Below are 57,010 nucleotides of genomic sequence, written 5' to 3'. Positions count from 1 at the left end.
TACGCCTGCGCTCGACGTGCTGCTGCTCGAGCGCGCCGATCATGCGGCGTTCTGGCAGTCGGTGACGGGTTCGAAAGACCGGCTCGACGAACCGCTCGCCGACACGGCGGTGCGCGAAGTCGGCGAGGAAACCGGCATCATGATCGGCGGCGCACTGGTGCCGCGCAGCGGGTTGTTCGACTGGCACTACTCGATCGACTACGAGATCTACCCGGAATTTCGTTACCGCTACGAAGCGGGCGTGCTCTACAACACCGAGCACTGGTTCAGCCTGCAGGTCCCCGAGTGCATCGACGTGACGCTCGCGCCGCGCGAACACACCGCGTATATGTGGCTGCCATATGACGAGGCCGCATCGCGCTGCTTTTCGTCGTCGAATGCCGATGCGATCCTGCAGTTGCCGCGGCGGCTCGCCGCACGCCCGGTCGACCCGCAATCCGGCCCGCTGGCCGGGGAGCGTGGCCAGTGAGCGCAGGCGGCTCGGGCCGTTTGGCGCGTCTGCGGCACACGTTGCTCGGCCGTCGTTACTGGCAGCGCTACCGCTTCACCAGTAACAACGAGGTCGAGCTGCTGCGCTCCGGCGACGATTTCTTCGACGCGCTGATCGAGCGCATCGACGCGGCCGAGCACAACGTCGCGCTCGAAACCTATATCTTCTGCGACGACGAAGCCGGCCACGCGGTCAGCGAGGCGCTGCTTCGCGCTGCCGCGCGCGGCGTCAGAGTGCGCGTGATCACCGATGGCGTCGGCACCGCGCGCCTGAAGATGTTCGAGCAATGGCCGGCCGGCGGCATCGAGCATCGCATCTACAACCCGCATCTGTTCGGCCGCTTCGGCTTTTCGCGCACGCACCGCAAGCTCGCGGTGATCGACGATCAGATCGCGTATTGCGGCGGCATCAATATCGTCGACGATTACGAGAACAACGGCGAGAAGCTGCCGTACCGGCGCTGGGACTTCGCGGTCGAGCTGCGCGGGCCGGTGGTCGCCGACGTGCGCGATGCGATCGACGTGCAGTGGCGGCGGATTCGCGTCGGCCATCGGCCGCTCGATTCGATGAAGCCCGACCTGTCGTCGCAGGACGCCAACTCGCTTGGCAGTCTGCGCAGACGCCGGCGACGCCGCAACGAGGCACTGTGGGCCGGCGGCGAGCCGTGCGTCGCATTCGTCGCGCGCGATAACCTGATCAACCGCCGCGCGATCGAAAAAGCTTATCTGGCCGCGATCGGCCAGGCGCGCCATGAAATCCTGCTCGCGAATCCGTACTTCATGCCGGGACGCAAGCTGCGTCGCGCGCTGGTGTTCGCGGCGCGGCGCGGCGTGGTCGTGAAGCTGATCATCGGGCGCAAGGAGTTCAAGGCGCTCGATTACGCCGTGCCGTTCCTGTACCACGCGCTGTTGCGCGCAGGCGTGCAGATCGCCGAATACGAGAAGACGCTGCTGCACGGCAAGGTCGCGGTGGTCGATTCGAACTGGGGCACGGTCGGTTCGTCGAATCTCGATGCGCTCAGCCTGATGCTGAACAATGAAGCGAACGTCGTGCTCGTGAACGATCCGTCGATCCCCAAACTGCGCGACGCGATTCTCGACGCGTTCACGGACGCGCGCCCAATCGATGAAGCGCACTACGAATCGCGACCGGCGCGCGTGCGCGCGTTGAGCTGGATCGCGTACACGAGCTACCGCGTCGCGATGAAGCTGCTGACGGTGGGCGGCTACGACTAATACCGCTCGCACGAGAGCCCGCGCTTGCCGCATCATGTCGGCCATCAATCGGCGCCAGCGAGCCGGGGCAAAGAAATAGAACACGCGCGAGAACACGCGCGCGCCGATCGGCAACCATCGAGTCAAGGCAAACGCCTCTAAAAATCTGATTGATCTGATGGTCGAAAGCCGCAAAATTAGAAGCCGGTTAGAAACCGGTTTCTAATAAAGTCCTTGTTTCGCGGACGGCAAGCACTCAATAATAGTACGGCCGTTCGATTTTCAATTCGGTCACATTAGAACGGTAAAACAGCTATGCGAAAAGGCGAACAAACCCGAGCCGCGATTCTCGACGCAGCACTCGATCTGGCAGGCCGAGACGGACTGGAAGGTCTGACGATTGGTCTGCTGGCCGAGCGCATGCAGATGAGCAAGAGCGGTGTGTTCGCGCATTTCGGGTCGCGCGAGGATCTGCAGATCGAGGTCGTGCGCGAATACCACCGCCGTTTCGAAGAAGAGGTGTTTTTCCCGAGCCTGCGCGAGCCGCGTGGTCTGCCGCGCTTGCGCGCGATGATTTCCCGCTGGATCGAGAAACGCATTCAGGAAGTCACGACCGGCTGCATCTACATCAGCGGCGCCGTCGAATACGACGACCGCGCGGACAGCCAGGTGCGCGAGCAGTTGGTGTCGAGCGTGACGACGTGGCGTGCGGCGCTCACGCGTGCGATCTCGCAAGCGATGGAAGAAGGGCATCTGCGCGCCGATACCGACCCGCAGCTGATGCTGTTCGAACTGTATAGCGTCACGCTCGGCCTGCATCACGACGCGCGCTTTCTGCATCTGCCGGATGCGGTGCGTCTCACGTGGGCCGCGCTGGAAAAACTGATTAATTCGTATCAAAGCGAAAGCCGTTAGCGGCGTCGCCGGAATCTACCGGAAACGCGCGGCGCAGAAGGTCCGACCACGGGCCCGGCCAACGGCCTGGCTTTTTGTCAAACCAGGGAGAGAGAGTCATGGGACAGTACGCCGCGCCGCTGCGCGACATGCAATTCGTGTTGCACGAACTGCTCAACGTCGAGGCTGAACTTCGGCAAATGCCGAAGCACGCCGAACTCGACGCCAACACGATCAACGCGGTGCTCGAGGAAGCCGGCAAGTTCTGCTCCGAAGTGCTGTTCCCGCTCAACCACAGCGGCGACCAGGAAGGCTGCACGTATGCCGGCGACGGCGTCGTGACCACGCCGAAGGGCTTCAAGGAAGCCTATCGGCAATACGTCGAAGCCGGCTGGCCGGCGCTCGGTTGCGACCCGGAATTCGGCGGCCAGGGACTGCCCGCGTTCGTCAACAACGCGCTCTATGAAATGCTGAACTCGGCGAATCAGGCGTGGACGATGTATCCGGGCCTGTCGCACGGCGCGTACGAATGCCTGCACGCGCACGGCACGCCGGAACTGCAGCAGCGCTATCTGCCGAAGCTCGTCGCAGGCGTCTGGACCGGCACGATGTGTCTGACCGAGCCGCATTGCGGCACCGACCTCGGCATTCTGCGCTCGAAGGCCGAGCCGAACGGCGACGGCTCGTACTCGATCAGCGGCACGAAGATTTTTATTTCGAGCGGCGAGCATGACATGGCGGAGAACATCGTTCACCTCGTGCTCGCGCGTCTGCCGGATGCGCCGAAGGGCACCAAGGGGATTTCGCTGTTCATCGTGCCGAAGTTCGTGCCGAACGAAGCGGGTGAGCCCGGTGAGCGCAACGGCGTGAAGTGCGGTTCGATCGAGCACAAGATGGGCATCCACGGCAACGCGACCTGTGTGATCAATCTCGACAACGCGAAGGGCTGGATGGTCGGCGAGCCGAACAAAGGTCTGAACGCGATGTTCGTGATGATGAATGCCGCGCGTCTCGGCGTCGGCATGCAGAGCCTCGGTCTCACGGAAGTCGCATATCAGAACTCGCTCACGTACGCGAAAGAGCGGCTGCAGATGCGTTCGCTGACCGGCCCGAAGGCGCCGGAAAAGGCCGCCGATCCGATCATCGTGCATCCGGACGTGCGCCGCATGCTGCTCACGCAGAAGGCCTACGCCGAAGCCGGCCGCGCGTTCTCGTACTGGTCGGCGCTGCAGATCGACAAGGAGCTGTCGCACGCCGACGAAGCGGAGCGCAAGGAAGCCGCCGACCTCGTCGCGCTGCTCACGCCGATCCTGAAGGCGTTCCTGTCGGACAACGCGTTCGAAGGCACCAATCACGCGATGCAGATCTACGGCGGCCACGGCTTCATCGCCGAATGGGGCATGGAGCAGTACGTGCGCGACGCGCGCATCAACATGATCTATGAAGGCACCAACGGCATCCAGTCGCTCGACCTGCTCGGCCGCAAGGTGCTCGGCGACATGGGCGCGAAGATGAAGAAGTTCGGCAAGCTCGTCGCCGAATTCGTCGAAGCCGAAGGCATCAAGCCGGAGATGCAGGAGTTCGTGAACCCGCTCGCCGAGATCGGCGAAAAGGTGCAGAAACTGACGATGGAAATCGGCATGAAGGCGATGCAGAACCCCGACGAAGTCGGCGCCGCGGCCGTGCCGTATCTGCGCACGGTCGGCCATCTGGTGTTCTCGTACTTCTGGGCGCGCATGGCTCGTATCGCGCTCGACAAACAGGCGTCGGGCGATCCGTTCTACAAGGCGAAGCTCGCGACCGCGCGCTTCTACTTCGCGAAGCTGCTGCCCGAAACGGCGATGACGATCCGCCAGGCGCGCGCCGGTTCGAAGCCGATGATGGACGTCGAAGAAGCGTTGTTCTGACGCTCGCACATCGAGCGAGGCCACACACATCGCGCGAAGCATGGCTGACGCTTCGCGCCATCGCACAACTCTCCGGAGAAACGACGTGAGCAATCTGATCATTCGCAAGGTAGCCGTGCTCGGCGCCGGCGTGATGGGCGCGCAGATCGCCGCGCACCTGATCAACGCCAAGGTGCCCGTGCTGCTGTTCGACCTGCCAGCCAGGGAAGGCCCGAAGAACGGGATCGCGCTGAAGGCGATCGAAAATCTGAAGAAGCTGTCGCCGGCGCCGTTCGGCGTGAAGGACGACGCGCAATACATCCAGCCCGCGAACTACGACGACGACATCGACAAGCTCGCCGAGTGCGACGTCGTGATCGAAGCGATCGCCGAACGTATGGACTGGAAGCACGACCTGTACAAGAAGGTCGCGCCGCACATAGGCCCGAACGCGATTTTCGCGACCAACACGTCGGGGCTGTCGATCACCGCACTGTCAGAAGGTTTCGCGGACGAGCTGAAGGCGCGCTTTTGCGGCGTGCACTTCTTCAATCCGCCGCGCTACATGCATCTGGTCGAACTGATCCCGACCGCGACGACGCGTCCGGAAATTCTCGATCAGCTCGAGACCTTCCTGACCAGCGTGGTCGGCAAGGGCGTCGTGCGCGCGAAAGATACGCCGAACTTCATTGCGAACCGCGTCGGCGTGTTCTCGATCCTTGCGGTTATTGCCGAAGCCGCGAAGTTCGGCCTGCGTTTCGATGAAGTGGACGACCTGACCGGCGCGCGCCTCGGCCGCGCGAAGTCGGCGACGTTCCGCACCGCCGACGTGGTCGGTCTCGACACGATGGCGCACGTGATCAAGACGATGCAGGACACGCTGCCGGACGATCCGTTTTTGCCGGTCTACGAAACGCCGGCCGTGCTCGCCGAACTGGTGAAGAAGGGCGCGCTCGGCCAGAAGACCGGCGCCGGCTTCTACAGGAAGGAAGGCAAGGCGATCAAGGTGCTCGATCCGAACACGGGTGCATATATCGACGGCGGCGGGAAGGCAGACGAACTCGTCGGCCGCATCCTGAAGCGTCCGGCTGCCGAGCGTCTGAAGCTGCTGCGCGAAACGCAGCACCCGCAGGCGCAGTTCCTGTGGTCGATCTTCCGCGACGTCTATCACTACATCGCCGTGCATCTGGAATCGATCGCCGACAATGCGCGCGACGTCGATCTCGCGATCCGCTGGGGCTTCGGCTGGAACGAAGGTCCGTTCGAAGGCTGGCAGACGGCCGGCTGGAAGCAGGTCGCCGAATGGGTGCAGGAAGACATCGCGGCGGGCAAGGCGCTCGCCAACGTGCCGCTGCCGTCGTGGGTGCTCGAAGGCGCGGTTGACGAGAAGGGCGGCGTGCACACGGCCGAAGGCTCGTGGTCACCGGCCACGCAGACCTTCGTGCCGCGCTCGTCGCTCGACGTGTACCGCAAGCAGGTGTTCCGCGCGCCGCTCGTCGGCGAAACCGGCGCCGATCCGAAGACTTACGGCAAGACGCTGTTCGAGACCGATGCGGTGCGCGCATGGGTCGACGATCGCGCGGGCGAGGACGACGTGCTGATCGTGTCGTTCAAGAGCAAGATGAACACGATCGGACCGGCGGTGATCGAAGGGCTCACGCAGGCGATCGAACTGGCCGAGAAGGACTACAAGGGCCTCGTCGTGTGGCAGCCCACATCGCTGAAGCTCGGCACGCCGGGCGGTCCGTTCTCGGCGGGCGCGAACCTCGAAGAAGCGATGCCCGCGTTCATGATGGGCGGCGCGAAGGGCATCGAGCCGTTCGTGAGGAATTTCCAGCAGGGCATGCTGCGCGTCAAGTACGCGAACGTGCCGGTGATTTCGGCGATCTCGGGCATCGCGCTCGGCGGCGGCTGCGAGCTCGCACTGCACAGCGCGAAGCGCGTCGTGCACATCGAGAGCTATCTGGGTCTCGTCGAAGTCGGCGTGGGTCTCGTGCCGGCCGGCGGCGGCCTGAAGGAAGCGGCGCTGCGCGCGGCCGAAGCGGCAAGCCAGGTCGGCGCGACGAGCGATCTGCTGAAGTTCCTGCAGAAGTCGTTCGAGAACGCGGCGATGGCGAAGGTGTCGGCCTCCGCGCTCGACGCCCGCGCGATGGGCTACCTGAAGCCTTCCGACACGATCGTCTTCAACGTGTTCGAACTGCTCGACGTCGCGAAGAAGGAAGCGCGCGCGCTCGCCGCGGCGGGCTACCGTGCGCCGCTGCGCGCGACCCAGGTGCCGGTCGCGGGCCGCTCGGCGATCTCGACGATCAAGGCGTCGCTCGTCAACATGCGCGACGGCCGCTTCATCAGCGAGCATGATTTCCTGATCGCGAGCCGCATCGCGGAAGCGGTGTGCGGCGGCGACGTCGAAGCGGGCAGCCTCGTCGACGAAGAATGGCTGCTGCAACTCGAGCGTCGCGCGTTCGTCGAGCTGCTCGGCACGCAGAAGACGCAGGAACGGATCATGGGCATGCTGCAGACCGGCAAGCCGGTGCGCAACTAAGCGGCGACCGCACAACGTGCATGGGACCAGAGTAAGAGCTTTGGCCAACTCTGGTCGACAAAGGAGATTCCCAAATGGCAAAGCAATTGCAAGACGCATATATCGTCGCCGCGAGCCGTACGCCGATCGGCAAGGCGCCGCGCGGCATGTTCAGGAACACACGTCCGGATGAGCTGCTGGTTCACGCGATCAGGTCGGCCGTCGCTCAGGTGCCCGGCCTCGACACCGGCGTGATCGAAGACGCGATCGTCGGTTGCGCGATTCCGGAAGCGGAGCAGGGCCTGAACGTCGCACGGATCGGCGCGCTGCTGGCAGGTCTGCCGAACACGGTCGGCGGCGTCACGGTGAACCGCTTCTGCGCGTCGGGTCTGACCGCGCTCGCGATGGCCGCGGACCGCATCCGCGTCGGCGAGGCCGATGCGATGATCGCGGGCGGCTGCGAATCGATGAGCATGGTGCCGATGATGGGCAATAAGCCGTCGCTGTCGCCGCATATCTTCGATCGCAACGAAGACGTCGGCATCGCGTACGGCATGGGCCTGACCGCGGAGAAAGTCGCCGAGCGCTGGAAGATCAGCCGCGAAGCGCAGGACGCGTTCTCGGTCGAATCGCACCGCCGCGCGTTCGCCGCGCAGCAAGCCGGCGAATTCAACGACGAAATCGCCGCGTACACGATCGTCGATCGCGTGCCCGATCTCGCGACCGGCGAGATCAACGTGAAAACGCGCGAGGTGTCGCTCGACGAAGGTCCGCGCGCGGACACGTCGATGGAGGGCCTCGCGAAGCTGCGCGCGGTGTTCGCGAACAAAGGCTCGGTCACGGCCGGCAACAGCTCGCAGACGTCGGACGGCGCGGGCGCGTTGATCGTCGTGTCGGAAAAAATCCTCAAGCAGTTCAACCTGACGCCGCTCGCGCGCTTCGTCAGCTTCGCGGTGCGCGGCGTGCCGCCGGAAATCATGGGCATCGGCCCGAAGGAAGCGATTCCGGCCGCGCTGAAAGCCGCGGGCCTGAAGCAGGACGACCTCGACTGGATCGAGCTGAACGAGGCGTTCGCCGCGCAGTCGCTCGCGGTGATCCAGGACCTCGGCCTCGATACGTCGAAGATCAACCCGCTCGGCGGCGCGATCGCACTGGGCCATCCGCTCGGCGCGACCGGCGCGATTCGTGCGGCGACCGTGGTGCACGGCCTGCGCCGCCGCAACTACAAGTACGGCATGGTGACGATGTGCGTCGGTACCGGCATGGGCGCGGCGGGCATCATCGAGCGTCTGTGAGCCGCTGATCGAACGGGGGATCCTTCTGTGATCCACCAGGGACCGCGCAACGGTTCGCAGGCCGCGCGGCTTGCGAACCGTTTTTACATTCAGCAGGAGCACAAGGAGATGAACGGGATGACGACGGATATTCTGGTCGAGCGCGCCGACGCGGTGCTGACCATCAGCTTCAACCGGCCCGGCAGGAAAAACGCGTTCACGGCCGCGATGTATCAGACGATGGCCGACGCGCTCGTAGAAGCGCAGGGCGACGCGTCGGTGCGCGCGATCCTGATTCGCGGCAGCGCGGGCATATTCAGCGCGGGCAACGATCTCGAGGACTTCATGAAGTCGCCGCCGGTTGGCGAAACCCCGCCGGTGTTCCAGTTCCTGCGCGCGCTAGGTTCGGCGGAAAAACCGGTGGTGGCGGCGGTCGCGGGGCCGGCCGTCGGCGTCGGCACGACGCTGCTGCTGCATTGCGATCTGGTCTACGCGGCCGACACCGCGAGCTTTTCGCTGCCGTTCACGCAGCTCGGGCTGTGCCCGGAAGCAGCGTCGAGCCTGTTGCTGCAGCGCGTGGCCGGCTACCAGGCGGCGGCGGAAAAACTGCTGCTCGGCGAGGCGTTCGACGCGGCCGAAGCGCACCGCATGGGCTTTGTGAATCGCGTGCTGCCGGCGGGCGAAGTCGACGCGTTCGCGGCGGCGCAGGCCGCGAAGCTGGCGGCGCTGCCGGCGTCGTCGTTGCGCGTGACGAAGAGCCTGATGAAGCGCGCGAGCCAGCAGGAACTGCAGACGCAGATGACCGAGGAAGCCGTGCATTTCGGCAAGATGCTGCTTGCGCCCGAAGCGCGCGAGGCGTTCAAGGCGTTCTTCGAGAAGCGCAAGCCGGATTTCCGGCGGTTCGACTGAGGGGTGTGCGACGCAGGCGGGCTTCGGGTGGGTTAGCCGTGAATCGTCGCTGCGCCGCTTCAATCGCTCAAGCTTGCTGCTGCCATGTGTCGTAATCGACGTAGCTGCCTTCGCGGCAGAAGCTCACGAGCCGCACGCCCGCCTCACGCGCGATCGCAATCGCGAGCGACGACGGCGCCGAGATCGTCGCGACCATCGGCACGTCGACGCGCGCGGCCTTGCGCACCAGCTCGTAGCTCGCGCGGCTCGACAGAAACACGAAACCGTCGCGCGTATCGGCGCGGTCGAGCACGAGCTGGCCGATCAGCTTGTCGAGCGCGTTGTGGCGGCCGACGTCCTCGAACGCAGAGTGGATCGCGCCTTGCGCATCACACCACGCGGCCGCGTGGAGGCCGCCCGTCAAACGAGTGAGCGCCTGGTGCTCGGGCAGCGCGCGCGCGGCGCGTGCGATCGCATCGGGCGCGAGCCGCTGCAAGAAGCCAGTGTCGGGTACACGCTGCGGTTTCAGATCCAGCAGATCGATGCTTTCGATGCCGCACACGCCGCAGCCGGTGCGCCCGGCGAGCGCGCGGCGCTTTTCCTTCAAACCGGCGAACGCCTGCTGCACGACCTGCAATTGCACCTCGGCATGCGGCAGCTCGCCGTGCCCGTGCAATTCGACCTCGATGTCCTGAATGTCGCTGCCGCGCTCGACGATCCCCTCCGAAATCGCGAAGCCGACCGCGAACGCTTCGAGATCGCGCGGCGTGCACATCATCACCGCGTGCGAGATGCCGTTGAACACGAGCGCGACCGGCCACTCCTGGCCGACGTGATCGGTGGCGGTTTCAACCGCCGCGCCGCGATGGCGGCGCACTTCGAGTTGCACCGCGCCGGGTTGTTCGTCGCTGTCGAGGGCGTGGGGCCGGCCGTCCGCCCGCTCGGTTGCGCGCCCGTTTTCCTGTCCGTTCAAGCTGCTTCACTCCTGTACCATGCCGCGCGTCAAAGGGTGCGCCGGGCTCGCCGTGTGCTTCGCGGCGGCCGCCGCGCGGGGCGCCGTCGCGCGAATAAGTTCTAAAATACCTCAAGCGACGCCCGCACGCTGTCCGCCACCGACAAGGAGCACTGACATGGGACTCAACGAAGCACCGCTTCTGTTCGACTTCGAAGTCGCGTCTTCGGAGAATTTCACTTATATCCCGATGTCGGTGCGCTTCAATCTCGACCGTTTCGGGCTGCGCATCACGCTCGCGCAGTGGCAGCAACTGCCGCTCGAAGATCGTAAGCTGCTCGCGCGTTTCCCGGTCGAAGACGACACGCAGATCGAACCGAATTTCGATCACGCGCTGTTCGAGATGCTGCGCACGCACGCGAACGTCGAACCGGAGTGGTTTACGCCTGAGGAGTCGCCGGCCTGGCGTCAAACCGACAGCGTGCCCGACGGTGTCGCGCATCAGGCGGGGCTGGCCGGTCTCGCCGCGCCGAGCGTCGCGCGCTGGGCCGAGCTCGATCCTTTCAAGCGCTATGTGCTCGCGAAGCTGTCGCGCAAGCCCGAGGCGAGCCACGATTTCGTCCCGGCGATGAAGGAATTTGGAGCCGCCGGCTAGGTGCGGCCGGCTAGGTGCGGCCGGCCAGCCGCTCCCAGCCAGGCGCCCCCACCAACTCGCAGCCTTCCCCCAAATCATCAGATTTTTTTCACGCCGACCCTCAACCCGCTTCCGATCGCGGCCGTTATCCAAAGGATGGCGCGTAAAAGACTTGCATCGATGCGGCCCGACGCACCGGCAGCGAGCGCGCTCTCCCGCCCTCGGAACGATTGACGTTCGGAATCCATGAATCCTTTTCTATCGAAGCGACTGCTGATCAATATTGCGGTCGTGGTCGTCGCGGTCGGTGCAAACGCGTTCGTTGCGTACACGCAGATTCGCGGGCAGCGCGACGCCGATGCGCGCCTCGCGCGCTCGACTAGCGTGCGCCTGAACCTCGATGCGTATCACGCCGCGCTCGATAACGCGCTCGCCGCTCTGCACCGCCTGAAAGAATCGGGCAAGCCGGTGCCGCCCGACGCGGCCGCTTCGATGACGAACACACTCGCGAGCCGCGAGCAATCACTGCGCGACGAACTCGCGAGCGAGCCGTACATGTCGGGGGCGCTCGCCAGCCTGAGCGCGGCGCGGCACGCGTTGCAGCACGATCTGGAGGACACGCTGCGCAACCATGCGAGTGACCTGCCCGGAGCGGCAAGCGCGGCGTCGGGCGTGGCGCACGCGGCATCGACCGAAGCACCAGGGGCGGCCCCCCTCGACGCGCCATTCGAGGCATCCCTCGACCCTGCGCCGTCGAACTCGCATCTTGCCCCCGCGCTAGAGCGTGTCGAAGCCGCGCTCGCCACGTTGCGCAGCGAGGAAAACCGCTCGTTGCAGATCTCGCTCGCGGCATCGGCGAGCGACAGCGAGCGCGCGATGTTCGTGCTGCTCGTGACGATGCTCACCGGCAGCGTGCTGCTGTTCCTCACGTTCGGCGTTCGCGAGAACAGCGCGCGCGAAAAACTGCGCAGCGCCCGCGCGCTGGTGCGCAACGACGAGCGTTTTCGCAGCCTGTTCGACGATCACACCGTGCCGATGTACATCTTCGATCGCGACACGCTGTGCTTTCTCGCCGTCAACAAGGCCGCGATCCAGCAATACGGCTACACGGAAGACGAGTTTCTCGGCATGACGATCCGCGCGATCCGCCCGAACTCGGAAATCGGCCGCCTGGAGACGCATCTGCAGCGTAGCGCCGACCTCCGCCAGAGCCACACGATGGCGGGCATCTGGCGGCATCGGCGCAAGGACGGCTCGATCCTCAGCGTCAACGTGTCCTATCACGCACTGAACTTCATGGGCCGCGACGCCTTGTTCGTGCTGGCGGACGACGTGACCGACCAGATCAACGCCGAAGCCGAAGCGCAGCGCTCGAATCAGATGCTCGAAGCGGTGATCGACAACATTCCGCAGCGCATCTTCTGGAAGGACCTGAACTCACGCTATCTCGGCTGCAACATGGCATTCGCGCGCGATGCGGGGCTCGCGTATCCCGAGCAGGTGGTCGGCAAGAGCGACGCCGACCTGGCGTGGCGCGCGTTCGCCGACCTGTTGACCGAGCACGATCGCGAAGTCGTGAGCACCGGCGTGCCCAAGATGAACTTCGAGGTCGACTTCGTGATCGACGGCTTGCACCGCACGACAGTCACGAGCAAGCTGCCGTTCACCGACGGCGGCGGTCAGGTGATCGGCGTGCTCGGCTCGTACACCGACATCACCGAGCGCAAGCGCGCCGATCTCGCGCTGCGTCTGCAAAGCCGGGCGCTCGACGCGAGCGTCAACGCGATCCTGATCACCGCGCCGTCGCCGTCGGGCAATCTGATCGAATACGTGAATCCGGCGTTCATGCGCATCACCGGCTACGATCCCGCCGAGGTGATCGGCCACGACTGCCGCGTGCTGCAACGCGACGACCGTGACCAGGAAGGCGTCGCGTTGATCCGCGAGGCGCTCGCGGCGAATCGCGAGGTCAGCGCGGTGGTGCGCAACTATCGCAAGGACGGCGCGCTGTTCTGGAATCAGCTGTTCATCGCGCCGGTGCCGAACGCGGAAGGCGTGATCACCCATCATATCGGCGTCGTCAACGACGTGACCGAGCTGATCCGCTATCAGGAGCAGCTCGAATATCAGGCCAACTACGACGGCCTTACGCGGCTGCCGAACCGCAACCTGCTGCGCGACCGGCTCGAACATGCGCTCGTCGTCGCGCAGCGGCATCATTCGGGCGTCGCGGTCGTGTTCCTCGATCTCGACGGCTTCAAGAACGTCAACGACAGCCTCGGCCATAGCGTCGGCGACCGGCTGCTCGGCGTAGTCGCCGAACGGCTCGCGCGCTGCTCGCGCACCAGCGACACGGTTGCGCGTCACGGCGGCGACGAGTTCGTGATCGTGATGACCGACACCGTCGACGAGCAATCGCTGATCACGTGGATGGAGCGCGTGCGCGCGTCGATCGCCGAGCCGGTGTGGCTCGACGGCACCGAGCTGTACGTCGGCTGCAGCATGGGCGCGAGCCTGTTCCCGCAGGACGGCGAGGATGCCGAAACGCTGATGAAGAAGGCCGACGTCGCGATGTATCGGGCGAAGGACATGGGCCGCAACACGTTCCAGTTCTATCAGCCGGAGATGAACGCGAGCGCGGGCGCGCGCCTGAATCTCGAACGACGCCTGCGCCGCGCGCTGCGCGACAACGAGTTCCTGCTGCACTATCAGCCGCAGGTCGATATCGGCAGCGGACAGATCGTCGGCATCGAGGCGCTGGTGCGCTGGCACGATCCCGAGGTCGGGCTCGTGCCGCCGTCGTCGTTCATTCCGCTCGCCGAGGAAAGCGGGCTGATCGGGCCGCTGTCGGAGTGGGTGCTGCGCGAGGCGTGTCGGCAGAATAAGGCGTGGCAGGATCAGGGCTTGCCGCCGGCGCGCGTGTCGGTGAATCTGTCGGCGCGGGTGTTCCAGCAGCGTGACATCGCGAAGCTCGTGATGCAGGTGCTCGACGAGACCGGACTCGAACCGAAGTACCTCGAACTCGAGCTGACCGAAAGCACGATCATGCGCAACGCGGAAGAAGCGGTGTCGATGCTCAACGAACTGCACGCGCTCGGCATCGGTCTCGCGATCGACGACTTCGGCACCGGCTATTCGAGCCTCAGCTATCTGAAGCGCTTCCCGGTGGACCGCTTGAAGATCGACCGCTCGTTCGTGTCGGATATCGGCGTATCGGGCGACGATGAGACGATCACGTCGGCGATCATCGCGCTCGCCCATTCGCTGAAGTTGCAGGTGATCGCCGAGGGCGTGGAAACGTCGGCGCAACTCGACTTCCTGAAGGAACGCGCGTGCGACGAAATGCAGGGCTTCTATTTCGCGAAGCCGTTATCGACGGAAGCGATTGCCGAACTGCTGCACGGCGGGCTGGTGCCGGAGCTGGAGCCGGCGTGAGGGGAGCGTGACGCGGCGACGGGTGTCGCCGCGGGTCGCCGCGTGCCGCGTCCAACGCTGCTCACTGAGCCGGCGTGTCCTTGAACACCGGCAGGCTTTCCGCGAACGCGGAAAACTTCTCGAGCCGCGGATGATCGGCCTTGCTGACCGCCTCCGGCAGCATCATGTGCGTGAACTGCCAGGCTACGGCGACGGCCACCTCCGCCGCGCTGAACTGCTGCTGCGTGTCGGGCAGCGGCCCTTCGCCCAACTCGCGTTCGAGTTCGGCATAGGCGGCGAGCAGTTGCGCGCGCACGCGCTCGACCCACGGTTCATGCTGCTTCTCCTGAGGCCGCAGATTGCGCTCGTAGACGATCTGCACGCTCTTTTCGCACGCGGCGAGCGCGAGACCCGTCAGACGCGCGGCGCGCAACGCCGCGTCGGCTTGCGTCGGGAACAGCGGGGTGGGGCCGGCGAGCGTTGCCAGATACTGCAGGATCACCGTCGAGTCCATCAGGATCGCGCCGTTGTCGGCGACGAGCGTCGGCGCCTTGACGACCGGGTTGATCTTCGCGAACTGGTCGTAGGTGCGGAAAACCGAAATCGACTCGTGTTCGAAGTCGAGCGCGAGCAGCTTCATGCAGATGGCGACGCGCCGCACGTAGGGCGAGTCGAGCATACCGATCAGTTTCATCTCGTTTCCATGAGAAGAGCGACTATGGGGCGTCCCGGGCCTCGTGCGCTGATCGGCTGGAACGGCTAGCGGGTGGCGCGGCGCGTGACGCGTGGAATCGCTAGCTTAAGCATCCTCGCCGGCTCAGTCCAGCGCGGGCAGCGCGCGCGGACGGCGGTCGCTGTCGGTGGCGACGTAGGTGAGGATCGCTTCCGTGACCTTGACGACTTCCTGCGAGAGCCTCAACCGCTGCGCGTAGACCTCGACCGACACGGTCACCGACGTATTGCCGGTCTTCACGATATCCGCGTAAAAGCTCAGCAGATCGCCGACGAACACCGGTTGCTTGAACAGGAAAGAATTAACCGCGATCGTCGCGACCCGCCCATTCGCGCGACGGCTTGCCGGAATCGAGCCGGCGATGTCGACCTGCGCCATGATCCAGCCGCCGAACACGTCGCCATGAATGTTCGCGTCCGATGGCTGCGGCATGACGCGCAGCGCGCACGGCTTGGACGGAAGTTGAAGAAGATCGGTCATCGGGACATCCTTGGGAAACGTGTTCGAGTGTATTGACGCGCATTGACGCAATGGCTGGGCCAGTTCGACAGTAGGCCATGCAAAGCGCCGCCAGTCGGCTTCTGCGACAATAGAAAGATCAGGAATTGTACGGGAAAGCACCCAGCGAAGCGCGCGAGCCGCGCGCCGCTGCGAACTCCGGCAGCTCCACACTCTCCCCACGATTTATGCGCCGCGCTCCTTCGTCCGAACCCTCGCCGATTTCCACCGCACCCCGCAACGACTGGCAAACGATCCTGTCGCTGCTGCCATACCTTGCCACCTACAAATGGCGAGTCGGCTTCGCGCTCAGCTGCCTGATCGGCGCGAAGGTCGCGAACCTCGGCGTGCCGATCGTGATGAAGCGCATCGTCGACAGTCTCGCGTCGGTCCGGCATCTGACCGCGCTCGGCCGCACGCAGGACGCGCCCGGCATCGTGCTGCTCGGCGGCGTCGGCTTGCTGGTGGTCGCGTATGCGGTGGTGCGGCTATCGACGTCGCTCTTCACCGAGTTGCGCGAAATGCTGTTTTCGAAAGTGACCGAAAGCGCGGTGCGCCAACTCGCGCTGAAGGTGTTCCGCCACCTGCACGGACTGTCGCTGCGCTTTCATCTGGAGCGGCAGACGGGCGGCATGTCGCGCGATATCGAGCGCGGCACGCGCGGCATCACGCAGCTGATTTCCTATTCGCTGTACAGCATCCTGCCGACGCTCGTCGAAGTCGGTCTCGTGCTCGGCTTTTTCGTCGTCAAATACGAGGCCTATTACGCGATCGTCACGTTCGTCGCGCTCGCGGTGTACATCGCGTTCACGGTGAAGGTCACCGAGTGGCGCACGCACTTTCGCCGCACGATGAACGAGCTCGATTCGAAGGCGAATTCGCGCGCGATCGACTCGCTGCTCAACTACGAGACCGTCAAGTACTTCGGCAACGAGGAGTGGGAAGCGAGCCGCTACGACGAGAACCTGAAGCGCTATCGCGCGGCGGCGATCAAGTCGCAGCGTTCGCTGTCGGCGCTGAACTTCGGGCAGCAGGCGATCATCGGCACGGGGCTCGTGTTCATCCTGTGGCGCGCGACCCAGGGCGTGATGGCCGGGCGTCTGACGCTCGGCGACCTGGTGCTGATCAACACGTTCATGCTGCAGCTGTATATTCCGTTGAATTTTCTCGGCGTGGTCTATCGCGAGCTGAAGCAGAGCCTGACCGACATGGACCGCATGTTCTCGCTGCTCGGCGCACCGCGGGAAGTACCCGACGCGCCCAATGCGGTGGCTTTGCAAGTGAGCGGCGCGCAGGTGCGCTTCGACGACGTGAGCTTCGCGTACGAGCCTTCGCGGCAGATTCTGCACGGCGTGAGCTTCACGATCGCGGCCGGCACGACGACGGCGGTGGTCGGCCACAGCGGCTCGGGCAAGTCGACGCTCGCGCGGCTGCTGTTCCGCTTCTACGATCTCGACCGCGCGACGGGCGGCGCGATCCGCATCGACGGGCAGGATATTCGCGACGTCACGCAGGATTCGCTGCGCGCGTCGATCGGCATCGTGCCGCAGGACACGGTGCTGTTCAACGACTCGATCTACTACAACATCGCGTACGGTCGGCCGTCGGCGACGCGCGACGAAGTGATCGCGGCGGCGCGCGCCGCGCATATCCACGAGTTCATCGAGAGTCTGCCGAAGGGCTACGACACGCCGGTCGGCGAGCGCGGGCTCAAGCTGTCCGGCGGCGAAAAGCAGCGCGTCGCGATCGCGCGGACCATACTCAAGAATCCGCCGATCCTGTTGTTCGACGAAGCGACGTCCGCGCTCGATTCACGCTCCGAGCGCGCGATCCAGCATGAGCTCGACCTGATCGCGCGCGAACGCACGACGCTGATCATCGCGCACCGGCTGTCGACGGTCGTGCACGCGCAGCAGATCATCGTGATGGACAAAGGGCGCATCGTCGAGCGCGGCACGCACGCGGAGCTGTTGCGCGCGAACGGTTTGTTCGCGCAGATGTGGGCGCTGCAGCAGCGCGCCGCGCACACCACGGATGCGGTGGAAAGAGCGGAAGCAGTCGGGGCAGGTGAGAGCCCGGCGAAGTAAAGCTCAGCGCGCGCGCAGCAGCCGATCGAGCGCTTCCAGCTGCGCCTGGGTGCCGATGTTCTCCCACAAGCCTTCGTACAGCTCGCCGCTCGCGAGCCCACGCGCGATGGTCGCGCGGTAATACGGGCTCAGCGCGCGCCGCGTGCCGCGCGGCAGATCGCTGAACATGCGCGTGTCGTACAGACCGAAACTGCCGAACGTGAGGCGCGGCTGCGCGTCGAGCGACAGCACGCCGTCGACGAGACCAAAGTCGCCGTTCGGGTGAAACGCCGGGTTCGGCACCATCACCAGATGCATGCCGGGCTCGGGCAGCGCCTTCAGCCGGCCGGCGTGCGCGTGCAGCGCGGCGTAGTCGTAATCGGTGTACACGTCTCCGGCCACCGCGACGAACAACTGATCCGCGCCCTCGTCGGTCAGTAGCGGCAGCGCCTGCGCGATGCCGCCCGCGGTCTCCAGCGCCTCGTGCTCGGGCGAGTAGCGCAGCTCGACCTGCCAGCGCGAACCGTCGCCGAGCGCGGCTTCGAGCTGCGCGCCGAGCCACGCATGATTGATCACGATGCTACGGATGCCGGCCCGCGCGAGCCGTTCGATCTGCCATACGATCAGCGGCTTGCCGCCCGCTTCGAGCAAGGGCTTCGGGCACGCGTCGGTCAACGGACGCATGCGCTCGCCGCGGCCCGCGGCGAAAATCATCGCTTTCTTTACGGACATCGTCATCGGTCAGAAGGTGTAGCCGATTTCCTGCGCGCGGCCGTCGAGGTCGTCGAGCAGTTTCGCGAACCCGCGCAGCGGCGCGTAACGCTCCGCCACCTTGCGTGCATAGCCGATGAAGCGCGGCAGGTCGTTCATGTAATGCGCCTTGCCGTCGCGGTAGTTGATGCGGCAGAACAGGCCGAGCACCTTGATGTGCCGCTGCAGCCCCATCCATTCGAGCTGGCGGTAGAACTCGCCGAAATCGGCATCGACCGGCAGGCCGGCTTTTTTGGCGCGCTCCCAGTAGTACGCGAAGCAGTCGAGCTCGAACTCCTCGTCCCAGCTGAGGAACGCGTCGCGCAGCAGCGACACGACGTCGTACGTGATCGGCCCGTACACCGCGTCCTGGAAGTCGAGCACGCCTGGGTTCGGCTCGGCGATCATCAGATTGCGCGGCATGAAATCGCGCAGCATGAAGCTTTGCGGCTGCGCGCGCGCGCTCGCGATCAGCAGCGCGAACGTGCGATCGAGCAGCGCGCGCGTGGCGGCATCGACCTCGCGGCCAAGGTGCCGGCCGATGAACCACTCGGGCATCAGTTCCATCTCGCGGTGCAGGAACGCTTCGTCGAACGGCGGCAGCACGTCTTCGCGCGAGCTGAGCTGCCAGCGGATCAGGGCGTCGAGCGCGTCGCGCATCAGCGCGCGAGCCGCGCGCGTGTCGCCCGCGGCCTGCGCGTCGGTCAGCGCGCCCAGATACGACGCGGTGCCGAGATCGGTGACGAGCATGAAGCCCGCGTCGAAGTCGACCTCGAGCACGCGCGGCACATGCACGCCGGCGGCGGCGAGCAATTGCGCGATCTGTGCGAATTCGCGGCATTTTTCGGGCGGCGGCGCGTCGACGGCGATCAGCGTGGCCGCGCCGTTGCCTTGCGCCGCCTTACCGGCGAGCCGGAAATAACGGCGGAAACTGGCGTCGGACGAGGCCGGAACGAGGGTGTCGGGCTCGAGCGCATGGCGCGCCGCGTGGCCTTGCAGCCAGGCCTTGAGCAGGGAGAGACGGGTGTCGGTGAAATCTTGGGTGGAAGGCAGCGTCATGAAAAGCGGCGGCAAATTCTTGGGGACAACGTCTTGCCATATAATACCCCACGACTTTTTTGACGCGACTCACACGCCAGCTTTCGCGTGCTCCGTTTCACCGCCCGCCTTATCACTCGGCAAATTGGGAATCCAGACGTGCAGCCGACTCTAACGGTCGCGGTGTGCAGGCGGTGGATCGTGACGACGAAAGCTTACGCACGGGTCGACTCGCCAAACGATACATGCCGCCCAGACAGCTTTCCGATACCACTCCTTCCTGTGCAGTAGTGCCGCGCAAAAGGCGGCTCGTCGCGGCGCTGATCGCCGTTCCGGGCCTGATGCCCGCGCTTGCGCACGCCCAACTGGTGGGGGAAGCTGCGCAACCGCAGGCGGTCTACCCGCCGTGGGGCATGCAGCTTGCGCCGCAGCTCGAGGATCATCCGTTGCAAACGGGCCAGCGGCCGGCCACCTTCGTGCTCGGCGACCACGCGAGCGGCACGATCGACCAGGATCTGGCCGCCAAGGGCTCGGCGGAAGTGCGGCACAACACGTCCGTGATCAAGGCCGACGCCCTGCACTACGATCAGGACACGGACATGGCCGATGCGTACGGCAATGTCCACGTGATCAATACCGGCAATACCTTCATCGGACCCGAAGCGCATCTGCGCGTCGATTCGACCGAAGGCTTCATGACCGCGCCGAAGTACCACTTCACGCTGACGGGCGGCTCGGGTAGCGCGCAGCGCGTCGACCTGCTCGACGCCGAGCGCTCCGTGTTCACGCAGGGCACCTACACGGCATGCGCGTGCACGGACAATCCGGCCTGGTACATCAAGGGCAGCGAATTCGATTTCGACACCGGCGCCGACGAAGGTGTCGCCTACAACAGCGTGCTGTTCTTCCAGGGCGTGCCGGTGTTCGCGTCGCCGTGGCTGTCGTTCCCGCTGTCGGGCGATCGGCGCAGCGGCCTGTTGCCGCCCACGTTCTCGCTGAGCTCGACGAACGGTTTCGAGCTGTCGGTGCCGTATTACTTCAACATCGCGCCGAATCGCGATCTGACGGTCACGCCGCGTCTGATCTCGAAGCGCGGTGTGCAGTTGCAGAGCACGTTCCGCTATCTGTCGCCGACGTATTCCGGGTCGATCACCGGTGAATTTCTGCCCGACGATCGCCTGACGAAGACCAACCGCTACGCGCTGTACATCCAGCACAACCAGAATTTCGGTAACGGCTTCGGCGGCTACATCTATTACAACAAGGTTTCGGACAACACCTATCCGGAAGACCTGTCGTCGTCGGTCAACCAGTTCATGAACGGCACCCAGCTCCTGTATCAGCAGGAAGCCGGGTTGACCTACAACAACGGACCGTGGTCCGTGCTCGCGCGCGAGCAGCACTGGCAGACGCTGGAGCCGTCGGTCGCGCCGTACGGCCGCCAGCCGCAGTTGAACGTCAAGTACGCGAAGTACAACATCGGCGGCTTCGATTTCGGCGCTGAAGCCGACTACTCGAACTTCCGCATCACCACCGCGGATCTGAGCGAAGGCCAGCGGGTGCTGTTCAACCCGTACCTGTCGTATTCGGTGGTGGGGCCGGGCTACTTCGTCACGCCGAAGGTGCAGTGGCACTTTGCGTCGTACAACCTGAACAACATCGGCACCGATCTGGCGAACGTGCCGGGGGCGCAGAAGAATTTCACCGAGTCGATTCCGACCTTCACGTTCGACACGGGACTGACGTTCGAGCGCTCGGTGCGCATTTTCGGCGCGGACTATATCCAGACGCTGGAGCCGCGCCTGTACTACGTGTACACGCCGTACCGCAACCAGAACAACGCGCCGCTGTTCGATACCGCCGAATCCGACTTCGGTCTCGCGGAAATCTTCACGCCGAATACGTTCGTCGGTAACGACCGGATCGCCGACGCGAACCGCCTGACCGCCGGTCTCACCACGCGCTTCATCAACCCGTCCACCGGCGACGAGCGCGCGCGCTTCGTGATCGCGCAGCAGTATTACTTCCGGGATCAGCGCGTTACGCTGACGCCGACCCAGACCAGTACCCAGGCCACGCACTCGGACCTGATCGCGGGCGCGTCGATCAAGCTGGGCGCCGGTTTCGCTTCGGAAACGGCGTTCCAATATAATGCGGACAATAACCAGCTCACGAAGACGAGTGTCGGCTTCGGGTTCAGTCCGGCGAGCGGCAAGGTCATCAACGTCGCGTACCGCTACACGCGCGCCAACACCACGCTCGACAACCAGCCGATCAATCAGGTGTTGATTTCGGGCCAATGGCCGCTGACGCACCGGATGTACGGTGTCGGCCGGTTCAACTACGACCTGGGTGGCCACCGTATCGTCGACGGCCTGGTCGGCCTGCAATACGACGCGGACTGCTGGACGCTCGGCGCCGGCATCCAGCGCTACGCGAACGGCCTGAACTCGTCGGGACAGAATCAGTCGAGCACACGGTTTCTGGCGCAGTTGACGTTCAAGGGCTTGTCGAGCGTCGACAACGGGCTGATGACCGCGTTCCGCAGCAGTGTGGCCGGCTACATGCCGTTGCCGCCACCGCCACCGCCGGAGTCGCGGTTCACCAACTACGAATGACGGTCGCCCGGTCATTCACGGCTTGCGAAAAGACGGGCGAAGCGCCCGACATCATTGGAGTATCTGTGGCAATCATGAAACAGCTTCGCTTGGCAATACTCGCGGCGGGTCTCGTCGCCGCGGCGTCCTTCCTTCCAGTCGCGTCGGTACAGGCGCAGGCATTGGCCGGCAATAGCGGCCAGACGGTGGACACCATCGCCGCAGTGGTCAACAACGGTGTCATCACGCAGCGCGAGCTCGACGAGCGGGTCGGTCTGATCGCGCACCGGCTGAACCAGCAGAACGCTCCGGTGCCGCCGACGGACCAGTTGCGCCAGCAGGTGCTCACGCAGATGGTGCTCGAGCGCATCCAGCTGCAGAAGGCCAAGGAAGACGGCATCACCATCGACGACGCGGCCGTGCAGCGCACGCTCGAGCGTCTCGCGCAGGCGAACAACATGTCGCTCGCCATGTACCGCGCGCGCATCGAGGCGCAAGGCGTGCCCTGGACCACTTTCACGAGCGACGCGCGCACGGAGCTGACGCTGTCGCGTCTGCGCGAGAAGGAAGTGGACAGCAAGATCACGGTGACGGACGCCGAGGTCGCGAACTACATCGCCAGCCAGCGCGGTCCGGGCGCCGGCCAGACGAACGACCTGCACATGCAGCACATTTTCGTGAAGGCGCCGCTCAACGCCTCGGAGACCGACATCGAGGCGGCGCAGAAGAAGGCCGCGGCTCTGCTCGCCGAAGCGAAGGGCGGCGCGGATTTCGAAAAGCTTGCGAAAGCCAATTCGCAGGCGCCGGACGCGTCGAAGAACGGCGGCGATCTCGGCTTCCTCGCGCCGTCGAAGCTGCCGCCCGAGTTCGTGAAGGCCGCGTCGGCACTGCGTCCGGGTGAGATCGATCCGGATCTGATCCGCACCAACGACGGCTTCGAGATCGTGCGTCTGGTCGAGCGCCGTGCCGGCCAGGGCACCAGCGCGGACGCGCCGAAGCTCGTGCAGACGCACGTGCGCCATATTCTGCTGCGCGTCGGCGACGGTCAGTCCGAACCGCAGGCACGCCAGAAACTGCTCGACATCCGCAACCAGATCGCCGCCGGCGGCGACTTCGCGAAGTTCGCGCGCACCTACTCGCAGGACGGCTCGGCGTCGCAAGGCGGTGACCTCGGCTGGGTCAGCCCGGGCGAGACGGTGCCCGAGTTCGAGCGCGCAATGAACTCGCTGCAGGACGGTCAGATCAGCGAACCGGTGCGCAGCGAATACGGCTACCACCTGATTCAGGTGCTCGGCCGCCGCGATGCGCAAGGCTCGATTGCGCAGCAGATGGATCTCGCGCGTCAGGCCATCGGCCAGCGCAAGGCGGAACAGGCGTATGCCGACTGGCTGCGCGAGCTGCGCGATACCGCGTACGTCGAAGTGAAGCCGGCCACGGCGAACGTGCAATAACAGAGCCAATGCGATGACGAGCGCTGCCCAGCCCACCCACCGCCCGCTGCAGATCGCGATCACGACCGGCGAGCCCGCCGGCGTCGGTCCCGAGCTGACCGCGCAGGCGCTGGCCGGCGCGGCGGCGCACTGGCCTCAGGCGCAGTTCACCGTGCTCGGTGATGCGCAACTGCTCGCTGAGCGCGCGCGCGCGGTCGGCGTCGATTGGGCGGCGCTGCTCGCGCCAGGCCCGCGCGTGCGGCTCGAACATCACTCGCTTGGCGCACCAGCGCAGGCAGGCAAGCTCGACGCCGCGAACGGCCGCTATGTGCTCGATCTGCTCGATGCGGCGATCGACGGCGCGGTGGCCGGCAGGTTCGACGCGATCGTCACCGCGCCGCTGCAAAAAAGCACGATCAACGACGCCGGTGTGCCGTTTACCGGCCACACCGAATATCTGGCCGAGCGCACCCATACGCCGCGCGTCGTGATGATGCTCGCGGGCACCGGCAAGCGGCCGCTGCGCGTCGCGCTTGCGACCACGCATCTGCCGTTGAAGGACGTGTCGGCGGCTTTGACGATCGAAAGCCTCGTTGCAACGCTGCGCATCATCGATCACGACCTGCGTCACCACTTCGGCTTGCCCGCGCCGCGTATCCTCGTGACGGGGCTCAATCCGCACGCGGGCGAAAACGGCTATCTGGGCCGCGAGGAAATCGACGTGATCACGCCGGCGTTGCGGCAGGTGAACGGCGAGGGCGTCGACGCGCGCGGTCCGTATCCGGCCGACACGCTGTTCCAGCCGCGTTATCTCGACGAAGCCGACTGCGTGCTCGCGATGTTCCACGACCAGGGCCTGCCGGTGCTGAAATTCGCGACGTTCGGCGAAGGGATCAACGTGACGCTCGGCCTGCCGATCATCCGCACGTCGGTCGATCACGGCACCGCGCTCGATCTGGCCGGCACCGGCCGCGCCGACGCGGGTAGCCTGATGGCCGCCGTCGACACGGCGGTGTCGATGGCGCAGCATCGTCGCGCGGGCTGAGGCGCGGGTAGCGTGGGCGGTCGCGGTGCTCGTGACGCGCCGCGTGGCGTCGTGTTTCCACCGTGACGTCTTTCATTCTCAAGCAGTTTTCTTTCTAGCGTTTCTCCGATGTCCACCAGCAGACAGCAAGGCCGGCACCAGGGCCATCTCGCGCGCAAGCGTTTCGGTCAGAACTTCCTGGTCGACATGGGCGTGATCGATTCGATCGTCGACGTGATCCGGCCGCAGCGCGGCGAGCGCATGGTCGAGATCGGGCCGGGCCTCGGCGCCCTGACCGAGCCGCTGATCGAGCGGCTCGCGACGCCCGAGACGCCGCTGCACGCGGTCGAACTCGACCGCGATCTGATCGGCCGTCTGAAGACGAAGTTCGGCAACCTGCTCGAACTGCACGCGGGCGACGCGCTCGAATTCGACTTCGGCTCGCTCGCGGCACCGGGCGACAAGGCGTCGCTGCGCATCGTCGGCAATCTGCCGTACAACATTTCGAGCCCGCTGCTGTTTCATCTGGCGACGTTCGCGGAGCGCGTGATCGATCAGCACTTCATGCTGCAGAACGAGGTGGTCGAGCGGATGGTGGCGGAGCCGGGCACGAAGGCGTTCAGTCGCCTGTCGGTGATGCTGCAGTACCGCTACGTGATCGACAAGCAACTTGATGTGCCGCCCGAGTCGTTCCAGCCGCCGCCGAAGGTCGATTCGGCGATCGTGCGGATGATTCCGTACGAGCGGCACGAACTGCCGGTGGTCGACGAAAGCGTGCTCGGCGGGGTGGTGACGGCGGCGTTTTCGCAGCGTCGCAAGATGTTGCGCAACACGCTTGCCGCGCTGCGCGACACCGTCGATTTCGACGCGCTCGGCTTCGATCTGCAACGCCGCGCGGAGGACGTGCCGGTCGCCGAATACGTGAGTGTGGCGCAGGCGGTGGCGGCGCGCTCGGCCGCTGCGCCGGAATAGACTCGTCGCTCGACGGCGGCAGGGCGCCGCCGTCGAGCCCGCTTACCGTTTCGCCGGCGCGTTGACGAGCGCGATGCCGGTCAGCACCAGCAGCGCGGCGATCAGAAAGCGCGCGCTGAACGACTCGCCGAGCAGCAGCACGCCGAAGGTGACGCCGAACAGCGGCGTCAGAAATGAAAACACCGACAGCCTTGACGCGATGTAACGCGTCAACAGCCAGAACCACAACAGATAGCTGACGAACGCGACGATCACGGCTTGATACGCGAGGCTCGCGAGCGCGAGCGGCGTCACGCTTTCCACGCGCACCTCGCCGAGCCCCAGCGCCAGCGCGAGCAGCACCACCGCCGACACAGTCAGCTGATAGAACAGCGTCTTGCTCGCGCTCGTCCGCGCGAGCCGCGAGCCGCGCACGATCACCGTGGTCGCGGCCCACGCGATGCCGCCGAGCACGCCGAGCGCATCGCCGGCCGCGCCCGCGAGCGTCGAGCCGTGGACCGCGCTTGCAGCCGTGCCCGCGTCTGTGTGCAGGAAGCCGTCCGCGAACGCGAGCGCCATCCCCGCGAACGCGACGACAATGCCGAGCCACTGGATGCGCCGCATGCGTTCGCCATCGACGAACCAGTGCAGGCCGAGTGCCGTGAAACACGGCGCCGTGTACAGAAAGACCGCCATGCGCGACGCGCTCGTCAGCGTCAGGCCGAGAAAGATGCAGACGAACTCGGCCGCGAACAGCACGCCCGCGAGCAGGCCCGCGCCGAGCGTGCCGTCATCGCGAAAGAGCGGCGTGCCGCGCGAGCGTGCCCATGCCCACACGAGCAGCGCCGCGATCGTCGAGCGCAGCCCCGCCTGAAAGATCGGCGGCACCGCCGCATTGGTGGTCTTGATCGCGACTTGCTGCAGCCCCCAGATTGCGCACAGGCCGATCATCAACAGGATCGCGAAGCTATCCGGGGTGCGGCGCGCGGGCAAGGCGGTGGTCGTGCTCATGGCGGTGTGGTGAAGAGGTGGGGAGTGCACGGCGAGCCGGTCGGTCCGGTGCGCGGCGAAAACGCCGAGCGTCAGTAGTCGGCGTTTTTTGATGGCGTCGGCACGAGGCAAGATTGCCGGGCGAATTCGCCCGGCGTCAATTCGCCGGGTGCAACGTGAAGCCGGGCTGTGTTTTCATCGTTCTGGCTGACAGCGCGACTCGTGCTCGCCATCGGACGTTCAGTCGACTCGCCCCTTCTTCTGTATCAGCTCGATCTTGTACCCGTCCGGATCGGCGACGAAGGCGATGACAGTCGTGCCGTGTTTCATGGGCCCAGCTTCGCGTGTAACGACACCGCCGCGTTTCTTCACTTCTTCGCATGCCGCATAGGCGTCGTCGACTTCGAGGGCGATGTGACCGTAGCCGGTTCCGAGGTCGTACTTGCTCGTGTCCCAGTTGTACGTCAGTTCGATCGCCGCGCCTTCGGATTCGTCCTCGTAACCGACGAATGCGAGGGTGAACTTCCCGTCCGGGTAGTCGTGCTTTCGAAGCAGGCGCATTCCGAGAACTTCAGTGTAGAACCGGATCGATGCGTCCAGATCACCGACTCGAAGCATGGTATGCAAGATTCGCATGAGGACTCCTTTGATAGTTTGTCGATAAATGCGTCGACCTGCGGCAATTGTAAATGATTGCCGTATAGCTTGAGCCCGAAGCCGCGCCGCCCGCCCGGCGCACTGCGGACTCGATGCGCATCGTGGAATTCGATCGGACCTATTTGAACAAAAAAGTATGGGCAATAAGGGTTTGTGTGCGGTTGCCGGTTTGATATTAGTGTCCAACACTCAGCATCAATCCGGTTCGTCAGATAGTAGTCTGATATATCGGACAATCGATGCGTGACCCGGCGATTCGTTGAGCGTGCAGACAGGCGCTGAAGCCGATTCGTCCGCTCCGGACCACTCTTCTCCGCTTAGGACCCTGCCATGAAGCTTGCCAAACGAGGCGCCCACGCCGCCTTTCTGTTCGCTGTTGCTGGATTGCTCGCAATCACCGGCTGCACCAAGGTTGCCACGCCAGGGCAGAGCGCAGCGGCATCCCCCTCGACGCTTCAGGCCGTGCTGCAGCGAGGCACGCTGCGCGTCGGCGACTGCCTGACGTTCGCGCCGTTCGGGTTCTATAACAAGGACGGCCAACCAGACGGCTATGACGTGGACCTCGCGAAGGAACTCGCGAAGCAGATGGGCGTGAAGCTCGAGGTCGTGAATACGACGAGCGCGAACCGGATTCCGAATCTGCAGACCAGCAAAGTGGATGTCGTGTTCTGCAACTTCACGCGTAATCTGGAGCGCGCGAAAGTAATCGAATTCACGACCCCCTACGTGGTTGCCAGCGAAGCACTGCTGGTCAGAAAAAATAGTGGCGTTCAGTCGATCAAGGACATGGGCGGTCGCACGATTGCGACGGTCAAGGGCTCGACCAATGGCGACGAAGTGCGCTCGCTGAATATCCCGATCAAGATCCAGGAATACGACAGCTCGCAGGCCGCGATTCTTGCCGTCAAGCAGGGGCAGGCCGACGCGATGATCGAGGACAACAACTTTCTTGCGTATCAGGCCAAGCTCGATCCTGAACTTGCCGTCACGAACGAAGCGCTGGTCCCTCTCGAATACAACGCGTTCGGTGTCAAGGCCGGCGATCAGGAATGGCTCAACTACCTGAATCTGTTCCTCTTCAACGTCAATGCGTCGAAGCTCAACGCGCAGCTCTACAACAAGTGGTTCGGCACCGATCCGCGCTACCCGCTCAATCCGCAGTTTTGAGGAGCGGGAGATGCCGATATCTAATGAAACCCGAACGATGCGGAGGGTGAGATGAGTTACGAGTGGCTCACTCTGTGGGGCTACGTGCCCGAGTTTTTGAGCGCGAGCTGGCTGACGTTGCAAGTGACCGTGCTGGCATTCGTACTGGCGCTAGTCCTCGGCTTGTTGACCGCGCTTGCCAGCGGTTCTGCGCTCGCGCCATTTCGGTTGATTGCTCGCGGCTACGTTGAAATCATCCGCAACACGCCTGTTCTCCTGCAGATTTTCATCGTTTTCTTCGGTCTGCCGTCGGCGGGTATTTCGCTCGACGCATACTGGGCGGGCGTCATTGCGCTTGGCGTCAACGTCGGTGCTTATCTATCGGAAGTGTTCCGCGCCGGCATACAGTCGGTGCCGCGCGGCCAACTCGAGGCCGCCGGCATTCTCGGTCTCGAACGCGCGCAGATCTTCGTCGAGGTCGTGCTACCGCAGGCGACGCGCGCGGTCTATCCGGCCATCGTCAACTACCTGATCCAGTTGCTGCTCGGTACGTCGCTGCTGTCCGCCATTGCGTTGCCGGAGTTGACCGGCACTGCGACCGTGATCAATTCGCGGACGCTTCTCTATCTTCAGACGTTCAGCGTGACGCTCGTCGCGTATCTCGTGCTCAGTAACGTACTGTCCTGGCTTGCGGGCCAGCTCGGAGCGCGGATCTTTCATCCTCCCCTCGTCATGCCGGCGCGCACCGGTTTCGGGACCGGCTTTATGCGCCGGACGAAACGGGCCTGATTCCCGGATTGGAGTTGGATCATGTCAGTCGAATTGCTGAAAACCAGTTTCTCCATCCTGCTGCAGGGTCTGGTGACGACGCTGTTGCTTTCCATTGCGTCCATCGTGGGCAGCACGCTGATCGGCCTTTTCGCCGCGGTCTTGCGGTCGTTCGGACCGTGGGGCACAGCCCGCCTTGCCAGACTCTATACGGAGCTGTTTCGCGGCACGCCGGTACTCATCACGCTGATGTTCATCTATTTCGGCGTGTCGTACTTCGGTTACGCGATCGACGTCTTCGCAGCGGGCGTCATCGGCTTGAGCATCTATCAGGGCGCCTACATCGCCGAAATCTTCCGCTCAGGGATCGAGGCGGTACCCAAAGGTCAATGGGAGGTATCTCAGATCCTCGGTCTCACGCGGGCTCAGTCGTTCTCGTTCGTCGTGCTGCCTCAGACGGGAAAGATCGTGTTGCCGCCTCTCGTCGGTCAGTATCTGTCGCTCATCAAGGACACGTCGATCGTCAGCATGATCGGAATGTCCGAGTTGATGCATGGTGGCCAGGCCATCGTCGACCGGGTCGGAAAGCCCGTGGAAATCTACGGACTCGTCGCCCTCATTTACTTCGCCGTGTGCTTCCCGCTCTCGCAATGGGTGCGCCACCATGACAGCAGGAGATTGTCGTGAGTAACCAAAGCCAAACCAGACCCATCATTTCACTGACGGGCGTCAGCAAAGCATTCGGTTCGACTCGGGTGTTGAACGAAATCAATCTCGAGGTTCGCTCGGGCGAAGTGCTGGTGCTCATTGGCGCGTCCGGCTCGGGTAAGAGCACGGTCTTGCGAATCATGGCGGGATTGGAGACCACCGATTCCGGCGAGGTCTGGGTCAACGATGTGCCCATGCATGATCCGCGCCGAGCGCGAGAGATTCGTGGCCATGTCGGCATGGTCTTCCAGCAGTTCAATCTGTTTCCTCACAAGACCGCGCTCGGCAATGTCACGCTCGCGCTTATCAAGGCACGCCGCATGAGTCCGGACGACGCGCGCAAGCGCGCCATGGACACACTCGACCGTGTCGGGCTCGCGGACCGCGCGGCACACTATCCAAGCCAGTTGTCGGGCGGTCAGCAGCAACGCGTGGCGATTGCGCGAGCGCTCGCGGTCGAGCCCGGCATCATGTTCTTCGACGAGGCGACGTCCGCGCTGGATCCGGAGCTGGTCGGCGAGGTCACCGAGGTGATGCGTGGGCTCGCGCGCGACGGCATGACGATGGTCGTCGTCACGCATGAAATGGGCTTTGCCCGCAAGACCGCCGACCGCGTGGTCTTCATGGACAAGGGCGTCATCGCCGAGCAGGGCGATCCGGAACAGATCTTCGTCAATCCCGCGAACGAACGCACGCGGCAATTTCTGCACAGAGTTCTCGACCATTGATTTGTCACGGCCTGTAAGTCGCTTTCGCGGGTCTGCCGCGCGATAAACTCACGTCGCTTGAAAGACAACCGGTCGGATGAACGCTTTACGGAGTGAACGCATGGCTGTAACCGAATCGTCTCGGGCGAGAGGCGTGGATCGCGTCATCGCGATGTTCCGGCAATTGCACGTCGCCCAACGCCCGCTGACCATGCGCGAATTAATCGAGGCGACCGGCGCGCCGCGTTCGAGCATTTACGAGCTGGTCGCGATTCTCGCGGAAGTGGGCTGGCTCGAGACGGCCGCGGATGGGAGCGTGTTCTTCGGGCGCGAGATGCACTACTACGGGTCCGACTATGCAACGCACAACGATCTGATTAGCCGCGCGCATCAATCCATTCTGGCATTGGTACGGAAGTACGACGAGACCACGCAGCTGTGCATGCTGGAAGGCAACAAGTACACGGTCGTGTTATCCGAGAACAGTGCCCGGCCATTCAACATCAGTTCGGACATCGGCGTGAGAGTGCCGATTCCGTGGACCGCCACGGGACGTCTGCTGCTAGGTCACCTGAATGCCGACGAGATTCGCGCGCTCATTCCGGCCGAAGATTTCATCCTCGACAACGGGGTGAATATCGAATTCGGCGAATTCCTGAACGACGTGCAGGCCGCAAAAGAACGAGGCTACTGCTGCACCGAAGGACTCTCGAATGCGTTCAGGCTTTGTATGGCAGCGCCGATTCGCGACCGTGCGGGACTGCCGATTGCGGCGCTGTGTTTCATGACCGGCCGCGACACGAGCCCGGACAGGCGCGGCGTGATGCTCGACGATCTGTTGCAGTCCGCGAAAGCGCTCTCGCATAGATAGCGCCCGGCCTCAAAGCGTCGGCAACAGCTCCGGCGGATGCGACTTCAGTGTCTGCCGCGCCTCGCGGAACTCCGGAAAAATCGATTCGACCGTCTGCCAGAAGCGCGGACTGTGATTCATCTCGCGCAGATGCGACAGCTCGTGCGCGACGACGTAGTCGATGATCGACAGCGGAAAGTGGATGAGCCGCCAGTTCAGGCGGATTTTGCCGTCGCTCGAACAACTGCCCCAGCGCGTCGCCGCCGAAGACAAGGCATACGCGCGATAGTTGACGCCCAGCTTCTGCGCGTAGATCGCCAGACGCTCGCCGAACAGCCGCTTCGCTTCTCCTTGCAGCCAGCCCTGCACGCGATCCTTGATCTGCTGCGGGTCGGCTTGCAACGGCAGCGGCAATTGCAGCGCGCCGTGCTCGGCGCTGAACGCGAGCATGCCTTGCGGCGCGCCGAGCGTCACGCGCACCGGCTGACCGAGGTAGGGCACTTCGGCGCCGTCTTGCCAGTCGATCTTCGGCAATGCACGCTGCTCGACGCGCGTTTGCCATTCGATCAGCTTCGTAAAAATCCAACGCTGTTTTTCGGTGATCGCGGTTTCGATATCGGCGAGCGTGACCCAGCGCGGCGCGGTGATCGTGAGGCCGGTGCTGTCGATCGCAAAGCCGATCGAGCGGCGCGCGGAACGCTTGAGCGCGTAATGCAGCGTGCGTGAACCGATGGCGAGACTGCGCAGCTTGCTGCCGTCCGGCGCGAGCGGCGCGACGGGCGGCCGGGCCGGTGCTGAGCCCAATGAACCCGGCGCGGAAGGTGAAGGAGACGACGACGTCGACCCCGGCTCGGCGAAGAGCGGGAGATCGAGCTGCCGGTTTTCGAGCGCCGCGGCGGGCTGCGGCGTAGGAGACTTCTGCATCGGCTTCGCTTCGCGCAATACGCCTTCGGAGTTCGAGGGCGTGGCGCGTCAGATGGGCGCGGCGGCGGAATCGTTAGCCGCCGCGCTGTAGGCAGTCGGATCGATGCGGCGCATCTCGGCTTCGATCCACTGCTCGACGCGCGTGTTCACTTCGTCGGGCGTGAGCCCCGTCGTGTCGATCGGCTTGCCAATCGACACCGTGACTATACCCGGATATTTAAGAAACGAGTTGCGCGGCCATACGCGGCCCGCGTTGTGCGCGATCGGCACGACGGGGGCACCGCTCGCGATCGCGAAGCGCGCGCCGCCGGTCTTGTACTTGCCCTGCTTGCCGGTCGGCGTGCGCGTGCCTTCCGGAAACATGATGACCCATGCGCCTTCGGCCATGCGGGCCTTGCCCTGGTTCGTGACCGATACGAACGCGTATTTGCCTTCCTTGCGGTTGATGTGAACCATCTTCAGCATGCCGAGCGCCCAGCCGAAGAACGGCACATACAAGAGCTCGCGCTTGAACACGTAGCACAGCGGGCGCGGCATGATCGCCGGAAAGGCGAGCGTTTCCCACGCCGACTGATGCTTCGACAGCAGCACGGCCGGGCCGTTGGGCAGATTCTCGAAACCTTCGATGCGGTAGCGGATGCCGTTCAGGTAGCGCACCGTCCACAGCGTCAGACGACACCAGCCGGCCGCCATCCAGTAGCGGTTTTCCGCGCGCAGGAACGGAAACGCGATGAAGCACGCGGTCGCGTACGGCACCGTGAACACAACGAAATAAATCAGCAGCAGCAGGGAACGGATAAAGCGCATCGGCGTGGTCGGTGGGGGGTGGGAGCGCGGTGCGCGCGTTTATTCCTGAGCGTCGGCGAGAAAGTCGAGCGCGAACGCGCGCAGGTCGTCGTGCACGATCGTGCCTTCGGGCAAGCCGCCCGCGGCGAGGGTCTTGCGGCCCTTGCCGGTCAGCACCAGATGCACCGGGTGACCGAGCGCAGCGCCCGCCTGCAGATCGCGCAGAGAATCGCCTACCGTCGGCGTATGCGCCGGATCGACCTCGAATCGCTCGGTGATCATCTTCAGCATGCCGGGCTTCGGCTTGCGGCATTCGCATTGATCTTCCGCCGTGTGCGGGCAGAAGAACACCGCTTCGATGCGCGCGCCGACCGCTGCCGCCATCCGGTGCATCTTCAGATGCATCGCGTTCAACGCATCCATGTCGAACAGACCGCGGCCGATGCCCGACTGGTTCGTCGCGACTGCGACGCGATAGCCGGCCTGGTTCAGGCGTGCGATCGCTTCCAGCGAGCCGGGCAGCGCGACCCATTCGTCCGGCGACTTGATGAATGCGTCGGAGTCGACGTTGATCACACCGTCGCGGTCGAGGATCACCACTTTCTTGATCGGCATGGCGCGGTGCTCAGGCGGCGAGTCGGGAAATATCGGCGACGCAGTTCATCTGCTGATGCAGCGCGCCGAGCAGAGCCAGACGGTTCGCGCGCAACGCGGGGTCTTCGGCGTTGACCATCACGTCGTTGAAGAACGTGTCCACCGGTTCGCGCAGCGCGGCCAGCGCCGTCAGCGCGCCGGTGTAGTCGCGCACGGCCAGTTGCGATTGCACGCGCGGCGTGACCTGTTCGAGCTGCGCGTTGAGCGCCTTCTCCGCTGCCTCGGTGAGCAAGCCGGGCTGCACGCCGCCATTCGTCACGCCTTCCGACTTCTTCAGGATGTTCGAGATACGCTTGTTGGCCGCCGCGAGCGACGCCGCTTCGGCGAGCGACGCGAACTCGCGCACCGCGTCGAGGCGCGCGACGAGGTCGTCGAGCCGCGTCGGGTTCAGCGCGAGCACCGCGTCGATTTCGCTGGCCGCGTAGCCGCGTTCGCGCAGCAGGCCGCGCAGGCGGTCCATGCTGAATTCGTAGATCGCGTCGGTCGAATCGGCAACGCTCGGCACACCGGCGAATTGCGCATAAGCGATGCGCAGCAGCTCGACGAAGTCGACGTTCAGCTGCTTCTCGACCAGAATGCGCAACACGCCGAGCGCATGACGGCGCAGCGCGAACGGGTCTTTCTCGCCGGTGGGCTGCAGGCCGATGCCCCAGATGCCGACCAGCGTTTCGAGCTTGTCGGCGAGCGCGACGACAGTGCCGGTCGCAGTGGTGGGCAAGGCGTCGCCCGAGAAGCGCGGCTGGTAGTGTTCCGAGCATGCGAGCGCGACTTCTTCCGGCTCGCCGTCGTGGCGCGCGTAGTACGTGCCCATCGTGCCTTGCAGCTCGGGGAATTCGCCGACCATGTCGGTGATCAGGTCGGCTTTCGCGAGGCGCGCGGCGCGCGTCGCGAGCGCGACGTTGGCGCCGGTCAGTGCGGCGATCGCGCCGGCCAGCCCTTCGAGCCGCTCCACGCGTTGCAGCGCCGAGCCGAGCTTGTTGTGATAAACGACGTTCGCGAGCAGTGGCACGCGATCCGCGAGCGGCTTCTTCTTGTCTTGCGTGAAGAAGAACTTCGCATCGGCGAGACGCGGACGCACCACGCGCTCATTGCCTTCGACGATCTCGACCGGCGTCGCCGTCTCGATGTTCGACACGATCAGGAAGCGCGAGCGCAGCTTGCCGTTCGCATCGGTCAGCGCGAAGTACTTCTGGTTCGTCTGCATCGTCAGGATCAGGCATTCCTGCGGCACTTGCAGGAATTCGTCCTCGAAGCGGCACTCATAGACAACCGGCCATTCGACCAGCGACGTCACTTCGTCGAGCAGCGCTTCGGGCATCACGACCTTGTCGTCACCGCCTTGCGCGAGCAGTTGCGAGCGGATCGCTGCCTTGCGCTTCGCGAAGCTCGCGATCACGCGGCCTCTGTGTTCGAGCGTTTCGGCATACGACTGCGCATGCTGGATCTGCACGAAGCCTTCGGACAGGAAGCGGTGGCCGAGCGTGGTGTCGTCGGCGTCGATGCCGAGCACGCTGACCGGCACGATTTCCTCGCCGTGCAGCGCGGTCAGACGATGCACGGGGCGCACGAACTTCACGCTCGAACCGTCGGGGCGCTGATACGTCATCGGATTCGGAATCGGCAGCTTCGCGAGCGTTTCGTCGAGCGCGCCTTGCAGGCCGTCGGCGAGCGTCGCGCCCGGCGCCGCGTAGCGCAGGAAGAACGCTTCGGCTTTACCGTCCTGGGCGCGTTCGAGGTCGTTCACCGTGAAATCGGGGAAGCCGAGCGCGGCGAGTTTCTTCGCGAGCGGCGCGGTGGGCTGGCCGTCTTTATCGAGCGCGACGGAAACCGGCAGCACTTTTTCGCGCACGTGTTTTTCCGGCGCGAGCGCGCGCACGTTGTGAATCGTCACCGCGAGACGACGCGGCGTAGCAAAGCGTTCGAACGACGGCTCGCCTTCGATCAGGTCGCGCGCCGCGAGGCGCTGCGCAATGCCTTCGGCGAAGGCGTCGCCGAGACGGGCGAGCGCCTTCGGCGGCAGTTCTTCGGTCAGCAGCTCGACGAGCAGGGTAGCGTGTTGAGATTGAGTCATTGGTTGAAGTTCTCGTCAGTCCTGGTCGATCTTGCGTTCGACTTTCAGCGGCGGCGCCCACGCGGGCATCGCGGCTTCCTGCTCGTCGGTGGTGAGGCCGGGCACGCCGTGCACCGGATTGCCGAGCATCGGGAAGCCGAGCTTTTCGCGCGAGTCGTAGTAGGCCTGCGCGACCAGACGCGACAGCGCGCGAATCCGGCCGATGTACGCCGCGCGTTCCGTGACCGAAATCGCGCCGCGCGCGTCGAGCAGGTTGAACGTGTGGCCGGCCTTCAGCACGAGCTCATAGGCGGGCAGCGCGATCTGTGCATCGATCATGCGCTTCGCTTCCGCTTCGTAGCTGTTGAAGAACGTGAACAGCAGATCGACGTTCGCGTGCTCGAAGTTGTAGGTGGACTGCTCGACCTCGTTCTGGTGATACACGTCGCCGTAGGTCAGGCGGCGCAGTTCGGGGCCGTTCGGGCCTTGTTCTTCCCACTCGGTCCAGACGAGGTCGTAGACGTTCTCGACCTTCTGCAGATACATCGCGAGGCGCTCGAGTCCGTAGGTGATTTCGCCGAGCACCGGCTTGCAGTCGAGACCGCCGACCTGCTGGAAGTACGTGAACTGCGTCACTTCCATGCCGTTCAGCCACACTTCCCAGCCCAGCCCCCATGCGCCGAGCGTCGGGTTTTCCCAGTCGTCCTCGACGAAACGCACGTCGTTCTGCTTCAGGTCGAAGCCGAGCGCTTCGAGCGAGCCGAGGTACAGGTCGAGAATGTTTTCCGGCGCGGGCTTGAGCACCACCTGATACTGGTAGTAGTGCTGCAGACGGTTCGGGTTCTCGCCGTAGCGGCCATCTTTCGGGCGGCGCGACGGCTGCACGTAGGCGGCGCGCCACGGCTCGGGGCCGATCGCGCGCAGGAACGTATGGACGTGGGATGTGCCCGCGCCGACTTCCATGTCGATCGGCTGGAGCAACGCGCAGCCCTGCTTGTCCCAGTAGGACTGCAAGGTCAGGATGATTTGCTGAAACGTGAGCATGAAGTGCCTTTCGGGCATGGGGCCATGCCGCGTGCGCCGAAGCGCGCGAGGGGGCCGTGGAGCGAAGTGCTAAACCCGAGATTTTAACGGAAAGGAAGGGGGGCGGCCCGTTTTGCGGGGTCGGACGGGCCGCGATGCGGTTTTTGGGCGACAGGCGACGCGGCAAGGGCCGCGCGCACGTTCAGCTCGCCGCCAGCTCCGCCTTCGGCGAGAACGAATCGCTTTGCGCGATCGGCCAGTAGGTCTCGAACAGGGTATAGCGATAGTTGCCGTTGAGCAGGTCGTTCGGTTCGAGATATTTGAGCAGATCCGACATCAGCCGCACCTCATGCGAGGACACGCGCCGCACGATGTGATGCGCGCGCAACTCAGCCGGATGCCGGAGCCCGGCGGCCTGGATGATTTCCTGCAACGCGTGCAGCGTGTTGTGGTGGAAGTTGAACACGCGATCGGCCTTGTCCGGCACCACCAGCGCGCGCTGGCGCACCGGATCCTGGGTCGCGACGCCGGTCGGGCAGCGGCCGGTATGGCAGGTCTGCGCCTGGATGCAGCCGACCGCGAACATGAAGCCGCGCGCCGCGTTGACCCAGTCCGCGCCGATCGCGAGCGTCTTCGCGATATCGAACGCGGTGATCATCTTGCCGCTCGCGCCGATGCGGATGCGTTGCCGCAGACCGATGCCGACCAGCGTGTTGTGCACGAGCAGCAGCCCCTCCTGCAACGGCACGCCGACGTGATCGGTGAATTCGAGCGGTGCCGCGCCGGTGCCGCCTTCCGCGCCGTCCACGACGATGAAGTCCGGCAGAATGCCCGTTTCCAGCATCGCCTTCGCGATACCGAAGAATTCCCACGGATGCCCGATGCACAGCTTGAAGCCGGTCGGCTTGCCGCCCGACAGCGTGCGCAGCCGCTCGACGAATTCGAGCAGCTCGCGCGGCGTCGAGAACTCGGAGTGCGTCGCCGGCGAGATGCAGTCGCGGCCCATCGGCACGCCGCGCGTCTCGGCGATTTCGGGCGTGATCTTCGCGCCCGGCAGCACGCCGCCGTGACCGGGCTTCGCGCCTTGCGACAGCTTCACCTCGATCATCTTCACCTGCGGTTCGGCGGCCTGCTTCGCGAACTTCTCCGCGTTGAAGGTGCCGTCGTCGTTACGGCATCCAAAATAGCCGGACGCGATTTCCCAGATGATGTCGCCGCCATGTTCGCGATGATATTTCGACATCGAACCTTCGCCGGTGTCGTGCGCGAAGTTGCCTTTCTTCGCGCCGAGGTTCAGCGCCATGATCGCATTGGCCGATAGCGAGCCGAAGCTCATCGCCGACACGTTGAAGATCGACATAGAATACGGCTGCCCGCGATCGGGGCCGACGACGATGCGAAAGTCGTGACCGTCGAGCGTGGTCGGCGCGAGCGAGTGGCTGATCCATTCGTGCGCGACCGCCTTCACGTCGATCCGCGTGCCGTATGGGCGGCTGTCGACATCGTTCTTCGAGCGCTGATAGACGATGCTGCGTTGCGCGCGCGAGAACGGCTTCTCGTCGGTATCGTCTTCGACGAAATACTGACGGATCTCCGGGCGGATGGATTCGAAAATGAAACGCAGGTGGCCCCACAGCGGGTAATTGCGCAGGATTGCATGGCGCTGTTGGCTCAGGTCGAACACGCCGAGCGCGACGAGCGCGGCCGGCACGAGGATCCAGAACCATGACAGGTGATGCGTCGCGGCGAGCGCGGCACATACCGCGGTGAGGGCGATTGCGCACCACATGGCCAGATAGCGTCGAGAAAACATGGGGACTCCAGTGCAGTGAAGATCATTGCGGCGGCATCGTCCGCACGTGAGCGCGGGGCGGTATCGGTCGCGAAGGAAAACCGGCGGTTGCGGGTCACGGTGCGATGCGGACCGGCGAAGTCCGAAGATAAGGCCTGCGAATGGAAGCCAAGCGTCGCACGCGAAGGTGAAGTGTGTGTGAATGCGCCAGGCGGGCGAAACATGGTGAACGGCGCGAACCTGCCGGAATGGTACGACCCGCCGCGCCCGCCGTTATGCATCGCTCAACGCGCGCCGAGCAGAGCCGCTTTTTGCCGCGGGGTTTGCGGCTCGTCCTGCGCCTGGCCTTGCGGCTGCTTTGGCTTGTGCGCCTGCTTGCGACGCTGCGCGCGGGTTTGCTTCGGCGCCTGATCCTGCGGCAGCTCGGCCGGTTGCCCGGTCATCGCGCGTTCGATGATGCCGCCGCCGAGGCACACGTCGCCGTCATACAGCACCGCCGATTGGCCCGGCGTGACGGCCCATTGCGCGGCGTCGAAGCTCAGTTCGAAGAGGCCTTCGCCCGAACCGCCTCCCGCCGGGGCGTTGAACGTGCACGCCGCGTCGGCCTGCCGGTAGCGCGTCTTCGCGCCGCACGCGAAGCCGTCGGTCGGCGGCTCGCCCGCGACCCAGCTCGTGTTGCCCGCCGACAGCGTATGGCACAGCAGCCACGGATGGTCGTGTCCCTGCGCGACGTACAGCGTATTCGTCGGAATATCCTTGCCGGCGGCGAACCAGGGCTCGCCGCTGCCGTCCTTGCTGCCGCCGAGACCGATGCCCTTGCGCTGGCCGAACGTGTAGAACGCGAGGCCGATGTGCTCGCCGACGATCTTGCCGTCGGTGGTCTTCATCGGGCCCGGCCTGGTCGGCAGATAGCGGTTCAGGAAGTCGCGGAAAGGCCGCTCGCCGATGAAGCAGATGCCGGTCGAATCCTTCTTCTTCGCGTTCGGCAGGCCGATCTGCGCGGCGATCTCGCGGACCTTCGTCTTGGGAATTTCGCCGAGCGGGAACAGTGTTTTCGACAGCTGCGCCTGGTTCAGCCGATGCAGGAAGTACGACTGGTCCTTGGTATGGTCGAGCGCCTTCAGCAGCTCGAAGCGGCCATCGTTCTCGCGCACGCGCGCGTAGTGGCCGGTCGCGATCGTTTCCGCGCCGAGCGACATCGCGTGATCGAGGAAGGCCTTGAACTTGATCTCGGCGTTGCACAGCACGTCCGGGTTCGGCGTGCGGCCGGCCGAATATTCGCGCAGGAATTCGGCGAACACGCGGTCCTTGTACTCGGCCGCGAAGTTGACCGCCTCGACGTCGATGCCGATCAGGTCCGCCACCGACACGACGTCGATCCAGTCCTGGCGCGTCGAGCAGTATTCGCTGTCGTCGTCGTCTTCCCAGTTCTTCATGAACAGGCCGACCACGTCGTAGCCCTGTTCCTTTAGCAGCCACGCGGTGACCGACGAATCGACGCCGCCCGACATGCCTACTACGACTTTGCGCTTGCTCATAAGGTACTCACTGGGTGCTGCATGACTGCATGGATCTATGGGGCCGCTCGTGACGGCCTCATTGCTTCGGCGCAACCGAATGCGTATGGACGACGTCGAGCGGGAAACGCCGGCCGGCCAGGTAATCGTCGATGCACTGCATCACGAGCGGCGTGCGATGCCGCTCGGGGCACGCGCGCAACTCATCGGCGCTCATCCACAGCGTGCGGACGATGTCGGGATCGAGCGAACTCGCCGGGTCCGGTTCGCCGCCCGCGCCGCAATAGGTGAAGCGCAGGTATGTGGTGCCCGCGCGGTCCGGCAGCTCGAAGTGGGTCATGTACATGCCGACGAGCGCCTCGGGCGCGAACGGATGCGCGGTTTCCTCGAACGTTTCGCGGATCACCGCTTCCAGCAGCGTTTCGCCCGCCTCGAGGTGGCCGGCGGGCTGGTTCAGGCGCAGGCCGGCGGCAGTGTGTTCCTCGACAAGCAGGAAGCGCCCGTCACGCTCGACGATCGCCGCGACGGTCACGTGCGGCCGCCAGGTTTCCGGTTTCATGGGTGCGCATTTTACCGGTTATGCGCGCCGGCTGCCTGGTGACCGCTGGCAGCCGGTTCGCAGCGTGTTCGAGGTGGGATCGCGACCGATTCGTAACAGTTTGGCGGTCTGCCGCGCATTCGCATCGACCCCGATATTTGTGATGCGGCGGTTTCCGGTTAAAGTGGGGCCTGCGTTAGCCGTTGCATGTGCAAGCCGGCGAGCCTCGTCGGCAGGTCTGTCGTCAAACAGGAAGTCGAGGAGGAACAACGATGCACATCGGAGTGCCAGCCGAGACGCGCGCGCATGAAACCCGCGTTGCCGCGACGCCCGAGACGGTCAAGAAGTACGTGGCGCAAGGCCACCGGGTCACGCTCCAGAGCGGCGCCGGCGCCGGCGCGAGCTTTCCCGATGACGCCTATACGGCCGTGGGCGCGGAAATCGTCGATGCCGCCACTGCATTCGGCGCAGATCTCGTCCTCAAAGTCCAATCCCCCACCGATTCCGAACTGCCGCTGCTCAAGCGCGGCGCGACGCTGGTCGGCATGCTCGATCCGTTCAACGCCGACAACGCGGGCAAGCTCGCCGCGGCCGGCGTCACCGCGTTCGCGCTCGAAGCCGCGCCTCGCACCACGCGCGCGCAAAGCCTCGACGTGCTGTCGTCGCAGGCGAACATCGCCGGCTACAAGGCGGTGCTGCTCGCGGCGACGCTCTATCCGCGCTTCATGCCGATGCTGATGACCGCGGCCGGCACCGTGAAGGCCGCGCGCGTGCTGATTCTCGGCGCGGGCGTGGCTGGCCTGCAGGCGATCGCCACCGCGAAGCGCCTCGGCGCCGTGCTGGAAGCGTCCGACGTGCGCCCGGCCGTCAAGGAGCAGATCGAGTCGCTCGGCGCGAAGTTTCTCGACGTGCCCTATGAAACCGACGAAGAACGCGACGCCGCGCAGGGTGTCGGCGGCTATGCGCGGCCGATGCCGCCGTCGTGGCTCGCGCGCCAGTCGGCGCTGGTGCACGAGCGCGCAAAGCAGGCCGACATCGTCATCTCGACCGCGCTGATTCCGGGCCGCCCGGCGCCGACGCTGCTGTCGGTCGACACTGTGCAGGCGATGAAACCAGGCTCCGTGCTCGTCGACCTCGCGGCCGGCCGCGGCCCCGAAGTCGACGGCCGGCGCGGCGGCAATTGTCCGCTGACCGAGGCGGACCAGGTGGTGGTGCGCTATGGCGTGCAGATCGTCGGCTATACGAATCTCGCCGCGATGGTGCCCGCCGACGCGTCGTCGCTGTACGCGCGCAACGTGCTCGACTTCCTGAAGCTGATTATCGCCAAGGAAGGCACGCTGAACATCGATCTCGCGGACGACATCGTCGCGGCCACGCTGCTGGCTCGCGACGGCCAGGTCACGCGCAACGCATAGGGGGAAGCCGAAGATGGAAGTCATCAATCACACGGTGATCAACCTGATCATCTTCGTGCTGGCGATCTACGTCGGCTATCACGTGGTCTGGAACGTCACGCCCGCGCTGCATACGCCGCTGATGGCGGTGACCAATGCGATCTCGGCGATCGTGATCGTCGGCGCGATGCTCGCGGCGGGTCTCACCGTCGGCAGCGCCGGGAAGTTCTTCGGCACGATCGCGGTGGCGCTCGCGGCCGTCAACGTGTTCGGCGGATTCCTCGTCACGCGGCGAATGCTCGAGATGTTCAAGAAGAAAGAACCCAGAAAACTACCGGCTGGCGGCAAGGAGGGTACGTAAATGAGCCTGAACGTCGTCACGCTGCTGTATCTGGTCGCGTCGGTCTGCTTCATCCAGGCGCTCAAGGGGCTGTCGAATCCGAAGACCGCGCGCGTCGGCAATACCTTCGGCATGGTCGGCATGGCGATCGCGATTCTGACGACCATCGCGCTGATCTCGCGGCAGGCCGAAGTACTTGGCTCCAATCTCGGTCTCGGTCTCGGCCTGCTGCTGTTCGGGCTCGTGATCGGGGGCGCGATCGGCGCGTTCGTCGCCGCGCGCGTCGAGATGACCAAGATGCCTGAACTGGTCGCGGCGATGCACTCGCTGATCGGTCTCGCGGCCGTGTGCATCGCGTATGGGGTGGTGTCGGAGCCGGCCGCGTTCGGCCTCGTCGATCCCAACGTGCCGATCGAGGGCTTCCTGCCGTACGGCAACCGCATCGAACTGTTCATCGGCACGTTCGTCGGCGCGATTACTTTTAGCGGCTCGGTGATCGCGTTCGGCAAGCTGTCGGGCAAGTACAAGTTCCGGTTGTTTCAGGGTGCGCCGGTCGTCTACGGCGGCCAGCATCTGATCAACCTGATGCTCGCGCTCGCGATGCTCGGCTTCGGCGTCCTCTTCTTCCTCACGCAGTCGTGGCTGCCGTTCATCATCATGACGATCATCGCGTTCGTGCTCGGCGTGCTGATCATCATTCCGATCGGCGGCGCGGACATGCCGGTCGTCGTGTCGATGCTGAACTCGTACTCGGGCTGGGCGGCGGCGGGCATCGGCTTTTCGCTGAACAATCCGATGCTGATCATCGCCGGCTCGCTGGTGGGGTCGTCGGGTGCGATCCTGTCGTACATCATGTGCCGCGCGATGAACCGCTCGTTCTTCAACGTGATCCTCGGCGGTTTCGGCAACGAGCCGGGCGCGGCGGCCGCGGGCGGCTCAGCGGAGCAGCGTCCGGTGAAATCGGGTTCGGCCGATGACGCGTCGTTCATGATGGGCAACGCCGAGACCGTCGTGATCGTGCCGGGCTACGGGCTGGCCGTCGCGCGCGCGCAGCATGCGCTGAAGGAGCTGACCGACAAGCTGGTCGAGAAGGGCATCGAGGTGAAGTATGCGATTCACCCGGTGGCCGGCCGCATGCCGGGTCACATGAACGTGCTGCTCGCCGAGGCCGAAGTGCCGTACGACATGGTGTACGAGATGGAGGACATCAACGGCGAGTTCGGCCAGGTCGACGTGGTGCTCGTGCTCGGCGCGAACGACGTGGTGAATCCGGCCGCGAAGAACGATCCGAAGTCGCCGATCGCCGGCATGCCGATCATCGAGGCGTACAAGGCGCGCACCGTGATCGTCAACAAGCGCTCGATGGCGGCGGGCTACGCCGGGCTCGACAACGACCTGTTCTACATGGACAAGACGATGATGGTGTTCGGCGACGCGAAGAAGGTGATCGAGGATATGGTGAAGGCGGTCGACTAGATCGCTAGCGGTGAATCGGCCTCAGGATCGCGGTGGGTCACCGCGATCCTTTTCATCTGTTCGGCTTCGCGTTCAGATGCCGCAGCAGATCCGCGAGCCGCCGTCGGCGGATTTTTCGCGGATGCGAAAATTTCTCTTTCGGAACTCACAACGTAGTGACTTGCCGACATTCCTGACATGTAGTAACGTTACTACGTTAGGTGGCGGGAGGGAATATGACGATTACGACCTTATCCAGCAGGGAACTCAATCAAGACGTGACCCGGGCGAAAAAGGCGACCAAAGACGGCCCCGTATTCATCACCGATCGCGGCAAGCCCGCCCATGTTTTGCTGAGCATCGAGGAATACTGGCTTCTCGCCAGACAGCGTCGCAACATCGTGGACGCCCTGGCCATGCCCGAGGTTGCTGACATTGAATTCGATCCGCCGCGCGTGGATATATCTATCCGGCCGGCTGAACTCTGATGTTTGTTATCGATACGAATGTCGTTTCCGAACTCCGTAAGGGGCGCAGGGCGGATGCCAACCTCGTCGCCTGGGCAAAGAGCGTCGATGCTTCGGCGCTCTTTGTTTCTGCAATCACGATCATGGAGCTGGCAACGGGCGTTTTGCTGAAGGAGCGCAGCGACCCGAGCCAAGGCGCGTTGCTGCGCGCATGGCTCGAGGAGCACGTCTTAACTGAATTTGCGGATCGCGTGCTGCCTGTCGATACGGGCGTTGCCTTACGCTGCGCGCGCTTGCATGTACCGGATCGGCGCTCGGAGCGTGATGCGCTTATCGCCACTACGGCGATCGTTCATGGTATGACCGTGGTGACGCGAAATGTCGCTGATTTCGTAGCAACGGGCGTCTGCCTTGTGAACCCTTGGCAGGCCGCGTGATTTTTCGCGGACGCGAAAAATTTCGCGTCGGGTCAATGCCGGTAACTGGACTTACCGGCATGCGTTTCACCTGCGATAACCGCCTGGATCGCCAGGCACCCCGGCCGTAAGCCTTATGCTTTCATAAGGAGCTTGACCCAATGACCATCAACGCATCTACATGGACAAGACGATGATGGTGTTCGGCGACGCGAAGAAGGTGATCGAGGATATGGTGAAGGCGGTCGACTAGATCGTTAGCGGTAAACAGACCCTGAGATCGCGGTGCGTCGCGCCGCGATCCTTTTCATATTTTCGGCCTCGCGTTTACGTGCCGCAGCAGATCCGCGAGCCGCCTGCCTTCCTGATCCGGATACGTCTCGAGCACTTCGAGATCGCGTATTTTCTCCAGTCCGAAATTGCGGAAATCAGCACGCAGCTCGCACCATGCGCCGAGCGTCCAGCGCGCGCCCCAGTACGCGAGCGCGAGCGGCCAGACGCGGCGCTCGGTGTCCGCGCCGTTGGCGTCGGTGTACGCGAAGCGCACCACCTGGCGCGCATCGATCGCGCGATGCAGCGTGTCGAGCTGCGTCGAAAAATCCCCCTTGATGTGAAACGACGGCGCGAAGATCGCGAGCCGTTCGAGCGTCGCGCGCTTGTCGGCGGGCATCGCCGATGCGATTTTGGCCAGCGCGCCCCGCGCGCCGCTCGCGAAGCCCGCGCCACCCCATGATTCGAGCATGCGCGCGCCGGCGGCGAGCGCGGCGAGTTCGTCGGCGGTGAAGGTCAGCGGCGGCAGACTTGCCGAGCGCGACAGCCGATAACCGATGCCCGCTTCGCCTTCGATCGGCACCCCTGACAATTGCAGATCGCGCACGTCGCGATAGACCGTGCGCGGCGAGATGTTCAGCCAGTCGGCTAGTTGCTGCGCGGTGGTCAGGCGCCGGCCGCGCAGCAGCTCGGCGATCTGGAACAGGCGGTCGGCGCGGCGCGTCATCGTGGGCGTCGGGTAGAGGAGGAAGGGGACGGTCCCGCGATGATAGCGCCGCATGGCGGCCTTCGGTCGGGGCGCGGCGGCTTCCGGTGCGCGCTTAGCCGTTGGTGCGCGAATGCAGGCCGAGGCGGTTGCCTTCGGTATCGGTGAAGAACGCGATATAGCCGATGTCCTGCGGCAGCTTGATCACCGGGCCGTCGGTCTTGCCGCCCGCCCGTTCGATGCGCGCAAGCGCCGCGTCGACGGTGGGCAGCGCGTTCAGGTAGACGGTGATGCCGTCGACGCCGGGTGTCATCGACGGATTGTGGACGATCGCGCCGCCAGTCGCGGGCTCCTCGTAGCTGAACACGGCGATCGGCTGGCCGCCGATCTCCTGTCGATTCAACGGGGCGTCGAGCGCGGCTTCGTAAAAGCGCACCGCGCGATCGAAATCGACCGACGGGATTTCGAACCAGGCAACGAGTTTGGGCAATGCGGACATGACACTCTCCTTCGGTTGGCAGTAGGCCGTTCAAGCGCCGGATGGCGTGAGAAGGAGTGTGCGGGGGTGCTGCTGACAGCGTGGTGGCAGTAGGGTGCGAAGACGCGACCGCTTCACCCCACCAGCAACTGAAACACGCCGACCACATCGCTCATGCGCGCGGCCTGCTTTTCGAGCGACGCGATGACGACAGGGCGACGACAGCGCGCCGCCCCGCTAGAAACAGCCTCAAGCCGCCGGCGTATCGCCCTGCGGACGCTGCCGCACGCTGCCCGCGATCAGATCGAAGCGGAACAGCCGGCATTCGAGCGCACCGTTGAACAGCGGCGTCTTCGTCGATTCGCGCAGCCGCAGTTGCCCCGGAAGCTTGCGATCCGACGTCAGGATGAACGCATGCCATCCGGCAAAGCGCTGCTTCAACGCATTGCCGAGCAACTGGAAAAACTCGCTGTCCGGCGCTTCTTCCTGAATGCGGCGGAAGCCGTCGTCGTCGCGATTGCCGCGGCCTTCGCGAAGCTCGCCGCGCGCATTGCGGCCGCGCACTTCGATCCGCTCGCCATACGGCGGATTCGCGACGAGGATGCCCGGCGCCGAGCCAGGCGGCGTCATGTCGCGCGCATCGAGCTGCTTGAGCGAAATGGGCGGCAAACCGGCGCGCTCGAAGTTCGCGCGCGCTTTTTCGAGCATGTCGCCGGAGATGTCGCTGCCGAAAATCTCCAGATCCGCGCCGCGCGAGCCGCGCGCCGCATTTTTCGCCTCGAGCGCGGCGCCCTTCAGCGCTTGCCAGCTCCGCGCGTCGAACTGTTTGAGCTTCTCGAAGCCGAAGCGCCGCTCGACGCCCGGCGCGATGTTCAACGCGACCTGCGCCGCTTCCGCGAGGAACGTGCCGCTGCCGCACATCGGATCGTAGAGAGGCGTGCCGGCCTGCCAGCCAGTCAGACGCAAAATGCCAGCCGCGAGGTTTTCGCGCAGCGGCGCCGCGCCCTTGTCGAGACGCCAGCCGCGCTTGAATAGCGGATCGCCGGAAGTGTCGAGGTACAGCGTGCAGTCGGTCGCGCTCAGGAACGCGAACACGCGCACGTCGGGCATCGCGGTGTCGACGCTCGGCCGCGCGCCGCTTTTTTCGCGCAGACGATCGCAGATCGCGTCCTTCACGCGCAGCGTCGTGAACTCGAGACTGCGCAGCGGCGACTTGATCGCGGTGACGTCGACGCGCAGCGTCTCGTGCGCGGAGAACCACTGCTCCCAGCGCTGCTCGAGCGCGAGCGCGTAGATGTCCTGCTCGCCGCGGTAGGGCCGCTCCGCGATTTTCAGCAGCACGCGGCTCGCGAGACGCGAGTGCAGATTGGCGGCCATGCCGGCGGCCCAGCCGCCGCGAAAATGCACGCCGCCCGGTACCTGGGCGCCGGCCGTGAAGGCGGTGCCGTTCAGATGTTTGGCGGCAATTTCGGCGAGTTCGGCCGCGAGCGGAGCTTCGAGCCCGCGCGGGCAAGGAAGGAAGAAATCGAAGGACATTGAGGTTGCCGCAAGGCGTTGGATAAGGCGCTATTGTACGCGGTCGAGATCGGCGGGCCGGCGCGATCGGCGCGCCGGCCCGCCGTCTGTCGTTGCGTCATCTCGCCTCGCGTCCCGCTTGGGCCGGCCACACGAGTTCCAGCGGATGCCGCCTGACCCGCTGCCAGATCGCCCCGCGCAGCGAGCGCACCGCATTGCGCCGCAAATCGCGCGATTTCACCGCCATGTAGAACGCCAGCGCAAAACTCACCGCGACATTGAGAATCGCCATGCTGCCGACGCCCGCCACCGCCCACCACAGAGCCGGCAGCTTCAGCGCGCTTTCGCCGAGCGCGCCGAGCGCCACGCCGATCGAGCCGGCAGACAGCGTCACGTGACGCACGTCGAACTTGAACGCGAAGGCGGTGAGGATCGCCGGCACGAGCCCGAGCATCAGGCCGAGCGTGATATTGCCGACCACGCCCGCGACGTTCGCGCGGCACAAGCGCGCGAGACGGTCGGCGCCGGCCACGCCGAGCGTCATGCGCAGGCGCCGGTTGTAGGCGAGCGCGTCGGCGACGCGATGAAGGATGAACCAGTTGTCCGCCCAGCCCGCGAGCAGGCTGGACGACCACAGCAGCACGCCCGTCAACGCCGCATAGAACGGCGTCGGCCCGATCAGAGAGAACGACTGCAGCGTCGCGATCGCCTTGTCGGCCGAAATGAGGTCGGCGTTGAACAGCGCGTGGTACAGCAGATCCACGCACAGACTGACGGGAAACACCAGCAGCACGTTGCCGAGCACCGCCGCGGCCTGCGTGCGCATCAGCGCGGTCACCGAACTCACGAAACTGTCGACGCCGGCCGGCGTGCCGACGCCGTCGAGTTCGCGCGCGAGCGTCGGCGCGGTCATCGCGGGCTGTTTGGTCGCGAGCGAGAAGTGCAGGAAGTGCATCAGCAGAAAGCTCGCCGCGTAGTTGATGCCGGCGAGCACGCCTTCGAGCATCGCGTGCAGATGGGCGCCGGTGATCGCGAACTTCACGCACACGGTGACGACGGTCACGAGTCCGCCGCCGGCCGCCATGCGCATCATCTTCAGATACTCGGCGCGATCGCGCGCGATGTAGTGTTCGCCGGTATCCGCGCTGTACTCGACGATCTTGCGCGCGAGCAGCGATGAATTGCTGCGCGCGAGATGCGCGACGCTCTGGCTCGCGTGATTGGCGCGCACGAGTTCGGCGGTCAGGCGCGCGGCCGCGTGCAGATCGTCCTGCGCCATCCAGGCATCGAGCAGATGCTCGGCGCGCTCGATGCGCATGCGCATCCGCTCGACCTGGAACACGATGTCGACACTCACGCCGTTGCGGTACAGATGCGCGAACACGTTGTCGGTTGCGCCGCGGCATTCGTCGAGCAGCAGCCGCAGATAGTTGACCTCGCGTAGCAGCGGCTCCTGCGGGCTGCCCGCCGCGTACGCGTCGTGAGCGGCTTCGACCGCGAGCATCGCGCGGGTGAGGCGGTAGAACGGTTGGCTTTCCATTGCGACGCGCACGCCGTTGACGTCGGTGGTTCGTGCGTCGATTACGCGGTCGACGCGGTCGTCGATGCGATCGCCAGGTGGCGCCACACCGCCCAGCCGGCTGCGCACCGTTTGCGACAGTCCGGTCGAGCTGATCTGGCAGGTCAGGTTGTGCAGCGCGGCCAGCAGGTCGAGCGAGAAGGGCGTGCTGTCGCGTCCGTCTTCTTCGTCGTCGGGCGCGTAGTCGAATAGCGCGTGGATACGCACCAGCAGATCGGTGGGCAGCGTGTCGATCCATTCGGCGTCGCGCTCGGAGCCGAACATCAGCGTGACGATCGCGGTGAGGTCGCGGCGGTTCGGCGCGGGCGGAATCAGCGACGCCTCGAGGCGTTCGAACACCGCGCCGAAGAAGCCCGAATGCACCGGCATGCCGGCGTCGCACAGCAGCGAGAGGCCATCGCTTTCGCGCAGCAGCGCGCGCAGGATGCCGGCGACGTTCGCCTTCCACGCGGGGTTGCGATCGAGCACGTGCAGCAGGTAGCGGATGCGCGTGTGGGCGGGGTTGGACTGGCGGGCGACGGTGTCGTCGGCGTCAGTTGCACCGGGTCGCACGATGCGGCCGCGGCGAATCCAGTGCGCGAGTTCGATCAGCCACTCGCTGCGCTCCGCATAAGGCGCGGTCTTATCCGCGATCGCGAGCAGCGCATCGAGTTGATGGCCGCCGTCGCGCGACGCGCGCCATTTTTTTATCAACCGTCTGATGGAGTCGAACATGGGTTTGTCCTGCAGAGGCGCGGGGCGTCGAATGGACTGCTAGGCATTGTGGAAGCGCGTCTGCTGAAGCTGTGCGTTGAAGTCGGCGCGGCCCGGATAGACACGCGCGTGCGCACCGGGCTCGCGCCAGCCGGGCCTGTCAGGCGCCGGCTCCCGCGGCCGTTTCCGCGGAAGGACAGGGCGGCACGACTGCCGCGGCAGCCGATCGGGCCGAAGACGACGTCTTGCCCGTCGTGGCCGTAGTAGCGACGGCCGTCGCGGCCATCGCCCGCACCCCCGCCGCGATCTGCGTCGACACTTCGGCCAGCGCGCGCCGATGTCCATCGACGAGCGCGTCGTACCCGCCGCCAACCGTCTCGCTGACCACGCTGCGACACGTCATCACCGCATTGCTGCGCACGGCCCGCACGCTCCACACCGCATCGATCAACGCATGCGAGCCGGGCCACGACTCGAAGCGCTGCACGTTCATGGCGATCCGGTACACGGCCGCGTCGTCGGGGTGCGCGGTGCCGAACGTATCGATGGTGCCGAGCTGCTGCGTCAGATTCGTCGACAGCGCGCGGCGGATTTCATCGCCGGGCAGCGACGCCCAACGCTCCTGTTCGAGCAACTGCACCTGAGTCGGCCCGGTCTGCACGACCAGCTGATTTCTCGCCACCTGCGGCGGCACGTTGACCGGCGCGACTTCGATCAGCCAGGCAGGCGCGGCGCTCGTGCGCGCGACGGCCGGCGGGGCGCCGTTCGCGGCGGTGCTTGCGCTATCCGCGCCACCCAGCGTATAGAAACGGCTCGACGGCGACGAGCACGCCGCGATGGCGAGAGCCGCAGCCAGTGCGGTGCCGTACGCGACGCCGCGTACGGCACCGCGCACGAGCGCGCGCGGCGGACGGGGGAGCCGGGCAAACATCATGGTTTATCTCCTGATTTACCGCGCAACAGCGATTCGGGATGACGCTCGAGGTAGTCCGACAGCGCGTTCAGCGACTGCAACGTGCGCGTCAGTTCCTGCAACGCCTGATGAACGTCGGACTGCATCGGCGAATCCTGCTGCAAGGTTGCCTGGGCCGAACTGAAGGTCTGCTTCGCGGCCGTCAGCGTGTCGCGCGCCTGCGGCACGACTTCGTTGTCGAGACGCGAGAACAGCTGGTCGGCGTTCTTCAGCGCGGTGTTCAGATTCGCGCCGATCTGGTCGAACGGCACCTTGTCGAGCTTCTTCGCGATGTCGGCGACCTGCAGCTGCAATTCGTCGAGCGTGTTCGGAATGGTCGGCAGCTCGAGCGGATCGGTCGTCACGTCGACCTTGGCCGGCGGCGCTTTCGGGAAGATATCGAGCGCCACGTACAGCTGGCTCGTGATCAGGTTGCCGGTGCGCAACTGGCCGCGCAGGCCGTGCCTGACGAGTTCCTGCATCAGGTTCTCTCCGGCGAGCGTGCCCGGCTGCGGCGAGCTCTCGCGGAAGCGCTTGCCGAGGCGGTCCGGGTACACGTTCATCGTGACCGGCATCGTGAAGCTCTGCGTCTTCGGATCGTAGTCGATGCCGATATTGGTCACCTGGCCGAGCACGATGCCGCGGAAATCGACCGGCGCGCCGATCGACAGCCCGCGCAGCGACTGGTTGAAGTTCATCACGACGCGCAAGGGCACGCCGTCCGGTTCGCGCATCGCGTCCGCTTCGTCCGAGCCGAGGCGGAAGGTCTGGTTGTTCGGCGCCTGCGGGCCCATGTTCTGACCGGGCGGCGACTGGAACGACAGACCGCCGACTATCACCGTCGCGAGCGACTGCGTATTCAGCTTGAAGCCGCTCGAATCGAGCCGCAGATCGACGCCGCTCGCATGCCACCAGCGCGTGTTGGTGCCGACGTACTGGTCGAACGGCGCCGACACGAACACCCGCATCGTCACGCCGGTGCCGTCCCTGTCGAGCGAGAAGCCGACCACCTGACCGACCTGCACGCGCCGGTAGAAGATCGGCGAGCCGATGTCGATCGAGCCGAGCGAATCGCCGTGCAGCGTGTACTGGTGGCCTTTCTGGTCGCCGGTGATGGGCGGCGGCGTTTCGAGGCCGACGAAGTTGCTCTCGCTTTCGGTCGAGCGGCCCGCGTCGGCGCCGATGTACGAGCCCGACAGCAGCGTGGTCAGACCCGACACGCCGCTCGCGCCGACACGTGGTCGCACCACCCAGAAGCGCGAGTCCTTGACCGCGAATTTTCCGCCTTCCTTGGTGAGCTGCACCTGCACGAGCACGTGCGACAGATCCGGCGACAGCGTGATCGTCTTCACCGCGCCCACGTCGACGTCCTTGTACTTGACCTTGGTCTTGCCCGGCTCGAGCCCTTCCGCGCTGACGAAGCTGATCGTGATCACGGGCCCGCGCTCGGTCACCGACCTGATCACGAGCGCGATGCCGATCAGCGCGGCAATCAGCGGAATCACCCAGACGAGCGACGGCAGCCAGCGGCTGCGTGGCTCGATCTCGGGGTCGGGCAGTTGGGGCGGCAGTCTGGGTCCGTTCGAATCGTTGCGCGGCGCATCATCGGAGGCGGGCGTCGGTCCTTGCGGGCTAGTCATGGTCGAGATCCTGAGGTGTTGGGGTACGGCTTTCCACGGGGTCCCAGATGAGGCGTGGATCGAATTGCATGGAGGCCAGCATCGTCAGGATCACGACCGAGCCGAACGCGATCGCGCCCGGCCCGGCCGTGATCTCGGCCAGCGATTTGAAACGCACGAGCGCCACGGTGAGCGTGACGACGAACACGTCGAGCATCGACCAGCGGCCGATCCGCTCGACCATCCGGTACAGCGTCGTGCGCTGTTGCGGACGCCAGCGCGAGCGGCGCTGCGCGGTGACGGTGAGCAGCACGAGCACCGAGAGCTTCAGCATCGGCACCAGGATGCTGGCGATGAACACGATCATTGCGAGCGGCCAGTCGCCGGAGGTCCAGAAATAGACGACGCCGCTCATGATGGTGTCGTCCTCGGAGCCGAGCAGCGACGACGTGTGCATCACCGGCAGCAGGTTCGCCGGGATATACAGCAGCGCCGCGGCGATCAGCAGTGCCCATGTGCGCATCAGGCTGTCGGGGTTGCGCGAGTGCAGATGCGCGCCGCAGCGGCCGCAGTGCTGCGGCGTGACCGAGCGGATGCGCGGTTCGACGCGCCCGCACGAATGGCAGGACAGCAGGCCCGCGCGTTTCGCGGTGACGTATTTCATCGCGGGCTCATCCTTCGCGCGGCGTGGGCGGCAAGCCGGGCGGGTTGCCGTCCGCCGTGCTGTTGGTTGTGCCACCAGCGCTGCCGCTGGCCGAGCCCGCGACGCGCGCGGACGGCGCCGGCGGACCGGCGAGCGAGCCGACCGCGACCGCCGCGCTGTCGGCCGACGTGCGCGGCAACGGCCGATCGCCGCTCGCGTCGATCTCGTCGGCGACATCCCACAGCACGCGCGGATCGAATGTGACGACGACCGCGAACATCAGCGTCAGCGCGCCGAACGCGAACAGCGCCGCCTCGGGAATCACGCGCGCGAGGCTCACCATCTTCACGATCGTGATCAGCACGCCGAGCATGAACACTTCGATCATGCCCCACGGTCGCACGAACTGGATCGCGCGCAGCACGCGATTGAAGTGCGCGGGCACGTAGCCGGCGCGTAGCGGCACCAGCACGTACAGCAGCGCGACGAGTTCGGTGAACGGAAAGAGGATCGTCGAGCAGAACACCATCACGGCGACGATCTGCATGTTCTCGCCCCACAGCGCGACGAGCGCGCCGAACAGCGTAGTCTGTGATGTGATGCCGTTGGTTTCGAGTTCGACGATCGGAAAGCCCTGCGCGATCACGAACGTGATCAGCGCGGCGAGCGTCAGTGCGCAGATCGCGTCGAGCTTGCGCGAGACGCCGCGATAGAGCGTCGCGCCGCAGCGCGGACAACGCGCGGCGACGCGCCCGACAAGCCGTGGCTTGCGGAACAGCGTATCGCATTCATGGCACGCGATCAGGTTGTCATGTTCCATGCGGCAGATGGGCTAACGACGTAGTGGCGGGGTGTAAGGCCTGCTCGTTACGAGGGGTCGGGCGGCGGTGAGCAGCAATAGTACCAAACGCGGCCTCGCGACCGAGGCGAGCCGCGCGCGGCGCGGGGCGTGGCGCCGTCCCCGCCGCGCGCTGGTCCGGGCCTGAGATGGCGTCGCTTCGGGGCTTTCGGTCCCCGAATCGGTCAACGCAAGGGCGGTGACGCGGCGCCCTGGGGCCATTGCAGCGCAAAATTCGGGCCCGTTCCGCCGACGCGCTCCAGCCAGCTTTTCGCGCTTGGGGTAGCATGGCGCCCGTGGCATGCCCGGCGGCCTTTTGTGGCGATGATGTCCGCCGCATCGGCCGCGATCGCGGAATAGCTGGCCGCGGCGCGCCGTTAACTTCTAACTGTCTGCGTTGATCTGTCATGACACTCAATCCATCGTTCGGTACCCGGGAGTCGTACACGCGGACCGCCATCGCGTTTCACTGGCTGATCGCACTGCTGATCGTCTGCGGCTTTGCGCTCGGCTGGGTGATGACCGACATCCCGGGCTTCACGCCCACCAAGCTGCGCTATTTCTCGTGGCACAAATGGATCGGCGTGACCGTGTTCGCGCTCGCGATCGTGCGCATCCTGTGGCGCGCGACCCACGCCTCGCCGCCGATGCCGCGCCGCATGCCCACCTGGCAGCGTGGCGCCGCGCATCTCACACATCTGTTGCTGTACGTGCTGATGATCGTGATTCCCGTGTCCGGCTATCTGTATAGCTCGGCGGCGAACGTGCCGGTCGTCTACCTCGGGCTGATTCCGCTGCCGCGAATCATCGCGCCCGATCCGCACCTGAAGGAAGTGCTGAAGAACCTGCACATCGCGTTGAATTACACGTTGCTCGTGCTGGTCGCTCTACACACCGCGGCGGCGCTCAAGCATCAATGGCTCGATCGCGACGGCCTGCTGTCGCGCATGATCCCCTTCCTCAAATAAGGACAACCATGAAGGGTTCGTTTTATCGCTACATGCTGGCCGCGTTCGCAGCGGCGTCGCTGAGCGCCGCAGGCGCGGCGCTCGCGCAGGTCGACGTCGCGAAGAGTTCGGTGACGGCTACCTCGAAGCAGATGAACGTGCCGGTCGAAGGCAAGTTCAACAAGTTCACGGCGCAGGTCAGCTTCGATCCGGCCAAACCGACGGCCGGCAGCGCGCAGCTCAACATCGACGTCGCCAGCTACGATCTTGGCGACGAGAGCTATAACGAGCAGGTGCGCGGCAAGGAATGGTTCGACGCGAAGACCTTTCCGAGCGCGACGTTCGTGTCGAGCGCGATCGCGCCGGCCGGCGGCAACCAGTTCAAGGTGACCGGTAAGCTGACCATCAAGGGCAAGTCGGAGACGGTCGTGGTGCCGGTCACGGTCGGCCAGCAGGGCGCGATGCAGACCTTCGACGGCGCGCTGCCGATCAAGCGCTTGCAGTTCGACATCGGCACCGGCGAATGGAAGGACACATCGGTCGTCGCCGACGAGGTCGTGATCAAGTTTCATATCGTCGCCGCGCGCAAGTAACGCGCACGGCGCTCGCGAGGTCCGCCGCGCCACGTGGGGCGCGCCCGCTTTCCCACCGCAGGTTGCACCGCGATTTTCAACGCAAAACAGGAGCACGAATTGAAAACGTCCATATTGATCGCTGTTGGCGCGCTGGCTTCGTCGCTGTCGCTCGGCGCCTTCGCCGCCGATACCTATCTGCTTGATCCGATGCATACGTTTCCGAGCTTCGAGGCCGACCACTTTGGCGGTCTGTCGATCTGGCGCGGCAAATTCACGAAGACCACGGGAACGGTGACGCTCGATCGCGCGGCCAAAACCGGCACCGTCGACGTCACCGTCGATCCCGCTTCGGTGCAGACCGGCAACCCGAAGCTCGACGATCACCTGAGGGCCGCCGAGTTCTTCGACGTCGAGAAGTATCCGACCGTGACCTACAAGGGCACCGAGATCAAGTTCGACGGCGACAAGCCCGTCGAGGTGATCGGCACGCTGACGATTCGCGGCATCACGAAGCCGGTGAATCTGAAGATCGATTCGTTCAAGTGCATGCAGCACCCGGTCCTCAAGCGCGAAGTCTGCGGCGTCGAGGCGAGCACCGAATTCAATCGCGCCGATTACGGCATGGAGTTCGGCGCGAAGTACGGCTTCAGCATGCAGACGCGCCTGCATATCCAGTCGGAAGGTATCAAGCAGCAGTAGGCGCGCCGGCAGCTTCGCGGCCGGCGCCGCGCGCGGGCCGCTGTTGCGATTCGATCCGCGCTGCGCCGCAATACGAAAACCGCTTCGGTCGTTCACCGACGAAGCGGTTTTTTGTCGCCCGTTGCGAACGCCTCGGCCAGGGTGGCGCGCCTCGGCCATTTGTCGCTCGCATCGCTTTTATTTTTTCAGTTAAATAGAGCGCAAGCAGTCATGCCGGTGCTGCGCGTTGCCGGGATGGCCTGGGCGGACGTCATGCGTTCGTGTCGATAAATATTTCGCGCAGTACAGGAGATCTGGATGAATGCAACGACAGCAGCAAGCGTCGCGGGAAGCCGGCGGAATTCGTGGCGCGCGGTGGTGGCCGCCTCGATCGGCAACGCGCTCGAATGGTTCGATCTCGTGGTGTACGGCTTTTTCGCCGTGACCATCTCGAAGCTGTTTTTTCCGGCCGGCAACGAGACCGTATCGCTGCTGCTCACGCTCGGCACGTTCGGCGTGTCATTCTTCATGCGGCCGCTCGGCGCGATCGTGATCGGCGCGTACTCGGACCGCGCCGGGCGCAAAGGGGCGCTCACGCTTTCCATCCTGCTGATGATGAGCGGCACGCTGATCATCGCGATTTTGCCGACCTACCAGAGCATCGGTCTCGCCGCGCCGCTGATCCTCGTGCTCGCGCGGCTGATGCAAGGCTTCTCGGCCGGCGGCGAATTCGGCAGCGCGACTGCGTTTCTCGCCGAGCACGTGCCGGGCCGGCGCGGCTTCTACGCGAGCTGGCAGATGGCGAGCCAGGGTCTGACGACGCTGCTCGCGGCCGGTTTCGGCGCGTTGCTGACCGGCCAGTTGTCGCCGGAACAGATGGCATCGTGGGGCTGGCGCGTGCCGTTCTTCTTCGGTCTGCTGATCGGGCCCGTCGCGTTCTACATCCGCACCAGGCTCGACGAGACGCCCGAATTCCTCGCCGCCGAAACGACGCAGACGCCGCTGCGCGATACGTTCGCGACGCAGAAGCTGCGGCTCGTAATCGCGATGGGCGTGGTGATCCTCGGGACCGTGTCCGCGT

The 57,010-nt window shown here is 65.0% G+C and carries 52 protein-coding genes (2 of these 52 running past the window's edge); 28 read left to right on the top strand and 24 right to left on the bottom strand.

The window, feature by feature from the left end:
- From nudB to HDG34_RS23090, 7 genes are all read left to right on the top strand, one after another.
- On the top strand, positions 1-469 hold the 3' portion of the coding sequence (gene nudB, locus HDG34_RS23120) for a dihydroneopterin triphosphate diphosphatase (RefSeq protein ID WP_184062402.1). 47 nt of this gene lie to the left of the window's left edge; 469 of the gene's 516 nt are visible here — the last part of the coding sequence; its start codon lies off the left edge, out of view; the stop codon is at positions 467-469.
- Positions 466-1,725, top strand: a complete 1,260-nt coding sequence (gene clsB, locus HDG34_RS23115; protein WP_184062400.1) for a cardiolipin synthase ClsB — start codon at positions 466-468, stop codon at positions 1,723-1,725. The genes nudB and clsB overlap by 4 nt, the downstream gene beginning before the upstream one ends.
- 294 nt (positions 1,726-2,019) lie before the next feature.
- Positions 2,020-2,619, top strand: coding sequence for a TetR/AcrR family transcriptional regulator (locus tag HDG34_RS23110; protein ID WP_090803011.1), 600 nt, complete (start codon positions 2,020-2,022; stop codon positions 2,617-2,619).
- Positions 2,620-2,717: 98 nt separating this feature from the next.
- Entirely contained in the window at positions 2,718-4,505 is a 1,788-nt protein-coding gene (locus HDG34_RS23105; RefSeq protein ID WP_184062398.1) for an acyl-CoA dehydrogenase C-terminal domain-containing protein, read from the top strand.
- A gap of 85 nt (positions 4,506-4,590) precedes the next feature.
- A complete protein-coding gene (locus tag HDG34_RS23100; protein ID WP_184062396.1) occupies positions 4,591-7,026 on the top strand; it encodes a 3-hydroxyacyl-CoA dehydrogenase/enoyl-CoA hydratase family protein in 2,436 nt (811 codons plus the stop codon).
- Between the two features lie 74 nt (positions 7,027-7,100).
- A complete protein-coding gene (locus tag HDG34_RS23095; RefSeq protein ID WP_184062394.1) occupies positions 7,101-8,300 on the top strand; it encodes an acetyl-CoA C-acyltransferase in 1,200 nt (399 codons plus the stop codon).
- Between the two features lie 117 nt (positions 8,301-8,417).
- Positions 8,418-9,188 carry an enoyl-CoA hydratase gene (locus tag HDG34_RS23090; RefSeq protein ID WP_184062432.1) on the top strand — a complete coding sequence of 257 codons (771 nt, stop codon included), beginning with the start codon at positions 8,418-8,420 and terminating at the stop codon, positions 9,186-9,188.
- A 67-nt stretch (positions 9,189-9,255) separates the two neighbouring features.
- Here the strand turns inward: HDG34_RS23090 and fdhD are convergent, their stop codons facing one another.
- A complete protein-coding gene (gene fdhD, locus HDG34_RS23085; RefSeq protein ID WP_184062392.1) occupies positions 9,256-10,140 on the bottom strand; it encodes a formate dehydrogenase accessory sulfurtransferase FdhD in 885 nt (294 codons plus the stop codon).
- Between the two features lie 157 nt (positions 10,141-10,297).
- Between fdhD and HDG34_RS23080 the strand changes: the two genes are divergently transcribed.
- Positions 10,298-10,774 carry a nitrate reductase associated protein gene (locus tag HDG34_RS23080; RefSeq protein WP_184062390.1) on the top strand — a complete coding sequence of 159 codons (477 nt, stop codon included), beginning with the start codon at positions 10,298-10,300 and terminating at the stop codon, positions 10,772-10,774.
- A gap of 77 nt (positions 10,775-10,851) precedes the next feature.
- On the opposite strand, the gene HDG34_RS23075 is transcribed toward HDG34_RS23080, so the two are convergent.
- Positions 10,852-11,001, bottom strand: a complete 150-nt coding sequence (locus tag HDG34_RS23075) for a hypothetical protein (protein ID WP_184062387.1) — start codon at positions 10,999-11,001, stop codon at positions 10,852-10,854.
- Between HDG34_RS23075 and HDG34_RS23070 the strand changes: the two genes are divergently transcribed.
- Positions 11,000-14,188: an EAL domain-containing protein gene (locus HDG34_RS23070; protein WP_184062385.1), complete on the top strand. Its 3,189-nt coding sequence runs from the start codon at positions 11,000-11,002 to the stop codon at positions 14,186-14,188. The two genes, HDG34_RS23075 and HDG34_RS23070, sit on opposite strands and share 2 nt — an antisense overlap.
- A 61-nt stretch (positions 14,189-14,249) precedes the next feature.
- On the opposite strand, the gene HDG34_RS23065 is transcribed toward HDG34_RS23070, so the two are convergent.
- Both HDG34_RS23065 and HDG34_RS23060 read right to left on the bottom strand, forming a co-directional pair.
- The gene (locus HDG34_RS23065) at positions 14,250-14,861 is read right to left on the bottom strand and encodes a glutathione S-transferase family protein (protein WP_184062383.1); all 612 of its coding nucleotides are present in this window, start codon (positions 14,859-14,861) and stop codon (positions 14,250-14,252) included.
- A gap of 123 nt (positions 14,862-14,984) precedes the next feature.
- On the bottom strand, positions 14,985-15,380 hold the full coding sequence (locus HDG34_RS23060; RefSeq protein WP_090803024.1) for an acyl-CoA thioesterase: 396 nt from the start codon (positions 15,378-15,380) through the stop codon (positions 14,985-14,987).
- 206 nt (positions 15,381-15,586) lie between these two features.
- On the opposite strand from HDG34_RS23060, the gene HDG34_RS23055 reads away from it, so the two are divergent.
- A complete protein-coding gene (locus tag HDG34_RS23055; protein WP_184062381.1) occupies positions 15,587-17,485 on the top strand; it encodes an ABC transporter ATP-binding protein/permease in 1,899 nt (632 codons plus the stop codon).
- A gap of 3 nt (positions 17,486-17,488) precedes the next feature.
- Here the strand turns inward: HDG34_RS23055 and murU are convergent, their stop codons facing one another.
- Complete coding sequence (gene murU, locus HDG34_RS23050; protein ID WP_184062380.1) at positions 17,489-18,202, bottom strand: N-acetylmuramate alpha-1-phosphate uridylyltransferase MurU; 714 nt, start codon at positions 18,200-18,202, stop codon at positions 17,489-17,491.
- Positions 18,203-18,205: 3 nt separating this feature from the next.
- Complete coding sequence (locus HDG34_RS23045) at positions 18,206-19,273, bottom strand: aminoglycoside phosphotransferase family protein (protein ID WP_184062378.1); 1,068 nt, start codon at positions 19,271-19,273, stop codon at positions 18,206-18,208.
- Between the two features lie 224 nt (positions 19,274-19,497).
- Between HDG34_RS23045 and HDG34_RS23040 the strand changes: the two genes are divergently transcribed.
- From HDG34_RS23040 to rsmA, 4 genes are all read left to right on the top strand, one after another.
- Positions 19,498-21,870 carry an LPS-assembly protein LptD gene (locus HDG34_RS23040; RefSeq protein WP_184062376.1) on the top strand — a complete coding sequence of 791 codons (2,373 nt, stop codon included), beginning with the start codon at positions 19,498-19,500 and terminating at the stop codon, positions 21,868-21,870.
- Positions 21,871-21,935: 65 nt separating this feature from the next.
- Positions 21,936-23,300 carry a peptidylprolyl isomerase gene (locus HDG34_RS23035; RefSeq protein ID WP_184062374.1) on the top strand — a complete coding sequence of 455 codons (1,365 nt, stop codon included), beginning with the start codon at positions 21,936-21,938 and terminating at the stop codon, positions 23,298-23,300.
- A 13-nt stretch (positions 23,301-23,313) separates the two neighbouring features.
- A complete protein-coding gene (pdxA, locus tag HDG34_RS23030; protein WP_184062372.1) occupies positions 23,314-24,324 on the top strand; it encodes a 4-hydroxythreonine-4-phosphate dehydrogenase PdxA in 1,011 nt (336 codons plus the stop codon).
- A gap of 108 nt (positions 24,325-24,432) precedes the next feature.
- The gene (gene rsmA / locus HDG34_RS23025; RefSeq protein ID WP_184034614.1) at positions 24,433-25,275 is read left to right on the top strand and encodes a 16S rRNA (adenine(1518)-N(6)/adenine(1519)-N(6))-dimethyltransferase RsmA; all 843 of its coding nucleotides are present in this window, start codon (positions 24,433-24,435) and stop codon (positions 25,273-25,275) included.
- A gap of 42 nt (positions 25,276-25,317) precedes the next feature.
- Here the strand turns inward: rsmA and HDG34_RS23020 are convergent, their stop codons facing one another.
- Both HDG34_RS23020 and gloA read right to left on the bottom strand, forming a co-directional pair.
- Complete coding sequence (locus tag HDG34_RS23020; RefSeq protein WP_184062370.1) at positions 25,318-26,265, bottom strand: DMT family transporter; 948 nt, start codon at positions 26,263-26,265, stop codon at positions 25,318-25,320.
- A gap of 219 nt (positions 26,266-26,484) precedes the next feature.
- Positions 26,485-26,880: a lactoylglutathione lyase gene (gloA, locus tag HDG34_RS23015; protein WP_184034604.1), complete on the bottom strand. Its 396-nt coding sequence runs from the start codon at positions 26,878-26,880 to the stop codon at positions 26,485-26,487.
- 351 nt (positions 26,881-27,231) lie between these two features.
- Between gloA and HDG34_RS23010 the strand changes: the two genes are divergently transcribed.
- The 5 genes from HDG34_RS23010 (at position 27,232) to HDG34_RS22990 (ending at position 31,101) form a co-directional block, all read left to right on the top strand.
- The gene (locus HDG34_RS23010) at positions 27,232-28,068 is read left to right on the top strand and encodes a transporter substrate-binding domain-containing protein (protein ID WP_184062367.1); all 837 of its coding nucleotides are present in this window, start codon (positions 27,232-27,234) and stop codon (positions 28,066-28,068) included.
- Positions 28,069-28,119: 51 nt separating this feature from the next.
- The gene (locus tag HDG34_RS23005) at positions 28,120-28,836 is read left to right on the top strand and encodes an amino acid ABC transporter permease (protein WP_184062365.1); all 717 of its coding nucleotides are present in this window, start codon (positions 28,120-28,122) and stop codon (positions 28,834-28,836) included.
- Positions 28,837-28,857: 21 nt separating this feature from the next.
- Positions 28,858-29,502, top strand: coding sequence for an amino acid ABC transporter permease (locus tag HDG34_RS23000; RefSeq protein WP_184062363.1), 645 nt, complete (start codon positions 28,858-28,860; stop codon positions 29,500-29,502).
- Positions 29,499-30,251 carry an amino acid ABC transporter ATP-binding protein gene (locus HDG34_RS22995; RefSeq protein ID WP_311548379.1) on the top strand — a complete coding sequence of 251 codons (753 nt, stop codon included), beginning with the start codon at positions 29,499-29,501 and terminating at the stop codon, positions 30,249-30,251. The genes HDG34_RS23000 and HDG34_RS22995 overlap by 4 nt, the downstream gene beginning before the upstream one ends.
- 100 nt (positions 30,252-30,351) lie before the next feature.
- Positions 30,352-31,101, top strand: coding sequence for an IclR family transcriptional regulator (locus HDG34_RS22990; protein ID WP_184062361.1), 750 nt, complete (start codon positions 30,352-30,354; stop codon positions 31,099-31,101).
- Positions 31,102-31,110: 9 nt separating this feature from the next.
- Here the strand turns inward: HDG34_RS22990 and HDG34_RS22985 are convergent, their stop codons facing one another.
- The 8 genes from HDG34_RS22985 to HDG34_RS22950 all read right to left on the bottom strand — a co-directional run bounded on the left by HDG34_RS22985 (position 31,111) and on the right by HDG34_RS22950 (position 40,385).
- On the bottom strand, positions 31,111-32,004 hold the full coding sequence (locus HDG34_RS22985) for a M48 family metallopeptidase (RefSeq protein ID WP_090805591.1): 894 nt from the start codon (positions 32,002-32,004) through the stop codon (positions 31,111-31,113).
- Between the two features lie 48 nt (positions 32,005-32,052).
- Positions 32,053-32,811, bottom strand: coding sequence for a 1-acyl-sn-glycerol-3-phosphate acyltransferase (locus HDG34_RS22980; protein WP_090803045.1), 759 nt, complete (start codon positions 32,809-32,811; stop codon positions 32,053-32,055).
- Between the two features lie 39 nt (positions 32,812-32,850).
- On the bottom strand, positions 32,851-33,405 hold the full coding sequence (gene gmhB, locus HDG34_RS22975; RefSeq protein WP_184062359.1) for a D-glycero-beta-D-manno-heptose 1,7-bisphosphate 7-phosphatase: 555 nt from the start codon (positions 33,403-33,405) through the stop codon (positions 32,851-32,853).
- 10 nt (positions 33,406-33,415) lie between these two features.
- Positions 33,416-35,515: a glycine--tRNA ligase subunit beta gene (gene glyS / locus HDG34_RS22970; protein ID WP_184062357.1), complete on the bottom strand. Its 2,100-nt coding sequence runs from the start codon at positions 35,513-35,515 to the stop codon at positions 33,416-33,418.
- Positions 35,516-35,530: 15 nt separating this feature from the next.
- Positions 35,531-36,538: a glycine--tRNA ligase subunit alpha gene (glyQ, locus tag HDG34_RS22965; RefSeq protein ID WP_008921090.1), complete on the bottom strand. Its 1,008-nt coding sequence runs from the start codon at positions 36,536-36,538 to the stop codon at positions 35,531-35,533.
- 181 nt (positions 36,539-36,719) lie between these two features.
- Positions 36,720-38,330: an FMN-binding glutamate synthase family protein gene (locus tag HDG34_RS22960; protein ID WP_184062354.1), complete on the bottom strand. Its 1,611-nt coding sequence runs from the start codon at positions 38,328-38,330 to the stop codon at positions 36,720-36,722.
- Positions 38,331-38,593: 263 nt separating this feature from the next.
- A complete protein-coding gene (gene mnmA / locus HDG34_RS22955) occupies positions 38,594-39,847 on the bottom strand; it encodes a tRNA 2-thiouridine(34) synthase MnmA (RefSeq protein WP_184062352.1) in 1,254 nt (417 codons plus the stop codon).
- 58 nt (positions 39,848-39,905) lie between these two features.
- Positions 39,906-40,385: an NUDIX hydrolase gene (locus HDG34_RS22950; RefSeq protein ID WP_184062350.1), complete on the bottom strand. Its 480-nt coding sequence runs from the start codon at positions 40,383-40,385 to the stop codon at positions 39,906-39,908.
- 251 nt (positions 40,386-40,636) lie between these two features.
- On the opposite strand from HDG34_RS22950, the gene HDG34_RS22945 reads away from it, so the two are divergent.
- The 5 genes from HDG34_RS22945 (at position 40,637) to HDG34_RS22925 (ending at position 44,457) form a co-directional block, all read left to right on the top strand.
- On the top strand, positions 40,637-41,779 hold the full coding sequence (locus HDG34_RS22945) for a Re/Si-specific NAD(P)(+) transhydrogenase subunit alpha (RefSeq protein WP_184062348.1): 1,143 nt from the start codon (positions 40,637-40,639) through the stop codon (positions 41,777-41,779).
- 13 nt (positions 41,780-41,792) lie between these two features.
- A complete protein-coding gene (locus HDG34_RS22940) occupies positions 41,793-42,119 on the top strand; it encodes an NAD(P) transhydrogenase subunit alpha (RefSeq protein ID WP_018419437.1) in 327 nt (108 codons plus the stop codon).
- Positions 42,120-43,574: an NAD(P)(+) transhydrogenase (Re/Si-specific) subunit beta gene (locus tag HDG34_RS22935; protein ID WP_184062346.1), complete on the top strand. Its 1,455-nt coding sequence runs from the start codon at positions 42,120-42,122 to the stop codon at positions 43,572-43,574.
- Between the two features lie 215 nt (positions 43,575-43,789).
- A complete protein-coding gene (locus HDG34_RS22930; RefSeq protein WP_184062344.1) occupies positions 43,790-44,041 on the top strand; it encodes a type II toxin-antitoxin system prevent-host-death family antitoxin in 252 nt (83 codons plus the stop codon).
- On the top strand, positions 44,038-44,457 hold the full coding sequence (locus tag HDG34_RS22925; protein ID WP_184062430.1) for a type II toxin-antitoxin system VapC family toxin: 420 nt from the start codon (positions 44,038-44,040) through the stop codon (positions 44,455-44,457). Before HDG34_RS22930 ends, HDG34_RS22925 begins: the two co-directional genes overlap by 4 nt.
- A gap of 286 nt (positions 44,458-44,743) precedes the next feature.
- On the opposite strand, the gene HDG34_RS22920 is transcribed toward HDG34_RS22925, so the two are convergent.
- The 8 genes from HDG34_RS22920 to HDG34_RS22885 form a co-directional block, all read right to left on the bottom strand.
- Complete coding sequence (locus HDG34_RS22920) at positions 44,744-45,487, bottom strand: YafY family protein (RefSeq protein WP_184062342.1); 744 nt, start codon at positions 45,485-45,487, stop codon at positions 44,744-44,746.
- A gap of 40 nt (positions 45,488-45,527) precedes the next feature.
- Positions 45,528-45,911 (bottom strand): VOC family protein, encoded by a 384-nt coding sequence (locus HDG34_RS22915; protein ID WP_184062340.1) that lies wholly within the window; start codon positions 45,909-45,911, stop codon positions 45,528-45,530.
- A gap of 228 nt (positions 45,912-46,139) precedes the next feature.
- On the bottom strand, positions 46,140-47,426 hold the full coding sequence (locus HDG34_RS22910) for a class I SAM-dependent RNA methyltransferase (protein WP_184062338.1): 1,287 nt from the start codon (positions 47,424-47,426) through the stop codon (positions 46,140-46,142).
- 97 nt (positions 47,427-47,523) lie between these two features.
- Positions 47,524-49,698: a site-specific recombinase gene (locus tag HDG34_RS22905; protein WP_184062337.1), complete on the bottom strand. Its 2,175-nt coding sequence runs from the start codon at positions 49,696-49,698 to the stop codon at positions 47,524-47,526.
- Positions 49,699-49,837: 139 nt separating this feature from the next.
- Complete coding sequence (locus HDG34_RS22900) at positions 49,838-50,611, bottom strand: PqiC family protein (RefSeq protein ID WP_184062335.1); 774 nt, start codon at positions 50,609-50,611, stop codon at positions 49,838-49,840.
- Positions 50,608-52,269 carry an intermembrane transport protein PqiB gene (locus tag HDG34_RS22895; RefSeq protein WP_184062333.1) on the bottom strand — a complete coding sequence of 554 codons (1,662 nt, stop codon included), beginning with the start codon at positions 52,267-52,269 and terminating at the stop codon, positions 50,608-50,610. Before HDG34_RS22895 ends, HDG34_RS22900 begins: the two co-directional genes overlap by 4 nt.
- On the bottom strand, positions 52,262-52,912 hold the full coding sequence (locus HDG34_RS22890; RefSeq protein ID WP_184062331.1) for a paraquat-inducible protein A: 651 nt from the start codon (positions 52,910-52,912) through the stop codon (positions 52,262-52,264). Before HDG34_RS22890 ends, HDG34_RS22895 begins: the two co-directional genes overlap by 8 nt.
- Positions 52,913-52,919: 7 nt before the next feature.
- A complete protein-coding gene (locus HDG34_RS22885) occupies positions 52,920-53,711 on the bottom strand; it encodes a paraquat-inducible protein A (RefSeq protein ID WP_184062328.1) in 792 nt (263 codons plus the stop codon).
- 425 nt (positions 53,712-54,136) lie between these two features.
- Between HDG34_RS22885 and HDG34_RS22880 the strand changes: the two genes are divergently transcribed.
- The 4 genes from HDG34_RS22880 to HDG34_RS22865 form a co-directional block, all read left to right on the top strand.
- Positions 54,137-54,697: a cytochrome b gene (locus HDG34_RS22880; RefSeq protein WP_090803069.1), complete on the top strand. Its 561-nt coding sequence runs from the start codon at positions 54,137-54,139 to the stop codon at positions 54,695-54,697.
- An 8-nt stretch (positions 54,698-54,705) separates the two neighbouring features.
- Positions 54,706-55,269, top strand: a complete 564-nt coding sequence (locus tag HDG34_RS22875; protein ID WP_184062326.1) for a YceI family protein — start codon at positions 54,706-54,708, stop codon at positions 55,267-55,269.
- A gap of 111 nt (positions 55,270-55,380) precedes the next feature.
- Positions 55,381-55,950 carry a YceI family protein gene (locus HDG34_RS22870; protein WP_184034536.1) on the top strand — a complete coding sequence of 190 codons (570 nt, stop codon included), beginning with the start codon at positions 55,381-55,383 and terminating at the stop codon, positions 55,948-55,950.
- A 297-nt stretch (positions 55,951-56,247) separates the two neighbouring features.
- A protein-coding gene (locus tag HDG34_RS22865) for an MFS transporter (protein WP_184062324.1) crosses the window boundary here: on the top strand, positions 56,248-57,010 show its 5' portion. 515 nt of this gene lie beyond the right edge of the window; the window shows 763 of its 1,278 coding nt (coding positions 1-763); the start codon lies at positions 56,248-56,250; its stop codon lies off the right edge, out of view.

It is taken from the genome of Paraburkholderia sp. HC6.4b (assembly GCF_014200875.1).
Classification (GTDB): Bacteria; Pseudomonadota; Gammaproteobacteria; order Burkholderiales; family Burkholderiaceae; genus Paraburkholderia; species Paraburkholderia tuberum.
The sequence above is the reverse complement of the archived record's forward strand: the minus strand, read 5'-3'. Positions and strand labels throughout refer to the sequence as shown.

Bases quoted from the DNA above. Each gene is read 5' to 3' on its own strand.
- HDG34_RS23110 (WP_090803011.1), top strand. From the start codon at position 2,020: ATGCGAAAAGGCGAACAAACCCGAGCCGCGATTCTCGACGCAGCACTC.
- HDG34_RS23105 (WP_184062398.1), top strand. From the start codon at position 2,718: ATGGGACAGTACGCCGCGCCGCTGCGCGACATGCAATTCGTGTTGCAC.
- HDG34_RS23095 (WP_184062394.1), top strand. From the start codon at position 7,101: ATGGCAAAGCAATTGCAAGACGCATATATCGTCGCCGCGAGCCGTACG.
- HDG34_RS23090 (WP_184062432.1), top strand. From the start codon at position 8,418: ATGACGACGGATATTCTGGTCGAGCGCGCCGACGCGGTGCTGACCATC.
- HDG34_RS23080 (WP_184062390.1), top strand. From the start codon at position 10,298: ATGGGACTCAACGAAGCACCGCTTCTGTTCGACTTCGAAGTCGCGTCT.
- HDG34_RS23070 (WP_184062385.1), top strand. From the start codon at position 11,000: ATGAATCCTTTTCTATCGAAGCGACTGCTGATCAATATTGCGGTCGTG.
- HDG34_RS23075 (WP_184062387.1), bottom strand. From the start codon at position 11,001: ATGGATTCCGAACGTCAATCGTTCCGAGGGCGGGAGAGCGCGCTCGCT.
- HDG34_RS23065 (WP_184062383.1), bottom strand. From the start codon at position 14,861: ATGAAACTGATCGGTATGCTCGACTCGCCCTACGTGCGGCGCGTCGCC.
- HDG34_RS23060 (WP_090803024.1), bottom strand. From the start codon at position 15,380: ATGACCGATCTTCTTCAACTTCCGTCCAAGCCGTGCGCGCTGCGCGTC.
- HDG34_RS23055 (WP_184062381.1), top strand. From the start codon at position 15,587: ATGCGCCGCGCTCCTTCGTCCGAACCCTCGCCGATTTCCACCGCACCC.
- murU (WP_184062380.1), bottom strand. From the start codon at position 18,202: ATGACGATGTCCGTAAAGAAAGCGATGATTTTCGCCGCGGGCCGCGGC.
- HDG34_RS23045 (WP_184062378.1), bottom strand. From the start codon at position 19,273: ATGACGCTGCCTTCCACCCAAGATTTCACCGACACCCGTCTCTCCCTG.
- HDG34_RS23040 (WP_184062376.1), top strand. From the start codon at position 19,498: ATGCCGCCCAGACAGCTTTCCGATACCACTCCTTCCTGTGCAGTAGTG.
- pdxA (WP_184062372.1), top strand. From the start codon at position 23,314: ATGACGAGCGCTGCCCAGCCCACCCACCGCCCGCTGCAGATCGCGATC.
- rsmA (WP_184034614.1), top strand. From the start codon at position 24,433: ATGTCCACCAGCAGACAGCAAGGCCGGCACCAGGGCCATCTCGCGCGC.
- HDG34_RS23020 (WP_184062370.1), bottom strand. From the start codon at position 26,265: ATGAGCACGACCACCGCCTTGCCCGCGCGCCGCACCCCGGATAGCTTC.
- gloA (WP_184034604.1), bottom strand. From the start codon at position 26,880: ATGCGAATCTTGCATACCATGCTTCGAGTCGGTGATCTGGACGCATCG.
- HDG34_RS23010 (WP_184062367.1), top strand. From the start codon at position 27,232: ATGAAGCTTGCCAAACGAGGCGCCCACGCCGCCTTTCTGTTCGCTGTT.
- HDG34_RS23005 (WP_184062365.1), top strand. From the start codon at position 28,120: ATGAGTTACGAGTGGCTCACTCTGTGGGGCTACGTGCCCGAGTTTTTG.
- HDG34_RS23000 (WP_184062363.1), top strand. From the start codon at position 28,858: ATGTCAGTCGAATTGCTGAAAACCAGTTTCTCCATCCTGCTGCAGGGT.
- HDG34_RS22990 (WP_184062361.1), top strand. From the start codon at position 30,352: ATGGCTGTAACCGAATCGTCTCGGGCGAGAGGCGTGGATCGCGTCATC.
- HDG34_RS22985 (WP_090805591.1), bottom strand. From the start codon at position 32,004: ATGCAGAAGTCTCCTACGCCGCAGCCCGCCGCGGCGCTCGAAAACCGG.
- HDG34_RS22980 (WP_090803045.1), bottom strand. From the start codon at position 32,811: ATGCGCTTTATCCGTTCCCTGCTGCTGCTGATTTATTTCGTTGTGTTC.
- gmhB (WP_184062359.1), bottom strand. From the start codon at position 33,405: ATGCCGATCAAGAAAGTGGTGATCCTCGACCGCGACGGTGTGATCAAC.
- glyS (WP_184062357.1), bottom strand. From the start codon at position 35,515: ATGACTCAATCTCAACACGCTACCCTGCTCGTCGAGCTGCTGACCGAA.
- glyQ (WP_008921090.1), bottom strand. From the start codon at position 36,538: ATGCTCACGTTTCAGCAAATCATCCTGACCTTGCAGTCCTACTGGGAC.
- HDG34_RS22960 (WP_184062354.1), bottom strand. From the start codon at position 38,330: ATGTTTTCTCGACGCTATCTGGCCATGTGGTGCGCAATCGCCCTCACC.
- mnmA (WP_184062352.1), bottom strand. From the start codon at position 39,847: ATGAGCAAGCGCAAAGTCGTAGTAGGCATGTCGGGCGGCGTCGATTCG.
- HDG34_RS22950 (WP_184062350.1), bottom strand. From the start codon at position 40,385: ATGAAACCGGAAACCTGGCGGCCGCACGTGACCGTCGCGGCGATCGTC.
- HDG34_RS22945 (WP_184062348.1), top strand. From the start codon at position 40,637: ATGCACATCGGAGTGCCAGCCGAGACGCGCGCGCATGAAACCCGCGTT.
- HDG34_RS22940 (WP_018419437.1), top strand. From the start codon at position 41,793: ATGGAAGTCATCAATCACACGGTGATCAACCTGATCATCTTCGTGCTG.
- HDG34_RS22935 (WP_184062346.1), top strand. From the start codon at position 42,120: ATGAGCCTGAACGTCGTCACGCTGCTGTATCTGGTCGCGTCGGTCTGC.
- HDG34_RS22930 (WP_184062344.1), top strand. From the start codon at position 43,790: ATGACGATTACGACCTTATCCAGCAGGGAACTCAATCAAGACGTGACC.
- HDG34_RS22920 (WP_184062342.1), bottom strand. From the start codon at position 45,487: ATGCGGCGCTATCATCGCGGGACCGTCCCCTTCCTCCTCTACCCGACG.
- HDG34_RS22915 (WP_184062340.1), bottom strand. From the start codon at position 45,911: ATGTCCGCATTGCCCAAACTCGTTGCCTGGTTCGAAATCCCGTCGGTC.
- HDG34_RS22910 (WP_184062338.1), bottom strand. From the start codon at position 47,426: ATGTCCTTCGATTTCTTCCTTCCTTGCCCGCGCGGGCTCGAAGCTCCG.
- HDG34_RS22905 (WP_184062337.1), bottom strand. From the start codon at position 49,698: ATGTTCGACTCCATCAGACGGTTGATAAAAAAATGGCGCGCGTCGCGC.
- HDG34_RS22900 (WP_184062335.1), bottom strand. From the start codon at position 50,611: ATGATGTTTGCCCGGCTCCCCCGTCCGCCGCGCGCGCTCGTGCGCGGT.
- HDG34_RS22895 (WP_184062333.1), bottom strand. From the start codon at position 52,269: ATGACTAGCCCGCAAGGACCGACGCCCGCCTCCGATGATGCGCCGCGC.
- HDG34_RS22890 (WP_184062331.1), bottom strand. From the start codon at position 52,912: ATGAAATACGTCACCGCGAAACGCGCGGGCCTGCTGTCCTGCCATTCG.
- HDG34_RS22885 (WP_184062328.1), bottom strand. From the start codon at position 53,711: ATGGAACATGACAACCTGATCGCGTGCCATGAATGCGATACGCTGTTC.
- HDG34_RS22880 (WP_090803069.1), top strand. From the start codon at position 54,137: ATGACACTCAATCCATCGTTCGGTACCCGGGAGTCGTACACGCGGACC.
- HDG34_RS22875 (WP_184062326.1), top strand. From the start codon at position 54,706: ATGAAGGGTTCGTTTTATCGCTACATGCTGGCCGCGTTCGCAGCGGCG.